At 63.2% G+C, this 57179-nt stretch carries 56 protein-coding genes and 1 other RNA gene; 44 read left to right on the forward strand and 13 right to left on the reverse strand.

Annotated features, from left to right (window positions below; genetic code table 11):
* Positions 1-258: 258 nt before the first annotated feature.
* The 4 genes from CHB87_RS19715 (at position 259) to CHB87_RS19730 (ending at position 4296) form a co-directional block, all read left to right on the forward strand.
* Entirely contained in the window at positions 259-2037 is a 1779-nt protein-coding gene (locus CHB87_RS19715) for a hypothetical protein (RefSeq protein WP_245818119.1), read from the forward strand.
* Positions 2038-2151: 114 nt separating this feature from the next.
* Positions 2152-2742: a porin family protein gene (locus CHB87_RS19720; protein WP_089410177.1), complete on the forward strand. Its 591-nt coding sequence runs from the start codon at positions 2152-2154 to the stop codon at positions 2740-2742.
* A 351-nt stretch (positions 2743-3093) separates the two neighbouring features.
* Positions 3094-3633, forward strand: a complete 540-nt coding sequence (locus CHB87_RS19725) for an outer membrane beta-barrel protein (protein ID WP_089410178.1) — start codon at positions 3094-3096, stop codon at positions 3631-3633.
* A 78-nt stretch (positions 3634-3711) separates the two neighbouring features.
* Positions 3712-4296: an outer membrane beta-barrel protein gene (locus CHB87_RS19730; protein WP_089410179.1), complete on the forward strand. Its 585-nt coding sequence runs from the start codon at positions 3712-3714 to the stop codon at positions 4294-4296.
* Between the two features lie 87 nt (positions 4297-4383).
* Here the strand turns inward: CHB87_RS19730 and CHB87_RS19735 are convergent, their stop codons facing one another.
* The 3 genes from CHB87_RS19735 to CHB87_RS19745 form a co-directional block, all read right to left on the reverse strand.
* Positions 4384-4980, reverse strand: coding sequence for an outer membrane beta-barrel protein (locus CHB87_RS19735; RefSeq protein WP_089410180.1), 597 nt, complete (start codon positions 4978-4980; stop codon positions 4384-4386).
* A 221-nt stretch (positions 4981-5201) separates the two neighbouring features.
* Positions 5202-5663: a Spy/CpxP family protein refolding chaperone gene (locus CHB87_RS19740; protein WP_089410181.1), complete on the reverse strand. Its 462-nt coding sequence runs from the start codon at positions 5661-5663 to the stop codon at positions 5202-5204.
* A gap of 137 nt (positions 5664-5800) precedes the next feature.
* Positions 5801-6724 (reverse strand): LysR family transcriptional regulator, encoded by a 924-nt coding sequence (locus CHB87_RS19745; protein ID WP_089410182.1) that lies wholly within the window; start codon positions 6722-6724, stop codon positions 5801-5803.
* Between the two features lie 137 nt (positions 6725-6861).
* Here CHB87_RS19745 and CHB87_RS19750 point away from each other — a divergent pair, with 137 nt between their 5' ends.
* The 17 genes from CHB87_RS19750 (at position 6862) to CHB87_RS19830 (ending at position 23064) form a co-directional block, all read left to right on the forward strand.
* A complete protein-coding gene (locus tag CHB87_RS19750; RefSeq protein ID WP_089410183.1) occupies positions 6862-8052 on the forward strand; it encodes a 2-isopropylmalate synthase in 1191 nt (396 codons plus the stop codon).
* Between the two features lie 73 nt (positions 8053-8125).
* Positions 8126-9247, forward strand: coding sequence for a 3-isopropylmalate dehydrogenase (gene leuB, locus CHB87_RS19755; protein WP_089410184.1), 1122 nt, complete (start codon positions 8126-8128; stop codon positions 9245-9247).
* 2 nt (positions 9248-9249) lie between these two features.
* Complete coding sequence (locus tag CHB87_RS19760) at positions 9250-9459, forward strand: hypothetical protein (protein WP_089410185.1); 210 nt, start codon at positions 9250-9252, stop codon at positions 9457-9459.
* Between the two features lie 3 nt (positions 9460-9462).
* Positions 9463-10263 carry a hypothetical protein gene (locus CHB87_RS19765; protein ID WP_176441883.1) on the forward strand — a complete coding sequence of 267 codons (801 nt, stop codon included), beginning with the start codon at positions 9463-9465 and terminating at the stop codon, positions 10261-10263.
* Entirely contained in the window at positions 10260-11687 is a 1428-nt protein-coding gene (gene leuC, locus CHB87_RS19770; RefSeq protein ID WP_089410186.1) for a 3-isopropylmalate dehydratase large subunit, read from the forward strand. The genes CHB87_RS19765 and leuC overlap by 4 nt, the downstream gene beginning before the upstream one ends.
* A gap of 2 nt (positions 11688-11689) precedes the next feature.
* A complete protein-coding gene (gene leuD, locus CHB87_RS19775) occupies positions 11690-12325 on the forward strand; it encodes a 3-isopropylmalate dehydratase small subunit (protein WP_089410187.1) in 636 nt (211 codons plus the stop codon).
* A gap of 21 nt (positions 12326-12346) precedes the next feature.
* The gene (locus tag CHB87_RS22035; protein WP_142988445.1) at positions 12347-12799 is read left to right on the forward strand and encodes a hypothetical protein; all 453 of its coding nucleotides are present in this window, start codon (positions 12347-12349) and stop codon (positions 12797-12799) included.
* A 32-nt stretch (positions 12800-12831) separates the two neighbouring features.
* Positions 12832-14529: a dihydroxy-acid dehydratase gene (ilvD, locus tag CHB87_RS19785; protein WP_089410189.1), complete on the forward strand. Its 1698-nt coding sequence runs from the start codon at positions 12832-12834 to the stop codon at positions 14527-14529.
* A 22-nt stretch (positions 14530-14551) separates the two neighbouring features.
* Positions 14552-15112, forward strand: a complete 561-nt coding sequence (locus tag CHB87_RS19790) for a hypothetical protein (protein WP_142988446.1) — start codon at positions 14552-14554, stop codon at positions 15110-15112.
* A gap of 20 nt (positions 15113-15132) precedes the next feature.
* The gene (gene ilvB / locus CHB87_RS19795; RefSeq protein WP_089410191.1) at positions 15133-16896 is read left to right on the forward strand and encodes a biosynthetic-type acetolactate synthase large subunit; all 1764 of its coding nucleotides are present in this window, start codon (positions 15133-15135) and stop codon (positions 16894-16896) included.
* 38 nt (positions 16897-16934) lie between these two features.
* Entirely contained in the window at positions 16935-17438 is a 504-nt protein-coding gene (locus tag CHB87_RS19800; protein WP_142988447.1) for a hypothetical protein, read from the forward strand.
* Positions 17439-17461: 23 nt separating this feature from the next.
* Positions 17462-18106 (forward strand): acetolactate synthase small subunit, encoded by a 645-nt coding sequence (gene ilvN, locus CHB87_RS19805; protein ID WP_089410193.1) that lies wholly within the window; start codon positions 17462-17464, stop codon positions 18104-18106.
* The gene (locus CHB87_RS19810; protein ID WP_089410194.1) at positions 18103-19248 is read left to right on the forward strand and encodes an SRPBCC family protein; all 1146 of its coding nucleotides are present in this window, start codon (positions 18103-18105) and stop codon (positions 19246-19248) included. The genes ilvN and CHB87_RS19810 overlap by 4 nt, the downstream gene beginning before the upstream one ends.
* Positions 19249-19292: 44 nt before the next feature.
* Positions 19293-20318 carry a ketol-acid reductoisomerase gene (ilvC, locus tag CHB87_RS19815; RefSeq protein ID WP_089410195.1) on the forward strand — a complete coding sequence of 342 codons (1026 nt, stop codon included), beginning with the start codon at positions 19293-19295 and terminating at the stop codon, positions 20316-20318.
* Positions 20319-20356: 38 nt separating this feature from the next.
* Entirely contained in the window at positions 20357-20869 is a 513-nt protein-coding gene (locus CHB87_RS19820) for a hypothetical protein (protein WP_089410196.1), read from the forward strand.
* 21 nt (positions 20870-20890) lie between these two features.
* A complete protein-coding gene (locus CHB87_RS19825) occupies positions 20891-21397 on the forward strand; it encodes a DUF4174 domain-containing protein (RefSeq protein WP_089410197.1) in 507 nt (168 codons plus the stop codon).
* A 161-nt stretch (positions 21398-21558) separates the two neighbouring features.
* The gene (locus CHB87_RS19830; protein WP_089410198.1) at positions 21559-23064 is read left to right on the forward strand and encodes a sensor histidine kinase; all 1506 of its coding nucleotides are present in this window, start codon (positions 21559-21561) and stop codon (positions 23062-23064) included.
* Positions 23065-23159: 95 nt separating this feature from the next.
* Here CHB87_RS19830 and CHB87_RS19835 read toward each other — a convergent pair whose 3' ends face one another.
* The 3 genes from CHB87_RS19835 to dprA all read right to left on the reverse strand — a co-directional run bounded on the left by CHB87_RS19835 (position 23160) and on the right by dprA (position 28163).
* On the reverse strand, positions 23160-23444 hold the full coding sequence (locus tag CHB87_RS19835; protein WP_089410199.1) for a DUF427 domain-containing protein: 285 nt from the start codon (positions 23442-23444) through the stop codon (positions 23160-23162).
* Positions 23445-23954: 510 nt separating this feature from the next.
* Positions 23955-26729, reverse strand: a complete 2775-nt coding sequence (gene topA / locus CHB87_RS19840; protein WP_089410200.1) for a type I DNA topoisomerase — start codon at positions 26727-26729, stop codon at positions 23955-23957.
* A 303-nt stretch (positions 26730-27032) separates the two neighbouring features.
* Positions 27033-28163: a DNA-processing protein DprA gene (gene dprA / locus CHB87_RS19845; protein ID WP_089410278.1), complete on the reverse strand. Its 1131-nt coding sequence runs from the start codon at positions 28161-28163 to the stop codon at positions 27033-27035.
* A 233-nt stretch (positions 28164-28396) separates the two neighbouring features.
* Here dprA and CHB87_RS19850 point away from each other — a divergent pair, with 233 nt between their 5' ends.
* Together CHB87_RS19850 and CHB87_RS19855 are read left to right on the forward strand one after the other, a co-directional pair.
* On the forward strand, positions 28397-29242 hold the full coding sequence (locus CHB87_RS19850) for a menaquinone biosynthetic enzyme MqnA/MqnD family protein (protein ID WP_245818121.1): 846 nt from the start codon (positions 28397-28399) through the stop codon (positions 29240-29242).
* A 55-nt stretch (positions 29243-29297) separates the two neighbouring features.
* Positions 29298-30020, forward strand: a complete 723-nt coding sequence (locus tag CHB87_RS19855; RefSeq protein ID WP_089410202.1) for a YqaA family protein — start codon at positions 29298-29300, stop codon at positions 30018-30020.
* 80 nt (positions 30021-30100) lie between these two features.
* On the opposite strand, the gene CHB87_RS19860 is transcribed toward CHB87_RS19855, so the two are convergent.
* A complete protein-coding gene (locus CHB87_RS19860) occupies positions 30101-31117 on the reverse strand; it encodes a beta-ketoacyl-ACP synthase III (protein WP_089410203.1) in 1017 nt (338 codons plus the stop codon).
* 429 nt (positions 31118-31546) lie between these two features.
* On the opposite strand from CHB87_RS19860, the gene CHB87_RS19865 reads away from it, so the two are divergent.
* Positions 31547-31810, forward strand: a complete 264-nt coding sequence (locus tag CHB87_RS19865; protein WP_142988448.1) for a hypothetical protein — start codon at positions 31547-31549, stop codon at positions 31808-31810.
* 65 nt (positions 31811-31875) lie between these two features.
* On the opposite strand, the gene ffs is transcribed toward CHB87_RS19865, so the two are convergent.
* Positions 31876-31973, reverse strand: an RNA gene (gene ffs, locus CHB87_RS19870) — signal recognition particle sRNA small type.
* Between the two features lie 64 nt (positions 31974-32037).
* Here ffs and CHB87_RS19875 point away from each other — a divergent pair.
* The 11 genes from CHB87_RS19875 to CHB87_RS19925 all read left to right on the forward strand — a co-directional run bounded on the left by CHB87_RS19875 (position 32038) and on the right by CHB87_RS19925 (position 43981).
* Entirely contained in the window at positions 32038-33849 is a 1812-nt protein-coding gene (locus CHB87_RS19875) for a MutS-related protein (RefSeq protein ID WP_089410205.1), read from the forward strand.
* A gap of 98 nt (positions 33850-33947) precedes the next feature.
* Complete coding sequence (locus CHB87_RS19880) at positions 33948-34985, forward strand: pectinesterase family protein (RefSeq protein ID WP_089410206.1); 1038 nt, start codon at positions 33948-33950, stop codon at positions 34983-34985.
* Positions 34986-35120: 135 nt separating this feature from the next.
* Positions 35121-35264 (forward strand): DUF3309 family protein, encoded by a 144-nt coding sequence (locus CHB87_RS19885; RefSeq protein ID WP_089410207.1) that lies wholly within the window; start codon positions 35121-35123, stop codon positions 35262-35264.
* 105 nt (positions 35265-35369) lie between these two features.
* Positions 35370-36818 carry a GH1 family beta-glucosidase gene (locus CHB87_RS19890; RefSeq protein ID WP_089410208.1) on the forward strand — a complete coding sequence of 483 codons (1449 nt, stop codon included), beginning with the start codon at positions 35370-35372 and terminating at the stop codon, positions 36816-36818.
* A 214-nt stretch (positions 36819-37032) separates the two neighbouring features.
* Positions 37033-38247: a glycogen synthase gene (gene glgA, locus CHB87_RS19895; protein ID WP_089410209.1), complete on the forward strand. Its 1215-nt coding sequence runs from the start codon at positions 37033-37035 to the stop codon at positions 38245-38247.
* Positions 38248-38385: 138 nt separating this feature from the next.
* Positions 38386-40431 carry a M13 family metallopeptidase gene (locus tag CHB87_RS19900; protein WP_089410210.1) on the forward strand — a complete coding sequence of 682 codons (2046 nt, stop codon included), beginning with the start codon at positions 38386-38388 and terminating at the stop codon, positions 40429-40431.
* Positions 40432-40600: 169 nt separating this feature from the next.
* Positions 40601-40936: a hypothetical protein gene (locus CHB87_RS19905; protein ID WP_217897081.1), complete on the forward strand. Its 336-nt coding sequence runs from the start codon at positions 40601-40603 to the stop codon at positions 40934-40936.
* A 5-nt stretch (positions 40937-40941) separates the two neighbouring features.
* Complete coding sequence (gene rimO / locus CHB87_RS19910) at positions 40942-42762, forward strand: 30S ribosomal protein S12 methylthiotransferase RimO (RefSeq protein WP_089410211.1); 1821 nt, start codon at positions 40942-40944, stop codon at positions 42760-42762.
* 120 nt (positions 42763-42882) lie between these two features.
* A complete protein-coding gene (locus CHB87_RS19915; protein WP_089410279.1) occupies positions 42883-43197 on the forward strand; it encodes a GIY-YIG nuclease family protein in 315 nt (104 codons plus the stop codon).
* 57 nt (positions 43198-43254) lie between these two features.
* The gene (locus tag CHB87_RS19920; RefSeq protein WP_089410212.1) at positions 43255-43473 is read left to right on the forward strand and encodes a DNA gyrase inhibitor YacG; all 219 of its coding nucleotides are present in this window, start codon (positions 43255-43257) and stop codon (positions 43471-43473) included.
* Positions 43466-43981 (forward strand): phosphatidylglycerophosphatase A family protein, encoded by a 516-nt coding sequence (locus CHB87_RS19925; protein WP_089410213.1) that lies wholly within the window; start codon positions 43466-43468, stop codon positions 43979-43981. The genes CHB87_RS19920 and CHB87_RS19925 overlap by 8 nt, the downstream gene beginning before the upstream one ends.
* Before the next feature lie 237 nt (positions 43982-44218).
* Here CHB87_RS19925 and CHB87_RS19930 read toward each other — a convergent pair whose 3' ends face one another.
* Positions 44219-45247: an SMP-30/gluconolactonase/LRE family protein gene (locus CHB87_RS19930; protein WP_217897082.1), complete on the reverse strand. Its 1029-nt coding sequence runs from the start codon at positions 45245-45247 to the stop codon at positions 44219-44221.
* A 116-nt stretch (positions 45248-45363) separates the two neighbouring features.
* Between CHB87_RS19930 and CHB87_RS19935 the strand changes: the two genes are divergently transcribed.
* The 4 genes from CHB87_RS19935 (at position 45364) to CHB87_RS19950 (ending at position 48792) form a co-directional block, all read left to right on the forward strand.
* On the forward strand, positions 45364-45789 hold the full coding sequence (locus tag CHB87_RS19935; protein WP_142988449.1) for a DUF6526 family protein: 426 nt from the start codon (positions 45364-45366) through the stop codon (positions 45787-45789).
* Between the two features lie 60 nt (positions 45790-45849).
* Positions 45850-47109: a competence/damage-inducible protein A gene (locus tag CHB87_RS19940; RefSeq protein ID WP_089410215.1), complete on the forward strand. Its 1260-nt coding sequence runs from the start codon at positions 45850-45852 to the stop codon at positions 47107-47109.
* A 76-nt stretch (positions 47110-47185) separates the two neighbouring features.
* The gene (plsY, locus tag CHB87_RS19945; protein WP_089410216.1) at positions 47186-47797 is read left to right on the forward strand and encodes a glycerol-3-phosphate 1-O-acyltransferase PlsY; all 612 of its coding nucleotides are present in this window, start codon (positions 47186-47188) and stop codon (positions 47795-47797) included.
* Positions 47794-48792 (forward strand): NAD(P)H-dependent glycerol-3-phosphate dehydrogenase, encoded by a 999-nt coding sequence (locus CHB87_RS19950; RefSeq protein ID WP_089410217.1) that lies wholly within the window; start codon positions 47794-47796, stop codon positions 48790-48792. Before plsY ends, CHB87_RS19950 begins: the two co-directional genes overlap by 4 nt.
* Here the strand turns inward: CHB87_RS19950 and CHB87_RS19955 are convergent.
* Positions 48789-49310: a Uma2 family endonuclease gene (locus CHB87_RS19955; RefSeq protein ID WP_089410218.1), complete on the reverse strand. Its 522-nt coding sequence runs from the start codon at positions 49308-49310 to the stop codon at positions 48789-48791. The two genes, CHB87_RS19950 and CHB87_RS19955, sit on opposite strands and share 4 nt — an antisense overlap.
* Positions 49311-49369: 59 nt before the next feature.
* Here CHB87_RS19955 and ftsY point away from each other — a divergent pair, with 59 nt between their 5' ends.
* From ftsY to CHB87_RS19980, 5 genes are all read left to right on the forward strand, one after another.
* Complete coding sequence (gene ftsY, locus CHB87_RS19960) at positions 49370-50353, forward strand: signal recognition particle-docking protein FtsY (RefSeq protein ID WP_089410219.1); 984 nt, start codon at positions 49370-49372, stop codon at positions 50351-50353.
* 96 nt (positions 50354-50449) lie between these two features.
* A complete protein-coding gene (locus CHB87_RS19965; RefSeq protein ID WP_089410220.1) occupies positions 50450-52105 on the forward strand; it encodes a M48 family metalloprotease in 1656 nt (551 codons plus the stop codon).
* A gap of 26 nt (positions 52106-52131) precedes the next feature.
* Positions 52132-53286, forward strand: coding sequence for a bifunctional diaminohydroxyphosphoribosylaminopyrimidine deaminase/5-amino-6-(5-phosphoribosylamino)uracil reductase RibD (ribD, locus tag CHB87_RS19970; protein ID WP_089410221.1), 1155 nt, complete (start codon positions 52132-52134; stop codon positions 53284-53286).
* A 176-nt stretch (positions 53287-53462) separates the two neighbouring features.
* Positions 53463-54113, forward strand: coding sequence for a riboflavin synthase (locus CHB87_RS19975; RefSeq protein ID WP_089410222.1), 651 nt, complete (start codon positions 53463-53465; stop codon positions 54111-54113).
* A gap of 35 nt (positions 54114-54148) precedes the next feature.
* On the forward strand, positions 54149-54436 hold the full coding sequence (locus CHB87_RS19980) for a type II toxin-antitoxin system Phd/YefM family antitoxin (protein ID WP_089410223.1): 288 nt from the start codon (positions 54149-54151) through the stop codon (positions 54434-54436).
* 435 nt (positions 54437-54871) lie between these two features.
* On the opposite strand, the gene CHB87_RS22955 is transcribed toward CHB87_RS19980, so the two are convergent.
* From CHB87_RS22955 to CHB87_RS20000, 3 genes are all read right to left on the reverse strand, one after another.
* Positions 54872-55225, reverse strand: a complete 354-nt coding sequence (locus CHB87_RS22955; RefSeq protein ID WP_089410225.1) for a gamma-glutamylcyclotransferase family protein — start codon at positions 55223-55225, stop codon at positions 54872-54874.
* Between the two features lie 180 nt (positions 55226-55405).
* The gene (gene rho / locus CHB87_RS19995) at positions 55406-56656 is read right to left on the reverse strand and encodes a transcription termination factor Rho (RefSeq protein WP_089410226.1); all 1251 of its coding nucleotides are present in this window, start codon (positions 56654-56656) and stop codon (positions 55406-55408) included.
* 196 nt (positions 56657-56852) lie between these two features.
* Positions 56853-57074, reverse strand: coding sequence for a hypothetical protein (locus CHB87_RS20000; RefSeq protein WP_089410227.1), 222 nt, complete (start codon positions 57072-57074; stop codon positions 56853-56855).
* Between the last annotated feature and the right edge of the window lie 105 nt (positions 57075-57179).

Here is a 57179-nt window from a genome sequence, read left to right on the forward strand (position 1 = left end):
TCCAGGGCACACGGTTCCAGCCGGCAAAGGACGCCAGCGGAAACCCCATCGATTGGGAGGGTATCGTCAGGGTCAAATTCCAACTGGCCGGATAGGCGACGCATAACTTCTCGGAGAATTTCAAGACGCGTTACAGGCCGATGCAATAGCATGATCACAAGTTCTCACACAGCCAAACGGGCTGTCGTCATCGCCGCAGCAAAATCACAGGAGCCGCAAAACATGATCTCGAAGAAACAAATGACCGCCGGAATCTCAATGGCACTTCTTGCAGTCTCTGCTCTGCCCGCTCACGCTGCCGGCAAGAAGAAAGAGATGTATCAGCCCGGGGTCAAGCTGACTCCCAACCAGAATGCGCTGATCGATAAGGCGATCGTCCGCGAAAAGGCTGTGATCAAGGTTCTGAAGGAGCGTGCGCCGCTCGTCGAGACCTATATCCAGAACATGCGCCCCGATCCGGTGCTTCTGCAGGTTCCTGAGTCGGACCAGCACTACCTTGGCCGCGTCGAATTCAACAAGGTCATCGGCGACCAGACCTTCGACACGGACCCCAAGAAGAAGGGCTTCTTCAAGGCGTCGACCGGCTTTCTGACCGGTCTGAGCGGTTCGCTGCACCTGCAGTTCAAGGAAGCCGGCTTCGTCCAGATGCTTGTGATGGACTCGAAGGACTTCGACCGCCAGCACTACAGCTTCACCTATGTGCGGAACGACTTTCTCGGCACGATTCCGACGGCTGTCTTCGATGTGACTCCGACCGGCGGCAAGAAGGCCGAAGGACGCTTCTTCGGCCGTATCTGGGTCGAGACCCACACCGGCAACGTCGTGCGCTTCAACGGCGACTTCGCGGGTTCGGACAAGGAATATCAGGAGTTCTTTCACTTCGATAGCTGGCGCACCAACGTGCAGCCGGACCTCTGGCTGCCGACCTCGGTCTACATCGAGGAGAGCGATCCGAAGAGCCACACGAGCACGCTCAAGTTCAAGGCCATCAACCACATCTGGGGTTATGTGCTGAAGGTGCCGGTCGCCGAGGCCGAAAACACCTCGCTTGAGGTCGAAGGCGCGGTAGACGAGTCGCAGAATGCTCCGGACGTCAGCCCGCTGGGCGCGCAGCGCGCGTTCATCAAGCAGGCTGAGGATAACGTCATCGAGCGTCTGTTCCGCGCGGGTCTGCTGGCCGCTCCGAGCGACTTCGACAAGACGCTGGAAGACATCGCCAACAACCTGCTGGCCTATAACAACATTCCGCTGGGCGCGCCGATCCACTGCCGCACGCTGCTCACGGAGCCGCTCGAGTCGCTGGCTGTCGGCAACACGCTCATCTTCTCGAAGAGCCTGCTGGACACCACCGCGGTCGTGACGCAGGACGGCGATCAGCAGATCGGCAACCTGTACGCAATCGTCGCCTTCCAGCTCGCACACGTCATCACCGGGCACCGTCTGGATACAAAGTACGCCTTCAACGATCGTCTTTTGTTCCCCGACAACTCGACCTTCAAGAAGATTCCGATGCACCACACGGACGCGGACAACACGGAAGCGGCGAAGAAGGCAATCGAGCTGTTGAGCGCGAAGGAGATCGTCGACAAGCAGAAGTACTTCGGTCTCTACCTGCAGCAGTTGGCGACGGAGGTCAAGTATCTGAAGGCGCTCAACGAGCCGGTCATCGGCGATGCCCTGGTGAAGAGCGAGACCGACAGCACCTTCTGGATGCAGGCTCTGGTGTCCAAGGGCGAAAAGCTTGATGTCAAGAACACCAAGCAGCAGGCCGCGATGCCGCTTTCGAGCTTCCTCCGGTTCGATCCCTGGACCGACAAGCTGATGACGCTGCATCCCGCGTACGAGCCGATCCTCAACGCCCGCGACAAGATGCCGTTTGAAGTGACGCCGATCTATCTGAAGCTGCAATACTACAAGGCAGATGCGACCCCGGCGCCCGCACCGGCAGCAGCACCCGCTGCTGCTCCGGCCGCCGCTCCCGCAGACCAGAATGCCGCTCCTGCTGCTGCTCCAACCGCCGCGCCCACGCAACCCTAGACCAGACAACGCGGAGCCTCTGCGCAATTTGCAAAGGCTCCGCATCGCCTTCTCACTGCGATGGACTCGTCCATTCGGAACACCGGGGCAAACGCTCCCCCTTAGGAGAATCACATGTTGAAGTGGTCCGCCTCACTTTTTGGCCTCGCCGCACTTCTCTCTCTGTCGTCGACCTTGCACGCGCAGGCCTCTCCTACCGCGATTCGCGGCGGCGGCGATATCCAGGCCGGCGTCGGTGTCACGTTCGCCGACGGCGACTATCAGAACGGTACGGCGAACAATATTGCCAGCTCGAACCTCGGTGGGGTCAGCTTCTTCGCGAACTATGGCTTTACCCACTCGATCGGCGTCGAAGCGGACGTACACTTGTTAACGATCTACACGCCGACCGACTTCTCGCAGAAAACGTACATGATTGGACCCCGCTATACCTACCATCGGGGCAAGCAGGCGGTTTACGCCAAGGTCATCTTCGGTCGCGGTAGCTTCACGTACCAGGAACCGCAGGACCCGGCACGGAAAAACCCCTACTTCGGCAACGGCGCCAGCTTCAACACCTATGCCTTCGGCGGCGGCTACAGCTACAAGATCAAGCCCCACTACAACCTTTTGGTCGACGTGGAAGATCAGAAGTGGCCGAACTTCGAGCCGCACACCCTGTCGCCGCTGCTGGTCACCGTCGGTGTCGCCTACGTCATTCGCTAGTAACTTCCCGATCTCCGGAGACGGCTGAAACGAGGCCCGATTCCGGAGATCGATTTCGTCTCCCCAGCGCTATAATTCGTCCGCTCCATTTTGTGCAAAGCTTCCATGCATCCGAGCTGGCAAGTCTTACCGGGGTGAATTGGTATGCGGATATCGGGCTGTCGATAGAGATCGGCGGCGGCTCCGTCTGGTCCGTTGTGTCGGGTCCATTCCAGAGCATCACCTTACTGCGACCTCCTCCTTTCGACAGGCGCCCCCGTCGTTGGCATATGCCTTGGGTGTTTTTACATCAGGACGCTTTTTCGGGCGGAGATCGCCGCAAAGTATCGTCCTACAGGTAAGGAGATTTGAATGTTTAAGTTGCTGATTGCCGGCTTATGCCTCGCCGGCGTCTTTGCGGGCGCCACGGCGGCTTCCGCCCAGGCGCTCCCCTCGGCTGCGGGCGGTGGAGGCACAGTACAGGTCGGCGTCGGCGGAACGTTCCTGAACCCCGACTATGGAAGCAAGAACAATGGCGGAATCACCGCCTTCGCAGACTACGACTTCATGCGGTTTGTCGGCGTGGAGGGCGAGGCGCACTTCGGTGGCCTGATCAGCCCGTCCGACATCACCGAGAACACCTATCTCGCCGGTCCGCGCGTTAGCTACCACTACAACAAGCTGACGGGGTACGGGAAGGCGCTCTTCGGACGCGGCACGATTCTCAACCAGGACACCGGACAGTCGTCGGCATTCTTCGCCATCGTCTACGGCGGTGGCGTCGATTACAGGATTACGCAGCATATCAACATTCGCTGCATCGATTTTGAGCAGGAAAAGTGGCGTGCCTTTGAGCCGCATACGCTCTCCCCGTACACTGTGACCGTCGGCGTCTCCTACGTCTTTCGCTAAACCTCGTCTCACAGTTTGAGCTGACCGCGACTTCGCGTAGGATGGTCTGGCTCCGAGTTTCAGTTTACGAGGTATCCGTTGTCTACACGTCGCCTGGCCTTCCTCTGCCTTCTCTGTTCCGCTTCGCCTCTGCTGCACGCGCAGGCTAAACACGCCGCCGAGCGCCTCGGCGACCTTCAGATCGGCGCGGGCTTCGTCGTCGGCAAGTCGGACTACGGTCCGCATCTGCTAGGTGGCGACGTCTATGTCGACTTCGACCGCACCTCGCACTGGGGCGGCGAGTTTGTCGTCCACCAGGCGAACGCCTCTGGCGGCAGCGGCCTCTATGAGCGCACGTACGAGATCGGGCCGCGCTACACCCGCCACTACGGCCCGGCGTCACCCTACGCAAAGGTGATGATCGGGCGCGGCGTCTTCAACTTTCCGGGGTATTACAACACCGTCACGAAGAACTACGGGCCGTCGCCAGCCAACCTGGCCTACAACATGTACGCCGTCGGCGCTGGCAGCGATCTCCGGGTGTTGGACCACCTGAACGTGCGCCTCGACTACGAGTATCAGCGCTGGGCCGGCTTTCCGACGAACGGGCTGACGCCGCAGTTGGTGACGGTCGGCGTTGCCTATCACTTCCGCTCCGACAAGATCGGATTTGGACGTCATTAGATCTGAACGCCAGAAAGCCGGGCGGCCCAGGGTTCAGGGGCGCCCGGCGGTGGTTCTACCGGTCGAACAGGTCTCTGACGTCAGCGTCTAGAAGTGGTAGGCGACGCCGATCGACGGGGTGGAGACGACGAAGTAGCGATTCGTCTTGTACGTATCGTTGAAGCTGGGCGCTTTCACCAGGAATCCGCGATACTCCGCGCGAATGTCGAAGCTGGGGCTGATCTCATACGCCACACCCGCGCCGAAGAGCGCGCCGATGTTCGTATTCCGCTTGGAGTCCAGAATGGTCGTACCGTTGTCGCGCACCGGGCTGAAGATCATGGTGCCGGTACCGCCCTCGACGAACGGATTGTAGTTGTGATAATTCCGGCTGTACACGTAGGCTGCGGAGAACTCCTGCTGCAGCGTGTGTACGCGGACCACCGGCTCATTGCTGGTGGAAAACTTGTTCGAGTTCTGCGCGTAGGAGTAGTTGACCTCCAGCGCGCTATGCGGCGTCAGCATGTAGCGGTAGCTGGCCAGCACGCCGCCGGTCTTGGTCGGGTTCAGGGCAACGGGGTTGGCTCCATGCACGCCAGGGGCGAACACGCCGGTTCCGCTAATGCTTACATCCTGCCGGCTTTCTTGCGCATATCCGGCCGCAGCTGACAACATCAGCGCGCCCAACACCATCATCTTCATCATTCTTCGTTAAACCCTTTCAAATTCGCGCAATGCTGCCGCGTTCGAACAAGCGCGCCGAGCAGCTTCCGCGCACACGAACTTAAGCATAGTCACTGCGTTCCATTGTAACCGCTTGTCTCCTTTGACGAAGGAGAGGAGCGAAAAGGGTCGGCGAATCGGCAGAGAGTTTTTCGCAAAGTTGGGCCGCCACACCACGGAACCGGGATGCGGCGGCGGCCCGGCTATGCCTGCGGAGGCGGTTGCGGCGGGTCTCCACCGCCCGGCCCGCCGGCGCCCCGCGCCTTCATCTTCGCCTCCATCTCGTCGAACTTCGTCTTCTGCTCGTCGGTCAGGATGGCGCGGATCTTCGCCTGCGATTCCTCGCGGATCGCCATCATCTTCGTGCGCTTATCGGCCTGGGCCGTGGACGTATCGTTGCGCAGCGCCATCATCTTCTGCCGCGCATCGTCCTCGATGACCGTCACCTGCTTCACCTGATCGTCGGTCAGGGAGAGATCCCTGGTCAACCGCGCGAGCATCGCGGCCTCTCGATCCCCGCGCCCGCCCTGCGGCGGTCCGTCCTGTCCCGAGGGAGGCGCCGGTGGGGCTCCGCTGTCCTGCGCCAGCGCCGGCAACCCGCAGACGGACAGCATACACATGGCGAGCATCGCGGCCCGCAGCCTCAACTTGACTTCAATCTTCATGGGGGAGTTCCTGCCTTCGCATCTCTGCGTTCTGAAAGTTCCGCGATCCGGGTCCGGTCTCCGCGGCTACTCTGTCAGACGAGAACGCGCGGCAAACGTTCCAAAGTCTCGGGCTGGAGCCATACTCCCACGGCCCCCTAAAGCGACCGCTCCGGCTGATAGAGGAACGGCTCGCCGTGAGCGGCCGCATAGTTCTCCACGACCTTCAGGAAGGCCAGCGCGGCGTGCGAAAGATTCGCCTGACGCCGGTAGACCAGGCGCAGCTTGCGTTCCAGTTGCAACTCCTTCACCCGGACGCGGACCAGCGCGCCGCTCTTCAGCTCCTCCTCGCAGGCCAGCCACGGCACCAGCGCCACACCGTTGCCCATCTCGACGAAGCGTTTGATCGCCTCCATCGACGGCAGCTCCACACCCATCTGCAGCGGCGTCTTATGCTTTTTGAAGGTCTGGATCACCTTCAGCCGCTGGGGCGAGGCGATGTTGTGCGCGATGAAGTTCTGGTTGCCGAGCTGCCGGATCGCGACCTCCTGCTGGCCCGCGAAGGCATGGCGAGGGTTGACGACAAAGACCAGCTCATCCCGATAAACGACCACCGACTGCACCTGAGCGTCGTCCGGCCGGAAGCTGAGCACGCCGATCTCGACCGCGTGGCTGAGCACCTCGTCCGGGATGCGGCTGGCCAGCGCGCGCTGCACCGCAACCTTGATCTGCGGGTTCTGGCGACGATACTCGTGCAGCAGCGGCAGCAGATAAAGACAGGTGTACTCGTTTGCGGCAAGGTTCAGACGGCCGCGGTGGAGTTCACGCAATTCGGTCAGGGCGCCTGAGGCTTCGACTCGTAGATTCAACAACTTGACGGCATACTCGCGCAGCACTTCCCCGGCGTCCGTCAGGGTGCCATCCCGCGACGAGCGGTCGAGCAACACCTCGCCCAACTCGCCTTCGAGCTTGGCGATCGCCTGGCTGACGGCCGGCTGGGTACGGTGCAGGCGAGTAGCGGCGCGCGAAAAACTGCGCTCTTCGGCCACGGCGAGAAAGGTCTCCAGTTGAAACAGGTCCACGTGCTGCCTCCGTCGTTTTTCTCGGCACGGCCTCAAAAGCCGCTTCGGAAAACAATACACGAATTAGAAATGGTGATAGTCAATCTTCTGCGCATAAGCCTGTTTTATGATGTGCAGAGTAGAGAGTGAGCAACCGCATGGCAGATACTTCGCACACCGCCTCGTCCCAGATCGTATTTTTCGACACCACGCTTCGCGACGGCGAACAGAGCCCTGGCTGCACCATGCACCACGATGAGAAGCTGCGCATGGCGCGCCAGCTGGAGGCGCTCGGCGTCGACATCCTCGAGGCCGGCTTCGCCATCGCCTCGCAGGGCGACCTGGAATCCATCCGCACCATCGCCCGTGAGGTGCGTCGTCCACGCATCGCATCGCTCGCACGCTGCAAGCGCGAGGACATCGAGGCTGCTGCCCGCTCCATCGAGCCGGCCGAGCGCGCCCGCATCCACACGTTTCTTTCCACCTCCGACCTGCACATGGCGGCCAAGCTGAAGATCACGCGCGAGCAGGCGCTCGAACAGATCGCCGAGATGGTCGCGCTCGCCCGCACCTACTGCGACGACATCGAGTTCTCGCCCGAAGACGCGACCCGCACCGACCCCGAGTTCCTCGTCAAGGTCTGCGAGGTCGCCATTCAGGCCGGCGCCACAACGCTGAACCTGCCCGACACCGTCGGCTATTGCATCCCGCAGGAGTACGGCGACATGTTCCGCATGGTGCGCGCGCGCGTTCCGGGCATTGAGAACGTCACGCTCTCCGCGCACTGCCACGACGACCTCGGCCTCGCGGTCGCGAACTCCATCGCGGCCATCGAGGGCGGCGCGCGGCAGATCGAATGCGCCATCAACGGCATCGGCGAGCGCGCGGGCAACGCGGCGCTTGAAGAGGTCGCGGCCATCCTGACCGTGCGCAAGGACAAACTTCCCTACCACAGCAACATCGTGATGAAGCAGCTCTATCCGACCAGCCAGATGCTCTCGCAGGTCATCAGCTTCGGCGCGGCGCCGAACAAGGCCATCGTCGGCGCGAATGCCTTCGCGCATGCGGCCGGCATTCATCAGCACGGCGTGATGGTGAACCCGCTGACCTACGAGATCATGACGCCGGAGTCGGTCGGCGTCGCGCACAACTCGCTGGTGCTGGGCAAGCACAGCGGCCGCCGGGCGCTCGAACAGCGCTTCATCGACCTCGGCCACACGCTCTCGCGCGCAGAGCTCGATGTCGTCTACGGGCGCTTCACCGAGCTCGCCGACCGCAAGAAGCTCATCTACGACCAGGACCTGCTTGGTCTGCTCCACGAGCATCAGGTTACGGGGGCCAGGGGATAGGGTCTCAGCCCACCCCTGGCCGCCAGCCCTGAACTCCAAGCCCCATTCCCTATTCCCTGTTTTTGGAGAACGCATGAAGCTCAAGATTGCAGTCCTCGCCGGCGACGGCATCGGCCCGGAAGTTACCCACGAAGCCACGAACATCCTGCGCGCGGTCGCGGAGTTTGGCGGCCATGAGTTCACCTTCGTCGAAGGCCTGATCGGCGGCGTGGCCATCACCGCGACCGGAGGTCCGCTGCCGCAGGAGACCATCGACACCGCACTCGCCGCCGACGCCGTGCTGCTTGGCGCCGTGGGCGACAGCAAGTATGGCTCGCTGCCGCCGGACAAGCGTCCCGAGGCCGGACTGCTGCAGATTCGCCAGATCCTCGGCGGCTTCGCGAACCTGCGGCCGTCGATCGCATACCCAGCGCTCGCGAACAACTCGCCGCTGCGCCCGGAGATCACCAAGGGCGCGGATATCCTCTTCGTGCGCGAGCTGCTCGGCGGTCTCTACTTCGGCATTCCGCGCTGGTGGAACCGCGATACCCCCGTGCATTGCGAAGAGGCGATCAACACCATGCGCTACACCAAGCCCGAGGTCGAGCGCGTCGCGAAGGTCGCATTCGAACTCGCAAGCAAGCGCAAGAAGAAGGTCACGAGCGTCGACAAGGCGAACGTGCTCGAGGTCTCGCAGCTCTGGCGCGCGGTTGTGACCGAGGTCGCCAAGAGCTATCCCGACGTCACGCTCGAGCACCAGCTCGTCGACTCCATGGCGATGCACCTGATGAACACGCCGCGCAGCTTCGACGTCGTGCTGACCGAGAACCTCTTCGGCGACATCCTCTCGGACGAGTCGGGCGTCATCACCGGCTCGCTCGGCATGCTGCCGTCCGCGACCATCGGCGGCGCGGTGAATCTCTACGAGCCCGTCCACGGCTCGGCGCCCGACATCGCGGGCACGGGCAAGGCGAATCCGCTGGGCGCGATTCTGACGGCGGCGATGGTGCTGCGTCACTCGGCCGGTCTCGACGCCGAGGCAGACGCAGTCGAGAAGGCTGTGACGACGGTGCTCGAAGCAGGCCATCGCACGGCGGACATCGCACGCAACACCGACCCCGCACATGCAGTCGTGACCACCACGCAGATGGGCAAGCTGGTGCTCGAAGCTCTGACCCAGGCGCTCGACCGCAGCCAGTCTTTACACGGCGTATAACGATGAGGATCAGCCACAAGACGATGTACCAACTGGTCAACGCCGCCATCGTCGTGGCGTCGTTGATTCAGCTCATTCGTGGTTACAAATGGTTCATCGTCCTCATCTGCGCCGCGACCTTCGCGGTCATCGGCAACCTCACCGTGTGGCTCGCGGGCAGCAGGCAGCGAGCCATCGACCGCAAACGAAAACGCGACTACTACGCGAGCTAACCCATGAAGATGCGCCATCACAATCCGATCGGGTGTCCCATGATCACGAAGGCGAAGCCGAAGCTATCGTGGGGAGTCTCACTTCGTTGTACGGCCATCGCGGCCACACTCGCCTTCGCGAACGTCATGATCGCCCCGGCTCAAACCCTGGGCCCGCCACCCATCCCGCCGAAGAACGCAAAGAAACAGAAGATCCAATGGGTCGACACCGAATGGCTCTGGCAGTACTCCCCGCCGCCCGCCGAAGGCCGCGAGAACGACCTCATCCAGGACCCGCACTTTCGCCCGTTCATCGATCAGTACCTGACCGCGCCACAGGCCTTCTGGGGGCCGAACATGCCGCCGCGCAAGTCGCTCGCCGACACCGCGTACGACTTCCTCGCGATCCCCGGCAAGGTCATCGCGGATGACAACCGCTACCTCACCTTCACCGGCTGCGTCTTCCACTTCTGCCCCTCGCGCGGGCTCGTCTTTGTCGACCTGAACAGCGGCCAGAAGAACACGCAACCGCTCGTCGTCTTCGCCGCCATCGACTGGATACGCGAGTCCAAAGTCACCACCGACCCAGGCGCCGAGTACACGCTCTGGATCTTCCCCGACGTCGCCATGACCAGCGACCACCTGCCCGCGCCACTGGTCAAGAGCCTCGTGCGCTGGTCCGAAGAGCCCATCGCACGCACCGGCATTCACCAGCGCATCACCACCGCCGTGCTGGTCGATCCCGACGGCACGCCGCACCCTTTCAAGCCGGATACCATCGGCATCCTCGACCCCCAAACCACCAAACCCGAGGCCACGAAATGAGCACTCCGAAAACACTGTTCGAAAAGGTATGGCAGCAGCACCTCGTCGTTGCTCCCGCGAATGAGCCGTCGATTCTCTACATCGACCTGCACCTCGTACACGAGGTCACGAGCCCGCAGGCCTTCGACGGTCTGCGCATGGCGGGGCGCAAGCTGCGCCGGCCTGATCGCACCGTCGCCACGGTCGATCACAACGTGCCGACGTCATCTGTTCAGGATCGGTTACATATTCTCGACCAGATCTCGTCCAGGCAGATCCAGGCGCTGCGCCAGAACTGCAAGGACTTCGGCGTCGAGTTGTACGACGTGCAGGCGCCCGAGCAAGGCATCGTCCACATCATCGGGCCGGAGCTTGGCCTCACTAAGCCGGGCATGACCATCGTCTGCGGCGACTCGCACACCAGCACCCACGGCGCCTTCGGAGCACTGGCCTTCGGCATCGGCACCAGCGAGGTTGAGCATGTGATGGCCACGCAGACCCTGCCGCAGGACAAGCCGAAGACCTTCCGCATCTCGGTCGATGGCGCGCTTCCCTACGGCGTCACCGCGAAGGACATCGTCCTGCACATCATCGGGCAGATCGGCACCGCGGGCGCAACCGGCTATGTCGTCGAGTACGCCGGCTCGACCATCCGCTCGCTCTCGATGGAAGGCCGCATGACCATCTGCAACATGAGCATCGAGGCCGGCGCGCGCGCAGGCATGATCGCTCCCGACCAGATCACCTTCGACTACCTGAAGGGCCGTCGCTTCTCCCCTGCCGGCGATGCGTGGAACCTCGCCGTCGAGCAGTGGTCGCAACTTGTAACCGATGAAGGAGCAATCTTCGACCGCGAGCTGCACATCGACGCCGCGACACTGACGCCCACGGTCACCTGGGGCACCAGCCCCGGCATGGTCACCGGCATCGACTCCACCGTCCCCACGCTCGACCCCAGCGCAAGCGAGGCCGACCAGAACAACTTCGAGCGCGCGCTCGAATACATGGCGCTCGAAGCCGGCAAGCCGATGCAGGAGATCGCCATCGACCGCGTCTTTATTGGCTCCTGCACCAACGCACGCATCGAGGACCTGCGCGCATCGGCCTCGGTCGTACGCGGCTATCACGTCGCCACCACGGTCAGCGCAATGGTCGTGCCCGGCTCGCAGAGCGTCAAAGCACAGGCCGAAGAAGAGGGTCTCGACATCATCTTCAAGACCGCTGGCTTCGACTGGCGCGAACCCGGCTGCAGCATGTGCCTCGGTATGAATCCCGACATCCTCGCGCCCGGCGAGCGCTGCGCCTCCACCAGCAACCGCAACTTCGAAGGCCGCCAGGGACGCGGCTCACGCACCCATCTCGTCTCGCCGGTGATGGCCGCGGCCGCTGCTATCACGGGTCACCTGACCGACGTCCGCAACTGGAAGTTCAAGGAGGCCAACTAGCCATGATCGCCATCAATGTACTGACCAGCACCGCCATCCCGCTCGACATGTCGAACATCGACACGGACCAGATCATCCCGAAGCAGTTCCTCAAGCGCATCGAGCGCACGGGCTACGGCGAGTTCCTCTTCTACGACTGGCGCTACGATCTCGACACGCCCGACCATGTCTCCGAGCGCAAGGACTTCGCGCTGAACAAGGTCGAGTACAAAGGCTCGAAGATCCTCATCGCAGGCAAGAACTTCGGCTGCGGCAGCTCGCGCGAGCACGCCGCATGGGCGCTCACCGACTTCGGCTTCCTCGCCGTCATCGCACCGAGCTTCGCGGATATCTTCTTCTCGAACGCCGGCAAGAACGGCATGATCCTCGTTCGCCTCTCCGAGGCCGATGTCGAGTTGCTCACGCACCGAAGCACGTCGAACCCCGCGCACAAGATCACCATCAACCTCGAGGCCCAGACCGTCACCGACGACCAGGGCTTCAGCGCGACCTTCGAGATCGATCCCTTCCGCAAGTACTGCCTGCTGAATGGACTGGACGATATTGGGCTTACGCTGCGGCATGAGTCTGAACTGGATAGCTACGAAGCTAAACATGATGAAGAGTTCTGGCTGACGCCACGAGTAAGTGCTGCATAAGGGAGGATTGTCGTGAATCGCATGAAGATGAGCATCGCACTCGTGGCGTTATCGGTTGGAAGGCTTCTTCAGGCCCAGACCTCAGACCTCCCAACCGCGCCCAAGCCGGCTCAACTCGCATCGGCGAAGACTGTCTTCATCTCAAACAACACGATAGGCAGCGCAGAAGGCAGTGAGTTTCTTTATACACATCTCTACAATGCGATCCAGAAGCTTCATCGATTCGACATTGTGCTCACACCTCAAGACGCCGACCTGATTCTCGAGTACAGCATCAGTGACGTGGTCGGTCAGAATAATCCCGGACATGTTCATGCACTCCGCATACTCGATCCACGGACTCGAATCGTCTTGTGGTCCATAAATGAATACGAACCTGGCGCAAATCGCCAGTCCAGCATTGAAAAGAACCTGCTGGACGCGCACAACCATCTTGCTGCTGATCTGCAAAAGGTCACGTCGCCAACGAAGTAATCAGCTCGCATCATCCGCATAAGAGGTCAGTCTTGAGCAACGAAATCAATCCGAAGAAGTACAGCATCCCTCTCACCGAAGGCCCGAACCGCGCCGCTGCCCGCTCGTACCTGCGTGGCGTCGGCTTCAGCAAGGAAGACCTGCACAAGCCCATCATCGGCGTGGCCAACACCTGGACCGAGATCGGCCCCTGCAACTTCCATCTGCGCGATGTCGCCGCAGCCGTGAAGCAGGGCATCCGCGACGCGGGCGGCACGCCGATGGAGTTCAACACCGTCACCATCTCGGACGGCATCACCATGGGCACCGAGGGCATGAAGGCTTCGCTGATCTCGCGCGAGGTCATCGCGGACTCCATCGAGCTCGTCGCGCGCGGCAACCTCTTCGACGGCATCGTGTGCATCGCGGGCTGCGACAAGAACATGCCCGGCACCATCATGGCCATGGCGCGGCTCGACATCCCCGCCATGATGCTCTACGGCGGGTCGATCGCACCGGGCAAGCTCGCACAGCCCGACGGCTCCATCAAAGAGATCACCATCCTCAACGTCTTCGAGGGCATGGGTTCGCACGCCGCCGGCAAGATTAGCGACGACCAGCTTGAAGCGCTCGAAGCCGCAGCCTGTCCCGGCCCTGGCGCATGCGGCGGACAGTTCACCGCGAACACCATGGCGATGGCCGGCGAGTTCCTCGGCATCTCGCCCTTCAACCTCACCGGCGTGCCCGCCATGTCGGCTGAGAAGGCCAGCGCAAGCCGCGAGGCAGGCCGTATGATCCTCGATCTCTGCAAGCGCGACATGCGTCCGTCGAAGATCCTTACACGCAAGGCGCTCGAGAACGCCATCACCGCGGTCTGCGCCTCGGGTGGCAGCACCAACGCCGTGCTGCACCTCATCGCCATCGCGCGCGAGCTGGGCATCCCGCTCGACATGCACGACTTCGACGCGATCAGCGAGAAGACTCCGTTCATCGTGGACCTCTCGCCCGGCGGCAAGTACGCCGCGACCGACTACCAGGCCGCGGGCGGCTCACGCGTACTTGCCGAGCGCCTTATCGAGAAGGGCCTGCTGCACGCCGACGAGCCCACCGTCTCGGGCCTCACGCTGGCTGAGGAGGCTGCCAAGGCAGTCGAGACGCCCGGCCAGGTCGTCATCCGCGAGTGGGAGAATCCGTTGAAGCCCACCGGCGGCCTCGTCATCATGAAGGGCAACCTCTCGCCCGAAGGCTCGGTCATCAAGGTCGCGGGCCACGAGCGCATCTTCCACCAGGGCCCGGCGCGCGTCTTCGATTGCGAAGACGACTGCCACGCGGCAGTAGAGTCCGGCAAGATCAACCCCAACGATGTCCTCGTCATTCGCTACGAAGGCCCGAAGGGCGGCCCCGGCATGCGCGAGATGCTCGCCGTCACCGCCGCGGTCAAGGGCATCCCGGAGCTCTCCGAGACCGTTGCCCTCCTGACCGACGGACGCTTCAGCGGCGCGACACGCGGCCTGATGTGCGGCCACGTCGCCCCCGAGGCCTACCTCGGCGGACCGATCGCCGCCGTGCACGAGGGCGACCTCATCACCTTCGACGTTCCTAACCGGGAGCTGCGGCTTGAGGTTCCAGCGGAGGAGATTGCTGCACGTCTCGCGAAGTGGTCTGCGCCTGCTCCTCGGTATAAGCGTGGTGTGTTTGCGAAGTACGCCAACTCCGTCAGCAGCGCAAGTGAAGGTGCGGTCACGACGTAGTGCAACGCTAGCGGAGTCAATTATGTCTTGGTTCAAATCGCATAAGGCAGCAGTCACACGAACAGATGCGGTCGTCGAAGCGGCTACCCTCATGCGGTGGTGCGAAGACTGGCTGACGTTTGATCAGTTTTCTAAGGTGAACGAACACCAGTTTCGTGCAGTTGCGAAACTGGTTCACTTCACCAAGGTGGCATTCGTGCTGTATTGGCTCGACGGCGCGGCGCAGAGGCCGGGTATCGCAGAGAGAGCACAAGAAGTTCTTACTAATTTTCGGATCATTTTCGATCCAGATTCTTTTCAAGAACCGAATTCCGCATCGCAGAACGAAGTAGCGAAGTTTCTTGCGGGTCTCGCGACCCGCGCTTTCGCTTTGGTCGATTCGCAAACTGATGCAAATACGGATGACCCTGAGTATTACGTGAAATTGCGTAGATGGTCCACGGAATGGATGACCTTAGCATTCGAAGATGATAACGAGATCGTGGAAATCTACGATCTGATCGGCCTAAAGCTCATATCCGTTTTATTGAGTGAATTATCAGTACTTAGAAAAGCGCTCGCTACCGCCATTCAAACCGCCTAGCCATCTTGAGGAAACAAGTTATGAATATTAATTCGAGCAACAATCAGCATCCTCAACTCACCGGAGCCGAGATCCTCTGGGCCACCCTTGCCGGCGAGGGCGTCACGACCGTCTTCGGTTATCCCGGCGGCGCGATCCTGCCCATCTACGACGCGCTCCGCAAGTTCCCCACCGTGCACCACATCCTCACCCGGCATGAGCAGGGCGCATCGCACATGGCCGACGGCTACGCGCGCGCCAGCGGCCGCGTGGGCGTCTGCATGGCGACCAGCGGACCTGGCGCGACGAACCTCGTCACCGGCCTCGCCACGGCCATGCTGGACTCCATCCCGATGATCGCCATCACCGGCCAGGTGTCTTCCAAGGTCTTGGGTTCCGATGCGTTTCAAGAGGTCGACATCACCGGCATCACCCTGCCCGTGACCAAGCACAACTACCTCGTCACCCGCGCCGAGGACATCGCCCCCACCGTGCGCAAGGCCTTCCAGGTCGCGCAGCAGGGACGCCCCGGCCCCGTCCTGATCGACATCACCAAGGACGCCCAGCAGGCCACCGCAGCCTTCTCGTTCGAAGACGCAGCGCCCGCGCCGCATCGCGACCATCCGATGCTGCGCGCTGAATCGACGAGCATCCAGCAGGCCATCGAACTGATCCTCAACGCCAAGCGTCCCGTCATCCTCGCCGGCCACGGCATCGCGCAGTCGGGCGCCGAGGCCGAGGTGCTGGCCTTCGCCGAACGCCGCCAGGTGCCCGTCGCCAGCACGCTGCTTGGACTCGGCTCGTTCCCCGTTCACCATCCGCTCGCGCTGGGCATGATGGGCATGCATGGCGAGTCGTGGGTCAACCATGCGATCCAGCAGTCGGACCTGCTGCTCGCCTTCGGCATGCGCTTCGACGACCGTGTGACCGGCAACCTCGCCCACTACGCGCCGAACGCGAAGAAGATCCACATCGAGATCGACCCCAGCGAGATCAGCAAGAACGTGCGCGCGGACGTGGCGCTCATCGGCGACCTGAAGACGATCCTCAGCACGCTGCTGCCGCTCATCCCCGCGAGCAACGACGCAAGCTGGATCAGCGAAGTGAACGCCATGAAGGGCGACGCCGCCGTGCGCGACATCATCAACCTGCCGGACAACGGCCATCTCTACGCCGCGCATGTCATCCACGACATCTGGCGCGAGGCCGTCGCCGCGGGCCGCGAGCGCGAGACCATCATCGTCACCGACGTAGGCCAGCACCAGATGTGGGAGGCGCAGTACTTCAAGCACGATGCGCCACGCTCGCTTGTCACGTCGGGCGGCCTCGGCACCATGGGCTTCGCCCTGCCCGCCGCCATCGGCGCGAAGGTCGCATGCCCCACCAAGGATGTGTGGGTCATCGCGGGCGATGGCGGCTTCCAGATGACGGCATCCGAGCTCTCGACCATCATGCAGGAGTCGCTTCCGATCAACATCGCCGTCATCAACAACGGCTTCCTCGGCATGGTGCGGCAGTGGCAGGAGGCGTTCTACGATAAGAACTACTCGGCCTCTCCGATCCTGTCTCCCAACTTCGTGATGCTTGCGGGCGCACATGGCATCGAAGGCTCGCATGTCAGCGAGCGCAAGAATGTAACGCCGACGGTTACAAAGGCAAGAACCGGCGGCAAGCCCTTCCTCATCAACTTCCAGGTGGAGAAGGAAGACGGCGTCTACCCGATGATCGCACCCGGCGCGGCGCTGCATGAGATGGTAAGGCGGCCTCAGCACGATCCTTTGCTTGAGACTGCGGAGGACGAGTAATGCCCGGCAGAGCCACGGAAGGCATCGGGAAAGCGCCTTTGGCGCTGATACTTTCCCTGGCCTGCGCCTTTGGATGCAAGGCCACGCCGCCCACGCCAAGAGGCACGGTGGAGGCGAAGCCTGCCTTCCCCGACCGGCCTACCGTCGCACCGCCAGCCTTCAAGATCTTTCACCAGGACAACGACACCTACACCCTCGTCACCAAAGAAGACGCCACCGACGACGAGATTGAAGCGATCGTATGGCAGCTTCGCGACGCGGCTCACACGAAGACCTTCGACGCGCTTCATCTCTCGCAGACCTTCGTCGACGCACGTCAACCGATCGTCTGGTTCCACGTCTATCGCGGCGCGAAGTGTGCCGGCGAAAAGTTCACCAAGGGCCCGCTTCCCTGCGAGGCGAGCTACCACGGAGCCGGCGATTACACCTTCGGCTCCTACAAGAATCCACTGACCGACAGCGGAGTGCTGCACCGCGCGGACGGCGCCGAGATCCAGCTATGGGATTCCGAAGCGCCTTACACGCCGACGCCTCACTCCTAACCCTGCTTCTCTTTTGAGGACCTATGCTCCACACGTTCGTAGCTCTCGTTGAAGACAAACCCGGCGTGCTCACCCGCGTCGCCTCGCTCTTCCGCCGTCTGAACATCAACATCGTGTCCCTGACGGTCGGCGAGTCGGAGCGGCCCGAGACCTCGCGCATGACCATCGTCTGCGAGGCGCCGGACCACGCCGCGCACCGCATCAAGGCGTCGCTCTATAAGCTCGAGATCACCATCGACGTCGACGAGATGGGCCGCAGCGAAGCCGTCATCCGCGAGCTCTGCCTGATCAAGATCGCCGCCGGCCCAAGCCATCCGAACGGCCAGCAGTCTCGCTCGCAGATATTCGAACTGGCGAACGTCTTTCGCGCCCGCGTGGTCGACCTGGCGCCGGAGTCGATCATGCTGGAGATGACAGGCAGCTCGTCGAAGATCGAAGGCCTCATCCAGGTCGTCACCGAGAGCGGATATACCATCCTCGAGGTCTCACGCACGGGCCGCATGGCGATGCGCCGCGGCATGCACACCAGCCGCGTTCTCAAGGCGCTGGGCACACCCGGCGCCGATACCACGCCGACCAACGCCTTCGTCCGCCCACCCAATCCCGAGCCGCTGGGCGACGACATTCTGCCCAACCAGTTCGACGACGTTCACGAAGAGGAAGAGTGAGCCCCGTCCTCGACCATCTGATTGGCCCGGGACTTCTGCTGATTCTGGGCGGCGCCGTCTGGATCGCACGCATCGACGGCCGGCGCTCTCGCGCGCGCCGGCAACCCAGACTCGTCGCAGCCCGTCAGCCCCTCTCCGATGCCGCGATCACGCGTCCGAGACCCTGGTGGCGTGGTTTATGGGGCGCGGCTGCGATGGCGAGTGTTTATCTTCTGGTCTTTCGCGGCATCTCGGGACTGCCTCCCTTCCATCAGGAGCAACAAGGCGGCGCGATCTTGATGTCGTTCTCTTTTCTTTTCCTGGGCCCGTTCCTCGCCGGAGCCATCACCGTATGGCAGGGCAGCAGTCAGGAGCCATGGACGCTCGGCGAGTGCGTCGTCAATGCGTGGATACCCATCGCGATCAATCTTGCGCTTGCCATCTTCATCGCATGGGAGGGCATCATCTGCGCGATCTTCATCGTGCCGCCCGCATTGATCTCCTCGGCAGCCGGTGGCCTCGCTGTAAGAGCGCTCCACCGTTATCTGCGTCTTCGCGGCGGCAACACGACGATGTACTGCCTGGCGGCGCTGCCGCTCGTACTCGCAATGGTGGAGACCACGCTTAATCAGCCGCTGGAGACGCGCACCGTCCACAACTCGATCGTTGTCCACGCTCCAGCTGCCGTGGTTTGGCGCAACATCGAACGTGTGCGAGCCATCTCTCCTTCGGAGCTGCGCCCGTCGTGGGCCAACGCCATCGGCTTTCCCAGACCGGTGGAAGCGACGCTTTCCTACCAAGGCATCGGCGGGGTGCGCAACGCCAGCTTCGAGCGCGGACTCAATTTCGTCGAGACGATCACCGCGTGGGAACCGGACCACCGGATCGCCTTCACCATCCGTGCCGACACCGCCCACATTCCTTCGACTACGCTCGATGAGCACGTCACCGTTGGCGGCCGGTTCTTCGATGTTCTTACTGGGGAATATGTACTCGAGCCCCAGGGCGATGGCAGCACACTCCTCCGCCTGAGCAGTCAGGAGCGCCTCTCCACCGATTTCAATCTCTACGCCGCACTTTGGTCGGACGCGGTGATGTCCGACATGCAAGCCAACATCCTGCATGTCGTTCGTAACCGTTGCGAGACCCAAGCCACACAGTAGGCGTAAACTTTCAACAGCAACCACAAAGGAAACGTACAAACATCATGGCAAAGACCTACCACGACGCAGACGCAGACCTCTCTCTTATCCAGGCGAAGAAAGTCGCCATCATCGGCTACGGCTCGCAGGGCCACGCCCACGCGCTGAACCTCAAGGACTCCGGTGTGGAGGTCATGGTTGGCCTGCGCGCGGATTCGCCCAACGTGGCGCGCGCGAAGAACGCCGGCCTCGCCGTCGGCACCGTCGCCGAGGTCAGCAAGTGGGCCGACGTCATCATGAACCTCACGCCCGACCAGACCGCGGCGAAGGTCTACCACGAGGACATCGAGCCGAACCTGAAGCCTGACGCGACCCTGATGTTCGCGCACGGCTTCAACATCCGCTTCCGCACCATCACTCCGCCCGCCACGGTCGACGTCTCGCTCGTGGCGCCCAAGAGCCCCGGTCACCGCGTCCGCGAGACCTACACCGAAGGCGGCGGCGTACCCGGCCTGGTCGCGGTCGAGCAGGATGCCAGCGGCAATGCGCTCGCGCTCGCGCTCTCCTACGCCAAGGCCATCGGCTGCACCCGCGCCGGCGTGCTCGAAACCACCTTCACCGAAGAGACCGAAACCGACCTCTTCGGCGAGCAGGCCGTGCTCTGCGGCGGAACCGCGGCCCTCGTCAAGGCGGGCTTCGAGACCCTCGTCGAGGCCGGCTACCAGCCCGAACTCGCCTACTTCGAGTGCCTGCACGAGCTGAAGCTGATCGTCGACCTGATGTACCGCGGCGGACTCGCCTACATGAACTACTCCATCTCGGACACCGCCGAGTGGGGCGGCTACGAGGCGCAGAAGCGCATCGTCACGCCGGACACGAAGAAGGCCATGAAGGAGCTCCTCACCGAGATCCAGAACGGCGCCTTCGCCAAGAAGTTCATCGAGGAGAACAAGACCGGCCGCCACGAGCTGAACAAGTACCGCAGCACCGAGTCGGCCGACAAGATCGAGGTTGTCGGCGCGGAGCTTCGCGCGGCGATGCCGTTCCTCAGCCCCGTGAAGGTCGTCGACGGAGCCGTCGTCAAGGCATAACTCAACCCCGCAGTTCGCCAATAAGAGAGAGGCAACGCATGTCATCCAAGTTCATCTTGAGGGCGCTCGTTGCCTCTCTTGCGTTCAGCCTTCCCGCCGCCGCGCGCCAGGATACCCAGTTCACGCCGCTCAGCTTTCTCTTCGGCACATGGAGCGCCGCGACGGCGGCCAGCGGGGCAACCGGCGCCACCGCGCTCGGCGACTATACCTTCCGGCCGGATCTGAAGGGCAAAGTTATCACCCGCACCGGTTCGCTCGATGCATGTAAAGGGCCGCAGGGCTTCGACTGCGATCATCACGACATGCTCACCATCTACCCGGAGAACGGCGCGCTGCACGCCATCTACTTCGACAACGAAGGCCACACGATCCACTACGACATCGCCACGCCGGACGCGAACACGGCTGTCTTCCTCTCGAACACCCCCGGCCCGCAGTTCCGGCTCATCTATCACCTCGAAGGCAAGGTGATGACGGGCAAGTTCCAGTTCGCGCCACCGGGATCGAAGGATTTCACCTCCTATCTGGAGTGGTCGGGCGCCCGCAAATAGCCTCGCCCGCATCTCTTCCTTATGCGCCCATCGAATCCCTTCCCTCGCCTGCTCCTCGCCGTCGCACTGACTCTGCCGGTCGCAGCCCGGCCCATGCCGGCCCAGACCACCGGCGTCGACAGCTCCAAGCCCTTCACCCTCGACTCCATGAAGAGCTACTATCGCCCCATCCTCGTCTTCGCGCCCTCGGCGACGCCGGATTTCATCCAGCAACTGAAGCTGCTCGAAGGCCACGGCAGCGAGGTCACCGAGCGCGACGTCGTCATTTTGCCGCTGCCCGCGAAGGGCGGCTTCTTCACTGGAACGCATTTCAATAAGGCCGAGGCTGGCCACATGACCGCCAGCGAAGCAGCCCACGCACGCGAGCAGTTCCACATCGAACCCACCGGCCTCACCGTTCTTCTGCTGGGCAAGGATGGCGAAGAGAAGTTTCGTTCCCAGACCCCGGTCACCTGGGATCGCCTCCGCGAGCTGATCGACTCCATGCCCATGCGACAGGAAGAGGACAAGGATCGCAGTAAAAAATGAAGTGGAAAAATAATTGTTTGGCGAAGAAAAAACGAAGGATATACTCGCAGAAACGATCCGCCACGCGGAACATCCTCGCCCCAGACGGCGTATAAAGAGTCATAACGCACGTCCTGCGCGTCCAAAGCACTACACGGCTCAAAGCAGTACCATGGAATCTTATGGCGACGACCTACGAACTCCAATCCGAATCCCAGGCCGCCGAAGTCGAGCCCTATCTTCTGGCGTTAAAGCCGCAGAAGCCGACTCCGCTGCCTGAGATCGTCGAGGCGCTGCGCACCGTCACGCAGCTCAACGGGCTGGCCGACGAGGAGTATATGTGGCTGGCCACGCACGGCACCGAGCGCATGGGCTGCGAAGGCTCCATGATCTTCCGCGAGGGCGAGCCCACCGCGCATCTGAACTTCATCCTGCGCGGGGAGGTGCATGTGCGCCGCCGTGTTTCAGGCCCCATGGCGCTCTTCATCGGACGCGCCGGCCAGATGACCGGTCTACTCCCCTTCTCGCGCATGAAGGGCTACGGCGGCGACGGCTATACGATCGGGCCGTCGTGGGTGCTGGACATCCACAAAGACCTCTTTCCCGAGATGCTGAAGGCCATCCCGTCGATGGGCCAGCGCTGCGTCAGCACGCTGCTCGACCGCGTGCGCGAGGTGACGCGCATGGAGCAGCAGGCGGAGAAGCTCTCCGCCCTCGGCAAGCTCGCCGCCAATCTGGCGCATGAGCTGAACAACCCCGCCTCCGCCGCGCAGCGCACCGCCGCTTCGCTCTTCGCGGAGCTGCGTCAGTACGGCCAGCAGTCCTACAGGCTAGGCGCGCTCAGCGCCTCCGCCGGCAACGATACATCGAGGCTCTTCAAGGAATGGATCACGCGCACGCGCGCACGCATGGCGGAGTTTGCCTTCCGCCACTCGTCCGAGGTCAGTCCGCTTGCCCAGTCGGACCGCGAAGATCTCTTCATGCAGTGGCTGGAGCGGCACGACGTACCGGAGCCGTGGACCATCGCGCCGACGCTCGCCGATACGCCGCTGGGCCTCGATCAGCTCGACGAACTCGCCGAGATCATCCCCGCGCAGGACCTTCCGCTCTCCTTGACGACCTTCGCCAGCTCGGTCGGCGTGGAGCGCATGTCCGAGACCATCGTCGAATCGACCGGACGCATCTTCGACCTGATCACGGCCATCAAGGACTACTCCTACATGGACCAGGCGCCGATTCAGGATATCGATCTCGCGCAGTCGCTCGAAAATACACTGGCGATGTTCGGTTCACGCCTCGCCGACATCAAGGTCGAGACGGACTTCGACCCGCATCTGCCGCCCATCGGCGCCTACGGCAGCGAGCTGAACCAGGTCTGGACGGCGCTGATCGAAAACGCGCTGGACGCCATGCCCACCGGCGGCACGCTACGCCTGACCACGCGGTTGAACGGTCAGATGGCCTTCGTCGAGGTGATCGACTCCGGCCTAGGCATTGCGCCCACGCTGGTCTCGCGCGTCTTCGAACCCTTTTATACGACGAAAGCCCCGGGACGCGGCTTGGGCCTCGGCCTCGACACTGCGCAACGCATCGTCAGCAAGCACTCCGGCTTCATTACGGTCGAGTCCGCGCCGGGACGCACCTGTTTTCAGGTGCGTCTACCGATCGATCAGGCGCAGGCCTACTAAGCTGACTGCGCCTGCTTCCGTCTGTCGTTGCTTGTCCTGCTCGTCGTTCCCGCAGCAATCTGCCCCTGCATTTGTATTCAGAGGTAGCAGGAAACCTACTTCGTCACCTCAACCCCACGCCAGAACGCCACGTGATGCTTCACGTTGCGCGCCGCCGGCTTGGGATCCGGGTAGTACCACGCCGCATCGGGATTCTCCTGTCCGTCTACGACGAGCGTCCAGTAGCGAGCCTGTCCCTTCCACGGGCAGCTCGACGAGGTCGAACTGGCCCTCAGGTACTCACGCTTCACCGATTCGTCAGGAAAATACACATTGCCTTCGACCGTCTCGTACGTGTCGCTTTCAGCTAACAGCTTGCCGTTCCAGGTCGCCTTCGCCATCTTACTCGCCCACTTCCAGAACCATCGAGTTGCGCCGCGAGCCATAGAACACAAAAAACCAGCCACAGACGCACAGCGCATTTGTAACAGGAATAGAGCCAAAACGGAAGCGCCCCCACGCGAACGCGGGCTGCGGAAAATGATTTACGGAATCCGCAATCCAGCTCTCCGCCCCCAGCGTATACCGTCTGCAACTCAGATCCTCGGGCCCTTCTAAACTCCCCTCGAACAAGTTCATCCGTGGGGGCGAACCTCCCGGCACGCTGAGACGGAGAATTGAGACGGTGGCTCTGCCATGCGCGGTGTGTAGGACAGAAACTCTGAAACGAAAAAAGCGCGGCGGGATCGGGCATGCGCTGATGGCTACGCTCGGTTTTTACCCTTGGCTCTGCACGCAGTGCGGTCGATCCAGCCTTCTGCGCGACCGGGGTCCGCGCACGAGAAAGCGGCGGAGCGCCGATCAATCCAACGACTCTGGACCGCATCTCGTCGCCCCGCCGGTCGCCTCCTCTAAGCCACGCTTTCCTCAAGCGCCTCTTCCGACTCCGCGGGTTCCTCGGACTTAGGTCCGCCGATCCGGCGTTCGTAGGTGCACTCCGGCGTCGTGGGAATCTCCTCCGGCGCGCCCTTCTTCGGGCGCCGCTTGGGCAGAAACTCACGATTGTTCGGGCACACCAGGTACGTGCCTTCCTTGTTGCCGTACTCCAGCAGGTACGCGCTGTCGCACTTCGGGCAGACCTCGTCGACCAGCTTCATATTCGAGGCGAAGTCGCACTTCGGATAGTTTACGCACCCGTAGAACGTGTCGCCGCGCTTGGTCTTGCGCACCGCGAGATCGCCGCCGTCCTTCGGGCACTTCACATCCAGCAGCTCCTGCTTCACGTACTTGCACTTCGGATAGCCCGAGCAGGCGATGAACTCGCCATACTGGCCGTCACGCTGCAGCAGCGGCTTGCCGCACTTCGGGCAGGGCTCTTCGAGCACCACCGGCGGCTTGGTCTGCACCTTCTGCGTCAGCTTGCGGATCGTCTTGCACGGCGGATCGGCCGCGTAGTCCGGACAGCTCATGAACGGACCCCACGGCCCATTCTTCAGCACCATCTCCTTGCCGCAGTTGTCGCAGAACTCCTGCTCCGGCTGCTCGTCCGCTCCGGGAGCGGTCAGGTCCGGCTTCGCGGCAAAGTTCTCCTTCGTGAAGTCGCAGCTCACCGGCTCCGCCGTCACCTTTTTGCCCTTGCCGGACGCCTTCGCGACCGCCGCGGCGAAGTGCTTCGCGTCCGCGACCTCTTCGGAGTAGTTCGTCTCGTCGAAGGTCACCGCCTTCACGATCATCGGAAACTGGAACGAGCCGGTAATCTTCTTCAGCACCGCCTTCGGATCCTTCTTCCACGGACCCAGCGCGACGGTTACGGCCTTGGCCTTCGAGAAGGCGCTGCAGGCGTAGAAGCTGCCGAACTTGCCCCACTTCAGAATCAGCGGGCTGCCGCACTTGTCGCACTTCTCATCCGTCGGCGTCTCGCGCCGCTTGATGTCCTCCATGTCGTGCTCGGCGACCAGCAGCTCCTGCTCCAGATGCGTGTAGAAGCCATCCAGCAGGTCGGTCCAGCGCTCCGTGCCGCCTTCGACCGCGTCCAGCTCGCCCTCGAGCCGCGCCGTGTAGCCCGCCTCGAAGATATACGGGAAGTTCTTCACCAGCAGCTCGGTCACGACCATGCCAATCTCGGTCGGCACAAACTTCGCGCCGATCTTCTTCACATAGTCGCGATCCTGAATCGTATTGATGATCGAGGCATAGGTCGAAGGACGCCCGATGCCCTTCTCTTCGAGCGTCTTCACCAGGCTCGCTTCGTTGAAGCGCGGCGGCGGCTCGGTGAACTTCTGCTCCGGATCGACGGACTCGGCGGTCAGGCTCTGCCCCTGCGTCATCTCCGGCAGAATTGTATCCTCGGAGGCGTTCTCCCAGACCTTCAGAAAACCGTCGAAGACGAGAATCGAGCCGCTCACGCGGAAGTCGTAGGTTTTGCCGGCCTTCGCCGCAATCTCGACCGTCGTCTGGTCGAAGACCGCCGCGGTCATCTGCGACGAGACGAACTTCTGCCAGATCATCTTGTAGAGCTTGTACTGCTCCTCGCTCAGGTACGAGCGGATCGAGTCCGGCGTGTAGTCGACATGCGTCGGACGGATCGCCTCGTGGGCGTCCTGGGCGTCTTTCTTGCCCTTGTAATCCACGGCCTGCTTGGGCAGATAGTCCGGACCCAGCTTGGCGATGTAATCGCGCGCCTCGACGACCGAATCGGCCGAGACACGCGTCGAATCGGTACGCATGTAGGTGATCAGACCCACCGTGCCGTCGCCGCCGATGTCCACACCCTCGTACAGCCGCTGGGCGACGCCCATGGTGCGGCGTACATTGAAGCCCAGCCGGCCCGCGGCATCCTGCTGCAGCTTGCTGGTCGTGTAGGGTGCGGTCGGGTTGCGTTTGCGCTGTTTGCGGTCCACGCTGACGACCGACCAGTTCGCCTTCGCAAGGTCGGCCGTGACCGCCAGGGTCGCCGCCGCGTTCGGCAGCGCGTTCAGCAGGAACTGTGCTTTTCCGTCTGCATCGAGGCCGTTGGGAACGCGCGCAGTCTCCCCGTCGATGCCGGTGAACTTCGCCGCAAAGCTCTGTCCGCCAGGCGTCTTCAGCTTGCCCGTCACATTCCAGTACTCGACCGGCTGAAAGGCGTTGATCTCCCGCTCGCGTTCGACGATCAGACGCAGCGCGACGGTCTGTACACGTCCCGCGCTCAGTCCGCGGCGCACCTTGTCCCAGAGCAGCGGCGAGATCTGGTAGCCGACCAGGCGATCCAGCACACGGCGCGTCTGCTGCGCGTCGACCAGATTTTCATTCACATCCCGAGCCTGCAGGAACGCAGCCTTGACGGCCTTCTGCGTAATCTCGTTGAAGGTCACACGCTGCAGAGTCGCCTTATCCTTTAATACAGGGCGAAGCTGCATCGCTAGGTGCGCGGCGATCGCCTCCCCTTCGCGGTCCGGGTCCGGCGCCAGGTATACAGCGTCAGCCTTCGCGGCCAGCTTCTTCAGCCGGTCGACGATCTTTTCCTTGCCCGGCGAGACGATCAGCGTCGGCTCAAACGTACGCTTCTTCAACTCCACACCGATGTCGTTCTTCGGCAGATCCATAATGTGGCCCAGCGAGGCCTCCACGATGTAATCGTCGCCAAGATATTTATTGATCGTCTTTGCCTTCGCCGGCGATTCCACGATCACGAGAGATTTGCTCATTCGTTCCCTTCAACCTTCTGTCCCACCGCAGTCGCCAGCCCTTCGGCCCCAACCGCCTTGCCGCCATGCGTTTCATTGCGAACCTAACACGCAATTCGTAAACAATCCAATCGGACTATCCCACAAATCGGAGGTTTCGTCCAAATGCCGCATCTTGGACGCCCGCAAAAATCAAAAGGTAAACCCAATGAATTGAATCATTTGCGCGTATTTACCACATGCACCCCAGAAAAAATTGTCGTCCTGAGCGAAGCGAAGGATCTGCTGTCGTACTTTTTCCGCCCTGCGACGCCGCCAAGGCGTCTAAAACGTCTTCACGTAGTTCTTGCCCGGCAACGACCTCACCTTGCCCGAAAGCTCCAGCTCGAAGAGCGCCGTGAAGATCTCGGCCGACCCCAGCTCACCCTCAAGCGCCTCCATCAGCTCGTCCAACTGCGTGGCCTCGTCGTGCCGCAGCCGGGCGAAGACCAGCCGCTCATGCTCGGACATCCCCGCTGCCGGTTCGCTCAATAAGGATGCAGCCTCCCCCGATTTCGATTCACCGCCCAGTTTTGCGGCGCGCTCGTCCTCGAGCTCCAGCCGGATGTGCGTGGGCAGATCCTCCCAGATGTCCTCCCACGTCGCCGTCAGCTTCGCGCCTTGCTTGATGAGCGTGTTCGGACCCCAGGCGTTCTTGTTCGTCACATTGCCCGGCACGGCGTATACGTCGCGATTCTGCTCCATCGCGCAGCGCGCCGTGATGCGCGTGCCGCTGTACTCCGCCGCCTCGATCACCAGCACGCCGACGCTCATCCCGCTCAAAATCCGGTTGCGGATAGGAAAGTTCTGCGGCGCGGGAAACGTCCCCAGCGGGTATTCGCTCACGATCGTCCCGCCGGTCGCTACGATCTGCTCAGCAAGCTTCTTGTTTTCTTTAGGATAGATGACGTCGATGCCCGTTCCCCAGACCGCGACCGTCTTGCCGCCCGCCTCGATCGCGCCTTTGTGCGCGGCCGTGTCGACGCCACGCGCCATGCCGCTCAGGATGACGATGCCACGATTCGTCAGGTCGCGCGAGAGCATCTCCGCCATGCCGGCGCCGTAGGGCGAAGGCTGCCGCGTACCGACGACCGCGATCCCGGCCCGCTGCAACAGCGGCACATCGCCGCGAATCCAAAGCACCGCCGGGGGGTCGTAGATCTCGAGCAGCCGGTCCGGATAAGCCGCGTCCGACGGCGTCAGGAAGCATCCGCCCGCCTCCGCCACGCGCTTCGATTCGTCCTCGGCCTTCGTCCGCGCATGCCCCTCGAAGATGAACTGCGCCGACCTGGCCGGCATGTGCAGGCCTTCCAGCTCGGTCAGCGAGCAGGTAAACAGCCGCTCCGGCGAGCCCAGCCCCTTCATCGCCTTGTGGATGCGCGTCGGCCCCATGCCCGGCGTCAGGGTCAGTGCCATCCATGCCAGACGCGCCTCTTCCGCGGCAAAACCTTCCCTGCTGTCGTTCCCGTTCAAAGGCGTTTCTCTCCTGGCCTGGTATGGCTGGCAGACTACCACACGCGCCCAGACAGGAGAACTGTTCCACAAAGCGCACTTCAGCTCAGCCACGCAGCGGCTTGTTCATCCAGTTGAAAGCCTGCGATTGCCCGCTGCATCGCCACCCTACGATCCATCATCGAATACACTAAACCGTGTCTCAACACCCAAGCCCACTCCGCGTAGCCGCCATCGACTTCCTCAACCCCGCGCCGCTCATGTACGACTTCGAGCATACGGACCGGCTGGCCGAGCGCTATACCCTGAACTACACCCTGCCCTCGCAGTGCGCCGCGGACCTGCTCGCCGGCCGCGCCGACCTGGGCCTGATCCCCATCGCCGCCCTGACGCCCGAGTTGGCCGTCGTGCCCGGATGCGTCATCGCCTCGCTCGACCGCGTGCGCTCCATCCAGCTCGTGATCAAGCAGCCGTACACGCTCGAAACCGTGCGAACGGTAGCCGCGGACAACGCCTCGCGCAGCTCGCTGGCCTACAGCCAGATCCTCTTCCGAACGTTTTCCGCGAACTCGCCCGTGTACGTCTCGTCTCCGGCCGACCCGAAGGCCATGCTCGCCCAGGCCGACGCCGCGCTGCTGATCGGCGATCCCGCCCTGCTGGCGCTGGAGGCTCGCGCGGAGATCGAGGCCGCAGTCGGTCCCTGCACGTGGCTGGACATCGCGCACGAATGGCATACGCGGCTCAACCTGCCGTGGGTCGCGGCGGTATGGGCGGTGCGGCCGGAGTCGCTGACAAACGTGACCGCCGCTCAGCTTATCGAAGACCTCCACAGCTCCCGCACCAACGGCCTCGCGCACATCGAACGCATCGTCGAGACCTGGACACCGCGCATCGCGATCGCCCCCGCGACCATCCGCGAGTACCTGACCCACAACCTGCACTACACGCTCGACGAGCCCTGCATTGCGGCCATTGGCGCCTTCCGCCGCCTTGCCGCCGAGGCGCAAGCGCTTCCTCCCTTGCCCGAACTGCGCTTCCTCTAAAAACTAAACACGAAACCCACCGGAACTTCCTCTCTCCACTTCGCGTCATATCAGTATGAGCTTGCTTGCCGCCATCACGCCTGCGGTCCAATCCACCGTCCTCGCCGCAGCCGACCTGCTGGGCAAGGCTGGCGGAAGCTCGCATGCGCTGTTGCACCTGCTCATCTCGCTCGGCATCTTCGGCGTCTTTCTGGTCTCGATCGTGGATAGCTCGTTCGTCCCGTTGCCCGTTCCGGGGCTGACGGACATCATGATCATCCTCTTTGCGGCGCAGCGCACATCGAACGTCTTCGTGCTGGTCGGCGTAGCGACCCTCGGCTCCGCGCTGGGCGGACTTTTCTCGCACCAGGTAGGACAGTCGGGCGGCATGGCGTTTCTTGAGAAGCGCATTCCGCCGCGCATCTTCAAACGCGTCTGCGAGTGGATGGAGAATCACGCGATCCTCTCCGTCGCACTGCCCGCCGTGCTGCCGCCGCCGATGCCGCTCAGCCCGTTCGTGCTGGCCGCGGGCGCGCTGCACATGTCGCGCAAGAAGTTTCTGACGACCTTCACGATCAGCCGTCTGGCGCGTCACACCGTTGCCGCATGGCTGGGAATCCACTATGGCAAACAGGTCGTCCACTTCTGGAACAAGTTCTCCGCACAGTGGGGAACGACGATCCTGGTGGTCGTCTGGGGAGGGATTGCGATCAGCCTCGCCTTCGCCTTCTGGCAGCTCTGGAAGACCAGCCGCACGGTGAAGACGGATCGGCCAAAGGAAGTTCGCGCGGCCGCATAGCGAAGACCTAACACCGATGATACCGATCTATATATTCATAAAATCGGTCTCATCGGTGCGGATCGGTGTAAGTCCTTTGTCTAGAACTCCCAGCGAAGCAGCGTCGCGCCAACCGTGAATCCGGCGCCGACGCTCGCCAGCAATACGAGGTCGCCCTTCTTGATGCGGCCCTCTTCGAGAGCCGTCGCCATCGCCAGCGGAATCGTCGCAGCCGTCGTGTTGCCGTAGCGGTCGATGTTGATGACGACATGCTCCTCCGTCATCCCCAGCCGCTCGGCGGTCGAGAGAATGATGCGCTTGTTCGCCTGGTGCGGGATGAAGCATGCCAGATCCTTGCCTACGAGTCCGTTGCGCGTCAGCACCGTCTCGGCCGCCTCGGACATCTTGCGCACGGCAAACTTGTACACCGCGCCTCCATCCTGATGCACGTAGTGCATCTTCGCGTCGACCGTCTCATGCGTCGTCGGATGCAGGCTGCCGCCGCCGGGCATGTTCAGCGAGACAGAGCCCGAGCCGTCGACCTCGTGCCAGAAGTCGACCAGCCCAACCTCGCCCTCTTCACACGGCTCGATCAGCACCGCGCCGGCGCCGTCGCCGAAGATGACGCAGGTAGTGCGGTCCGTATAGTCCATGATCGAGCTCATCACATCCGCGCCGATCACCAGCACCTTCTTGTGCGCGCCGGACTCGACCAGCTTCGCGCCAACCTGCAGCGCGTACGGAAAGCCCGAGCAGGCCGCCGAAAGGTCGAATCCCCAGGCATGCTTCGCGCCCAGCTTGTGCTGCACCAGGCAGGCAGTCGCGGGAAAGGTCATGTCGGGCGTCACGGTCGCGACGATGATGGCCTCGATCTCCGAGGGATCGACGCCTACCCTGGCCAGGCAGCGCTTTGCCGCCTCGGTCGCCAGATCGCTGGTCGCGACGCCTTTGTCGACGACGTGCCGCTCACGGATTCCCGTACGCTCGACGATCCACTCGTCGCTGGTCGCCACCATCTTTTCGAGGTCTGCATTGGTCAACAACCGGGGCGGAACGTATGCGCCCACCGAACTGATCTTCGCCCGCACAGACACTCGCGGCTTCAACGTCAAGCTCAAATCCTTCACCTCACTGCAAACTCGTACACCAAGACAATAGTCTAAGCCAAATGTGTGAGCGCAGCGTTTCGGGTGAAATGCGAAGCTCCGCCCCCACCCGTTCGTTTCCAGTAAGTCTTTTCGAATCTTCGCTTGCGCCGCACTCTGCCTGCAAAATACAGATTGCAGAGAATTTGCGATCAAAGCACAGAAAATAAAAGACTTACGACGGACCTGCGAGGTCGAACGGCCACAGATAAACCACTTGTTTTGATAGAGTTATCGAATTTCTTGCCTGACCAGGAATTTGGCCGGGAGTATGTCTTCGAGAGCTGAAAGCTTCAAGCTTGTAAGCTGTCAGCTCGAGACGTTCCTGCCTTCAGCCTGTAAGTTCGAGGTGCGCCGGGCGACCCACTGCGCCATTGCGGGAATCATCACCGAAGCTAAATTGTGGGTTTGAAGTGCGCCGGGCGACCCACTGCGCCATTGCGGGAATCATCACCGAAGCTAAATTGTGGGTTTGAAGTGCGCCGGGCGACCCACTGCGCCATTGCGGGAATCATCACCGAAGCTGAATTGTGGGTTGAGGTGCGCCGGGCGACCCACTGCGCCATTGCGGGAATCATCACCGAAGCTGAATTGTGGGTTGAGGTGCGCCGGGCGACCCACTGCGCCATTGCGGGAATCATCGCCGAAGCTGAATTGTGGGTTTGAGGTGCGCCGGGCGACCCACTGCGCCATTGCGGGAATCATCGCCGAAGCTGAATTGTGGGTTTGAGGTGCGCCGGGCGACCCACTGCGCCCATACTATCCCGTTACCGTTGCTTCCTTCCGGACCTGGCGGGGTTGGCGGGGTTACGTCGCGTAGGACCCGGCACTCAGCAAGTCTACCATCATTGGCGGGTCTGTTGCTTGGACTCGGGCTTGTTAGTCTGAACTCCGTGAACTCTACGCCCGACAGCCTCGATTCAACGCCGAATTCCGCCGTGACCGCCTACCGCGCCCGCCAGCAGGAGCTCTCGCTCGAGCAGCAGAACATTCAGACGAAGCGCATGCGTCTGCGCGCGTTGATCTGGGCGGCTCTGCTGCTGATCGCCGCGCTTTACGACCAGGCGGCACACCACGGCGCGCACTCGTGGCCGATCCTGCTGCCGGTGGCGCTCATCGCCGGGATCATCCCCTATTACCTCGGGATTCAAAACAAGCTGCTGCGGATCACGCGGCTGCAGGCCTTCTACGATCGCGGCGTCGCGCGGGCCGATGGGTCGGAGCCGCAGTCCGGGCTGACCGGCGAGGAGTTTCGCACCGCCGGCCACCTTTACGACCGCGACCTGAACATCCTTGGGCCGGATTCGCTCTTCGGGCTGCTCGCCACCGTGCGGACCGGCATCGGTCTGCGCGGGCTGGCGGTGTATCTGCTGCAGCCCGTGCCTCAGACCGGGTCTGCGGCACGGCAGGCGGCGGTGCGCGAACTCGCCCCGCGGTTCGAGCTGCGCGAGCGTATCGCGCTGCTGGGCTCATCGCGGTTTCAGGAGGTGAAGGCGACCGTCTTCGATGCATGGCTCGACGAGGCGCCGCCCAGCTTTCCGGGCTGGGTGCGGCCGGTGCTGGTGGTGACCGCGATGCTGATGGTGGGGATGCTGCTCGCCTCGGCGATCCATACGGCGTGGTGGCCGCTGCTGGCGCCGAACGTGGTCGCGGTCGCGGCGGTGCAGGCGGGCGTCTCGATGACGGTGCGCAAGCGCGTGCTGGCGGTGCTGGGCGCGTCGAAGGTCGCCGACCAGATGCAGCTCTTTTCGGACGGGCTGGAGCTGCTTCAGGCGCAGGCGTTCACCGCGCCGAAGCTGGTCGAGCTGCAGCGGCAGGCGCGCGAACCCGACGCCGTCGCGGCGATTCGCGGCATTCAGAACCAGTTCGTCATCGTCGAACAGCGAACGAAGGAGTACTTCTTCGTCTTCTCGCTGCTACTGGCCGCCGGCACGCAGGCGGCCATCTCCATCGCCGAGTGGAAGCGCCAGTACGCGCCGGCGATGCGCCAGTGGCTGGCGGCGTGGGGCGAGTTCGAAGCCCTGAACGCGCTCGCGACTTACGCCTTCGAGCACGAGGCGGACATCTATCCCGAGCTGCTCCCGGCCGATGCGGCTCCGGCGTTCGAGGCGGAGTCGCTCGGTCATCCGCTGCTCCCGGTGAATGCCTGCGTGCGCAACGACGTGGCGCTGGGCGATGCGACGCGGTTCTACCTCATCAGCGGGTCGAACATGGCGGGTAAGTCCACGTTGCTGCGCGCGGTTGGCGTCAACGCGGTGCTGGCTTATGCGGGCGCGCCGGTTCGCGCGGCCCGGCTCCGTCTGACGCCGCTGACGCTGGCCGCGTCGCTCGCCCTGACCGACTCGCTCGCCGAGGGCAAGAGCAAGTTCCTCGCCGAGGTCGAACGTCTGCAACTCACCCTGGACGCCAGCCAGCGCGGCGCGACGCTCTTCCTGATCGACGAGATCTTCAGCGGGACGAACTCCACTGACCGCCGGGTGGCCGCAGCCGCGATCCTTGAGCGTCTGCTCGCCAACCACGCCATCGGCGCGCTCAGCACGCATGACCTCGCCCTGACGGAGCTCGCCACGCCGGAGGCGCGCGGCCTGAACCTTCACATGGCCAGCCCCGATGCCGACGACCCGCTTGGCTTCGACTACCGGTTGAAGCCCGGCATCAACCAAAGCTCGAATGCGCTGGCGATTATTCGCATGATGGGGATGTGAGAAAGACAAAAGCAGATTCCCTGCGGGAATGACAACCGAAAAGCACGACCCGGCGCGGCCCTTGCTGGTCCTACCACTCGACGTGTACTCTTTCCGCCATGCGTACTTCTCTGCTTGCCGCCGTTCTTCTTCTCTCTGTCGCCGCCGTTGCGCAGGACGTCCACGTGAAGGTCTCGCCCAGCGTGAAGACGGGCATCGAGGGCACGAACGAGTTCCCCACGATTCAGAATGCGCTCGACCACCATCCCTTCGCCGGGCCTGGAGGACGCGTCTTTATCGAGATCGAACCCGGAACGTATCATGAGCGCGTCATCGTCACCCAGAACCACCAGAACGTGACGCTGCTGGGCATGGGCGCTAAGCCCGAAGACACCGTCATCACCGCCGGCATGAACGCCAAGATGGCCGGGGGCACCTTCTTCACCGAGACCGCGGAGATCAACGGCGACGGCTTCGAGGCCGACAACCTGACATTCGAGAACTCCGCCGGCAATACCGGACCGGCCGTCGCGGCCGCCGTCCGGGCCGACCGCGCCGTCTTCAAGCACTGCCGTTTCCTCGGCCATCAGGACACGCTCTTCGCCGACTACGGCCGCCAATACTACGTCGACTCCTACATCACCGGCGTCGTGGACTACATCTTCGGCGCGGGCACGGCGGTCTTCGAGCGCGATGTGCTGGAGTCGAACGGACCCGGCTTCGTCACCGCGCAGTCGCGCACGGCGGCCGACCAGACCAGCGGATACGTCATCCTGAACAGCAAGGTGACCAGCGCCATCGATCAGAACGCAGGACCGTTGGACCCGTCCACACCGGGCGCGAAGAGCGCGGCCTCGGCAAAGAAGGCCATCAGCCTGGGGCGTCCCTGGCGGCCTTATGCCCGCGTCATCTTTATCAACACGGAGCTTTCCGCCGACGTGAGTCCGGCGGGTTGGAACAACTGGGGCAAGGCCAGCAACGAGAAGACCGCCTACTACGCCGAGTCGGGCAACACCGGCCCGGGCGCGAAATCCGGCGACCGCGTGAAGTGGGCGCATCAGCTCAGCCCGGCGGAGGTGCAGATGTACCTGCCTGCGCAGTTTTTGAAGGGTAAAGACAACTGGAACCCCGTGGCCGAGGCGGCTCGGCTGCCTTAGAACGAAAGGCCGAAGCGGATTTCCTGCGGGAACGGCAAACAAAAAGACAAAAGTTCTTGCGTGACAGCGAAGATGTGCATCGTACGGATGTCAGCCGATTCTGGCTCACGACTACGGCTCCGAAAGGTCTTCCCCATGCTCATTCTTCTGATCGTTCTGATTCTCGTCTTCGGCTTTGGCGGCGCGCGTCTCGGCCCTGGACTCGGCTACTACGGCGGCGGCGGCATCTCGCTGATCCTGACCATCGTTCTCATCCTGCTGTTGCTGAAGGTCATCTAGTTTTCGGGCCGAGGTAAGGTCAAAGGCATCTAGTCAATCGGTTGATCATTGACCTTACCGCCCCCGATCGCTCACTATGGTAGCGTCTGTTATCTGGAGGCTCATGTGAGCAGTTCGATCTCTCGCCGCACCCTTGCCCAGCTTCTGGGCGCGTCCGCCGTCGCCTCGGCTCTGCCCGCGAATGCGGCGACGCCTCCCGCCCCCATGCCTTCGCCGCGCAGCTTCCCCCAGGGTTTTCTGTGGGGTTCGGCGACTGCGTCGTATCAGGTGGAGGGCGCGTACCAGGAGGACGGTCGAGGGTTGTCCATCTGGGACACCTTCTCCCACACCGCAGGCAAGACCTTCAACGGCGACACGGGCGACGTCGCCGACGACTTCTACCATCGCTATCGCGAAGACATCGCCATGATGAAGGAGATGGGACTGAAGAGCTTTCGCTTCTCCGTCGCGTGGCCGCGCGTCTTTCCTGCCGGTACGGGCTCGCCGAATCCCAAAGGGCTCGACTTCTACCACAAGCTGGTCGATGCCCTGCTGGCCGCCGACATCCAGCCCTATTGCACGCTCTTCCACTGGGATCTGCCGCAGACGCTCGAAGACAAGGGCGGCTGGCGTTCGCGCGATACGGCCGAGGCCTATGCGGTTTACGCCGGCTATGTCGCCAAGCATCTCGGCGACCGCGTGAAGCACTACATGACCCTGAACGAGATGTCGACCTTCGTCAACGTCGGCTACCGCGACGGGCGCCATGCGCCGGGGCTGAAGCTCGACAAGGCAGGCGTCGCGCAGGTGGCGCACCATGCCTGCCTCGCGCATGGGCTGGGCGTTCAGGCGATTCGCGCGAATGCGCCTGCGGGGACGCTGGTGGGTCTGGCGGAGAACGCAGCCGCGATCGTGCCGGTCGTCGAGACGCCGGAGCACGTCGCCGCCGCGCGCAAGGCCATGCGCGAAGAGAATGCGATGTTCCTGACCGCCGTGATGGAGGGCCGCTACACGGACCGCTATCTGGCGAGGCTGGGCGCCGCCGCCCCGAAGTTTACCGCCGCGGAGATGAAGGCCATCGGCTCGCCGGTGGACTTCGTCGGGCTGAACATCTATACGCCGCACTACGTCCGGGCGGACGGCTCCGAGCAGGGGTATGCGAATGTCCACGCGCCCGCGTCGTTCCCCCATATGGAGTCGCCGTGGCTGACGATCGGGCCGGAGGCGCTCTACTGGGGTCCAAAGCTGGCGTCCGAGGTGTGGCCGATCAAGGCGATCTACATCAGCGAAAACGGCTGCTCGGCCGCCGACACGCTGACGCCCGATGGTCAGGTGCTCGACACCGACCGCACGATGTACCTGCGCAACTACCTGACGCATCTGCAGCGCGGCGTCAGCGAAGGCGTGCCGGTGAAGGGCTACTTCCTGTGGAGCCTGCTCGACAACTACGAGTGGGCCGACGGTTACGCCAAGCGCTTCGGCATCGTGTACGTGGACTTCAAGACGCAGAAGCGCACGCCGAAGTTGAGCGCGCAGTTTTACAAGGCGACGATTGCGGCGAATGCGGTGGGCTGATCAGCCACGCGTGCTGTCATCCTGAGCGTAGCGAGGGACCTGCTTTTCGCCTGGAGATGCGTCAATACTCCGGGCAAACAGCAGGTCCTTCGCTGCGCTCAGGATGACAGACGACGACGTGGTTCCAGGGGCTGCAGTGTGCGAGCTTTCAGTCGCTGGGGTATGCTCTCCTTGCGGTTCATTCGCATCACACGAAGCACGAGAGGTTGCACACATGCGAGTCGGTCTGATGACGCGGGAGTACCCGCCCAACGTATATGGCGGCGCCGGCGTTCACGTCGAGTACCTGTCGCTTGAGCTCGCCAGGAAGATCGAGGTCGAGGTCCACTGCTGGGGCACGCAGCATGAGGACATCGGCGACCTGCATGTGCGCGGCGATGAGCCGCCGCCGTCGGTCACCGGAGATACGAAGGAGAAGTTCAAGGCAGCCGTCGATGCCTTTGCGCTGAACCTCTCGCAGATGAAGTCGCTTGCGGCGATCGACGTCATTCACACGCACACCTGGTACGTGTCGATGGCTGGCTTTCTCGCCAAGAAGCTCTTCCAGATTCCGTTCGTGCTGACGACGCACTCGCTGGAACCGCTGCGCGCGTGGAAGGCCGAGCAGCTCGGCTCGGGCTATGCGCTTTCAAGCTGGATGGAGCGCACGGCGATCCTCGACGCCGACGCGATCATCGCGGTCTCGAACGGCACCAAGGCCGACATTCAGAAGGCGTACCCGGATGTCGATCCCGCGAAGATTCATGTGATCTACAACGGCATCGACCTCGAGCAGTACCAGCAGACGGCGGACACGGACGCGCTGACGAAGTATGGCGTCGATGCGACGAAGCCCTATGTGCTCTTCGTCGGGCGCATCACGCGGCAGAAGGGCGTGACGCATCTGGTCGAGGCGATCCAGTATCTGCCGGCCAATACGCAGGTGGTGCTCTGCGCCGGGGCGCCGGATACGCCGGAGATCGCGACCGAGATGCGCAACCTCGTCGACGAGGCGCTGAAGCAGAATCCGAACATCGTGTGGATCGAGAAGATGGTGACCAAGCAGGAGGCCATCCAGCTTTATTCGAACTGCGCCGTCTTCGCGTGTCCGTCGGTTTATGAGCCCTTCGGGATCATCAACCTCGAGGCGATGGCCTGCCGCGCGCCGGTGGTGGCTTCGGCTACGGGAGGGATTCTGGAGGTGGTGGTCGAGGGCGAGACAGGCTACCTCGTGCCCTTCACGCCCGATCCAGTGACGACCTTCCCGAGCGACCCGGCGCAGTTCAGCCGCGATCTCGCGGCGCCGATTGCGAAGCTGCTGGCCGAGCCGGAGCTGGCGAAGAAGATGGGGCTAGCGGGGCGCAAGAGGGTGGAAGAGAAGTTTTCCTGGACGGCAATCGCGGATCAGACGATTGCGCTGTACCGCACGCTGGTGGCTTCGAAGAAGTAGAGACGACGACAGAAGCAGATTCCCTTCGGGAATGACAAGCAAGGGAAGCATTGCCCTTTTACTTGTCATTTCCGGAGGGAATCTGCTTTTGCTTTGAACCACCGCCGCGCCTTGGATGTTCTTGCTAGAATTGCCCCAATGAATCCGCGCATCGCACTCCCGGCCTTCGCTCTTTGCCTCCTTGCACTTCCCCTCTGCGCCCAGACGGCGCCCGAGACGCACGGCGTCGCCGTCGCCAACATGGATAAGTCGGTGAAGCCGGGCGACGACTTCTATCGCTACGCCAACGGCGCATGGCTCGACAGGACGGTGATCCCGGCCGACCGCACCAGCATCGGCTCGTTCTCGCTGGTCGCCAACGTGACGGACAAGCGCGTGGCGGGCATCGTCGCCGAGGCGGCCGCGCACCCGGAGCGCAGCGCGGACGACAGGAAGATGGGCGACCTCTACAAGGCGTACATGGATGCCGCGGCGGTCGATGCGCGGGGACTTGCGCCCATCAAGCCGTATCTCGAGGCCATCGCCGCCATCAAGACCCAGAAGGAGCTGGCGCACGCCCTGGGCCTGACTCTGCGCGCCGACGTCGACGCGCTGAACGCGACCAACTTCCACACCATGAATCTCTTCGGCGTGTGGGTCGCGCCGGGCTTCAACGATCCGGACCACTACGCGCCGTACCTGATGCAGGGCGGGCTCTCGCTGCCCGACCAGGCGTACTACCTCACCGACTCGCCCCGCATGAAGACCGTGCGCGCCGCGCATGAGGCCGATATCGCCGCGCTGCTGAAGCTGGCCGGCTATACCGACACCGAGGCCCGCGCCGCGAAGGTTGTCGCGCTCGAGACCGCCATCGCGAAGACGCATACGCCGCTGGCCGAGAACGAGGATATCCACAAGGCGAACAACACCTGGACGATGGCCGACTTTCCCGCCAAGGCGCCGGGGCTGGACTGGGCGACGTACTTCAAGGCGGCGGGCCTCGACACGCAAAAGAGCTTCATCGTGTGGCAGCCCACGGCCTTCACGGGCGAAGCGGCGCTGGTGGCCGGGACCCCGCTCGATGTCTGGAAGGATTACCTCGCATTCCACCTGATCTACGCCAACGCCGGCGTCATGCCCGCGGCCTTCGCGAACCAGCGCTTCAGCTTCACCCAGGTGCTGACCGGCGCGCCGCAGCAGCGTCCGCGCGAGCAGCGCGCCGTGGCCTTCGTGAACGGCATGATGGGCGACGCCGTCGGCAAGGACTACGCGAAGCTCTACTTCTCGCCCGAGGAGAAGGCCAAGGTCCAGCAGCTTGTGCAGAACCTGATCGACGCCTTCCACGTCCGGCTGACGGAGCTGACCTGGATGGCGCCGGCGACCAAGGCCGAGGCGATCCGGAAGCTCGGCACCCTGAAGGTCTCGGTCGGATACCCGGATACGTGGCGCAGCTACGCCGGACTCGAGATCAAGGCCGACGACCTCTTCGGCGACGTCCAGCGCGCCGGCCTCTTCGACCTGCACTACGAGCTTTCACGCATCGGCAAGCCGGTCGACCGCAGCGAGTGGTGCATGGAGCCGCAGACCGTGAACGCCGTGAACCTGCCGCTCGACAACGGGCTGAACTTTCCTGCCGCGATCCTGCAGCCGCCGTTCTACGACCCGAAGGCGCCGGACGCGTACAACTATGGCGCGATCGGATCGGTCATTGGGCACGAGATCTCGCATACGTTCGACAGCGAGGGCGCGGCCTTCGACTCCGAGGGCAGGGTCCGCAATTGGTGGACGCCCGAGGATCTGGCGCACTTCAACGCCTCCACCGCCGCGCTGGCCGCGCAGTACGACAAGTACCAGCTCTTTCCCGATGTGAACGTGAACGGCAAGCAGACGCTGGGAGAGAACATCGCCGACACGGCCGGCCTGACGGTCGCATACGACGCCTACCACGCGGCCTTGAAGGGAAAACCGGCGCCGGTCGTCGACGGCCTGACGGGCGATCAGCAGTTCTTCCTCGCCTTCGCGCAGAACTGGGGCACGAAGGCGCGCGAGGCGTCGCTGCGTCAGCAGGTCGCGACCGACCCGCATGCGCCGGCGGAGTTCCGCGCAGCCACGGTCCGCAATCTGGACGCGTGGTATGCGGCCTTCCCGATTCAGCCGGCGAATAAGCTGTATCTCGCGCCCGCCGACCGCGTGCACATCTGGTAGGTTGAACGAAAGCAAAGCGTACCTCAGCGGCTAAAGCCGCAGGACGAAGCCGCTTGGATGGCACGGCTGAAGCCGTGCCCTTAACAAAACGTTCTGGGAAGAGCCCGAATTTGCAGTGCGGAAGGCCATTCCCTGGACCCTGTTTCCCTGAGTCCTACTTCCTGTCTTTATGCCCTTGACCATTGCCGCAATCCGCACCGGAACCGACCCCCAGGGCCCTCTGCCCGAGGGGTCGTTCCACCGCACGCTCGACGAGCAGATCGTCTGCCAGAAGTGCGACGCCACCTACAACCTCGTCGCGGACTACGAACAGTCGACGACGAAGTTCTTCGAGGAAGACTCGCGCCGCTACCTGCAGCTTCTGCGCAAGACCATCGCCATGGGACATATCCAGGGGCACAAGTTCAGCCACTTCGAGACCAACGGCGTGGTCGTCCAGGCGATCACAAAGTCGGACGGTCCGGTCGAGCTGGGCGCGAAGCCCCGGCGCGCAGGCGTAGAATAGAGAATGTGACATCCACGCCCATTCTCGAAGCTCCCGTTCCTGTAGCGACCCGCCCCAAAGTCGGTTTTGTCTCGCTTGGCTGCCCCAAAAACCTCGTCGACTCCGAGGTGATGATGGGCATGCTCCACCACAACGGCGCGGAGCTGACCCCGCGCGCCGAGGATGCCGAGATCATCGTCATCAACACGTGCAGTTTCATCGATTCGGCCAAGCAGGAGTCGGTGAACACGATCCTAGAGATGGTGCAGCACAAGACGCAGAACGGCGGCAAGGCCCAGCGCATCGTCGTGGCGGGCTGCCTGGTCGAGCGCTATCGGGACGAGATTCGCAAGAATATCCCGGAGGTCGATGCGGTCGTCGGCACGGGCGAGCTTGAGGGCATCCTCGCCGCGGCGGGCCTGACGCCGAGCGGCCATGCGAACAACTCGCCGTTCACGATTCTGCCGCAGGGATTCTCGTCCGTCGGCGCCCAGCCCCAGATTGAAGCGCACATCCAGCATGATCTTTCGGTCATGAATCCGCCGCTGGTCGACGACACGACCGTGCACCGGGCGCTGGTTTCGCGTGCGCCCAGCGCCGTCTCGCAGCACTCGCGTCCGCTGGCCAATCCCGAGTCGGACGCTGAGGTTGCTCCGCAGCTTCGCATCTCCAGCGAAAGGTCGATTCAGGCGGAGATCGCGAAGTCGCTCGCCGAGACGGGGACGACGCACGGCGAGGAGCCGCTGGCGCATGCAGGCGACCACGTCGCGCATGTCAGTCATCCGGACAAGCCCGCCATCAGCTACCGCGCCGAGGGCGATGCGCGCGAGCAGTCCGGGCGATTCTCGCGCGAGGCCTGGGACGGCGCGACGGCCGCGCTGCCCGACTACCTCTACTCGGACGCGACGCCGCGCATCCTGACCACGCCGCGCGCGTCGGCCTACATCAAGATCGCCGAGGGCTGCGACCACCCCTGCACCTTCTGCATCATCCCGCAGTTGCGCGGCAAGTTCCGCTCGCGGCGCATGGGTTCGATCGTCGCCGAGGCCCAGAACCTGATCGCGCAGGGCGTGCGTGAGATTACGCTGATCGGCCAGGACACGACCTGCTACGGCGAAGACCTGGGCCTGAAGGACGGGCTTGCGCAGCTTCTGGACGCGCTCGCCGTGCTGCCCGGCCTGCGCTGGCTGCGCTTCCTTTACACCTATCCCAACAAGGTGACGACGCGCCTGCTCGAGACGATGGCGAAGCATGACACCATCGCCAAGTACCTGGACGTGCCACTGCAGCACGCCAGCCCCGCGGTGCTGAAGCGCATGAAGCGAGGCGGCAACGCGCAGATCTTCCTGGACCTGATCGCCAAGGCGCGGCGGATCGTGCCGGGCATCGTGGTGCGCACCAGCTTCATCGTCGGCTTCCCCGGCGAGACCGAGGCCGACTTTGAGGAGCTGTGCGCCTTCGTCAAGGCAGCCGAGATCGACTGGCTGGGCGTCTTCACCTATTCGGACGAAGAGGGCGCGAAGGCCTTCGAGCTGGCCTCCGAACTTAAGGTTCCGAAGCGTACGATCGAAGCCCGCCGCCGCAAGCTGATGCGGATTCAGCAGAAGGTCAGCATGAAGTCCAAGGCCGCATGGGTTGGCCGCGAGATCGACCTGCTCGTCGAAGGCGAAAGCGAAGAGACCGAGCTGCTGTGGCAGGGCCGTACCCCGCTGCACGCGCCGGAGATCGACGGCAAGGTGCTCATCAACGACTTCGGGCCGCATGAAGAGCTGGTACCGGGAACGTTCTATCGGGCGGAGATTACCGAGTCGCATGACTACGATGTGGTGGCGCGGATCATCGAGTAGACTGACTCGCTTGGGGTGTCTGCCTTGCTTTTTGGCTGTCATCCTTCGCGAAGCGGAGGATCTGCTTCTGTCTTTGCTTTGCCGTTGCCTTTGCTTCGACAGTCCCCTAACCTAACGCACATGCCACGCGAGCATCACTACAGCGTCTACATTCTGGCGAGCCGCTCCCGCACGTTGTATATCGGAGTGACGAACGACCTCTCCGGCCGAGTCCGAGAGCATCGCGAAGGGAGGGCCGGAAGCTTTACGACACGCTATCAGCTCCATCGGCTCGTTTACTTTGAGCGGTTCCAGTACGTCAACAATGCGATTGCGCGTGAGAAATACTTGAAACACATGACCAGAGCAGAAAAGATCGCCCTGATCGAGACGATGAACCCGACTTGGGAGGATTTGGAATCGCCGCTTCCCTCCAGAATCATCGCAGCTATTTGAAGAAAGCAGATCCTCCGCTTCGCGAAGGATGACAACTAAAAAGAAGAAGCAAAAACTATGCCAGCACCCAAAGCACTCTTTTGCCCCACCTGCCGCAAGGTCGTCCTCGCCTCGAATGAGGAGTTTCCGTTCTGCTCCGACCGCTGCCGCCTGCTCGACCTGGGCAAGTGGGCGTCGGGCGGGTATGTGATCTCGTCGCCCATCCACGACCCTGAGTTGCTGGACGAGCTGGAAGGTCTGCGCGATCGCGGCAAGAGCTCGAACAACGATGATTAGCCACCAGAAGCAGGAGCGGCTGACCACCTGGCCGAAGCAGCGCACCACCTGGGCGTGGGCGCTGGGGACGTTCTTCTCCGCGGGCCTGCTGCGGCCGGGGCCGGGCACCTACGGCTCGATCGCGGCCGTGCTGCTGTGGTTCGGCACGGGGCACGCCTTTCATCCGGCGCCGCTTGCGATGGCTGTTGGCACGGGCGTCGCGGCGCTGGCGGCGACGCTGATCGGCATTCCCGCCGCGACCATCGTCGCGCGCGAGTCCGGCCGCGAAGACCCCGGCCATGTCGTAATCGACGAGGTCGCCGGGCAGCTCGTCGCGCTGATCGCGATTCCCTGCGACTGGCGTCACGCGGCCGTCGGCCTGCTGCTCTTTCGACTCTTCGACATCTTCAAACCGCCGCCGATTCGCCAGCTCGAACGCCTGCCCGAGGGCACGGGCATCATGCTGGACGACGTGATGGCCGGTGTCTTCGCGCTGATCTGCGGACAGATTTTGCTGCGCTGGCTCTAAGCAAAGGCATAACACCGATTTGCACCGATTGAACCGATCTCAAAGACAAATCATTGCTTTGAAGCGGATTACGTGGAGCTGCAAAGCAAGAACAAGCAACAGCAAAGGCAATGCGGGGGTCTCTCCACTGCGCTGCGCTTCGGTCGAGATGACGAGCACTTGCCCCGTTGCCAGATACCCAAAGGCAATTTGCTCTCAGAGATCGGTTTAATCGGTGGAGATCGGTGTTGAGCCTTCTTATAGAACCACCGCGTACAGTGCATCGCGCGTCGCCAGGATCGTTCGCCCGTCGGGATGGAACGCCAGTCCGACGAGGTTGCTGCCGGCGAGCACCAGCGACGCCTCGCCGCCGGGCGTGATCCGCACAATGCCGCGTTCGCCACCGAGGCTGGCGGCGATATAGAGGTTATCCTCGCGGTCAAAGGCGAGTCCCTGGGGACGGCCGAGGCCCTGGAAGAAGATCGTCGCCGTGCCGTTCCGGTCGATGGCATGGACGACTTGGTTCGACGAGGTCGTCGGCGCCGTGACGTAGAGCGTACCCGTGGACGAAAACGCCAGGTGATAGGCCGCGACCGAGGGTTCGAGCGTGGCGAAGACGAAGGTCTCTCGGTCGGCGATGGTGTCGTCGCCCTCGAGGTACCGGCCGATCTTGAAGATCGTGCCGGAGCGGTCGCCGACGTAGAGGCAGCCGTCCGGCCCGAAGGCCAGCCCCGACGCGATCCCCAGACCCTCGGCGTAGGTGTAGACGACGCCTTCGGGAGAGACGCGGTAGACCGTGCCCTCGGCGCGCGAGCTGACATAGAGGTAGCCATCCGGCCCGAAGGCGAGGCCGGTCGGATTCAGCAGCTCGCGGACGAAGGGCCGCGCGCGGCCGGTCGAATCGATCTTGAAGATGGGGACGGGCGTCTGCGTGCCGCGCGCGCCGGAGACGGTGGAGAAGATATTCCCGGCTGCGTCGATCGCCGGATTCGCGACCGGGTGCAGATTCTCCGTCAGCGGCGTCGCGACGGCGAGCGGGAGACGGTTGCTCTGCGCGCCGTTCGCCTGCACCACCACATCGCCGAAGAGCAGACCCTCCGGCACGCGCAACCCCATCCGCGTGGGCCGCGCCAGTGTGACCACCGCCGGTCGCCCGCCGATATCCGCGGCGGCGTGGCTGCCCAGGCGTTCGCCGTGGACCTCGATCTCCGCGCCCGGCATGGCGGCTGTGGGAGAGACGTGAGTGAGGTGCGGCGCCGCGGGAGCTTTTTTCGAAAATGCCATCATGTCCAAGCCTATGCCGTACGCACCAGCCCCGCAACTCCCGGCTCGCGGAAATCCACTGGCGGTTTCCAGCGGCGCGGGATATAACCAGACCACACCCAGCCGTTCAGGAGAAGACCTTGTCGACGCAAAGCAACGCCAACCACGCCATGTGGGACCCAATGTGGCACTTCAGCACGCTTCCGATGTCCCTGATCCTCGTTATCTGGTCCGGCGTCTCGCTCTTTCGTCACCACGACGCGCTGCATGCCGAACTGCTGCTCTTCGCGCTCACGCTCATCATGGCGGTAGCCGCCATTCGCGGCTACGGGCTGAAGAATCAGGATCGCATCATCCGGCTGGAGGAGCAGTTGCGGCTGCGCCGGCTGATGCCCGCGGAGCCGGAGGTGGTCGATGCGCTGAATCTGACTCAGCTCATCGGACTGCGGTTCGCAGCGGACGCGGAGGCGCCGGCGCTGGCTCGACGCGCGGTCAAGGAGAACCTCGACCGCAAGGCGATCAAGGCGGCGGTGGTGGTCTGGCGGCCGGACAACCACCGGGTCTAGCGGCTGGAGATCGAATTCATTGCCGCATTCTGACTTGGTGTAGCATCCTATTCCAAGATCATGATTGCTGAAATCATCGCCGCCGGCTCCGAGATGCTCACGCCGTTCCGGCAGGATACGAACTCGCTCTACCTCACCGCCGGGCTGAACGATCTGGGCGTGACGGTTGCCTTCAAGACCATCGTCGGCGACAGCCTGGAGCACTTGACCGGCGCCGCCGTGAACGCGCTGCGCCGCGCCGACATCGTCATCTTCTCGGGCGGCCTTGGCCCGACGGAAGACGACCTGACCCGCGAGGCCGCGGCCGCCGCGCTCGGGATCGAGCTGCACCCCGACCCCGGCATGATCGCCGCGCTCTACAAGCGGTTCGCCGAGCGGCGCATGACCATGACCCCGAACAATACGAAGCAGGCCAATGTGCTGGACGGCGCGAAGCTGCTCGAAAACCGGAACGGCACCGCGCCGGGCCAGTTTCTCGAGACGCGCTTCGCGGGCAAGCGCCGCATCGTCGTCCTGCTGCCCGGCCCGCCGAAGGAGCTGAAACCGCTCTTCGACGAACAGGTGAAGCCACGTCTTGCGGCCACGCTGCCGCCTGCTTTTATTGCGAAGAGACAGCTTCGCATGGCGCTCATACCGGAGTCACTGGTCGACTCGCGCACCGCGCCCATCTACAAGACTTACGCCGACGTCGAGACGACCATTCTCGCCGGTTCGGGCGAGATTCAGCTCAATTTCATCGTCGCCAAACCGACCCTGGCGGAGGCGCAGGCCGTCGTCGACGAGCTGGCCGCGAAGGTCGAAGACGAGATGGACGAGGACATCTTCTCCTCGCATGGCGAATCGCTCGAAGAGGTCGTGCTGCTGAACCTGGGCATGCGCCACCTGACGCTGGCCGCGGCCGAAAGCTGCACCGGCGGTACCTTCGCCGAACGGCTCACGGCGATTCCGAACAGCTCGCGCAGCTTCGTCGGCGGCGTGGTGGCTTACACGCCGGAGCTGAAGACGCTCTTCGTCGACGTGCCCGCGGAGATGCTGGCTGCCGAAGGCGCCATCAGCGAGGCTGTCGCGGGAGCTTTGGCCGAAGGCATCCGGCGGAAGACAGGGGCGGATGTCGGCATCGGCATCACGGGGCTTGCCGGGCCGGGCGGCGGCGTGGGGCCGGACGAGGGCAAGGCCATCGGGCTGGTCTATATCGGGTTGGCGGATGCGGCGGGAACGGCGGTGAAAGAGGTCAAGATCACCGGCGACCGCGAGCGCGTGCGCTGGTGGGCGAGCCAGCATGCGCTGGAGATGGTCCGGCGGCGGCTGTTGCAGGGATAATCGCGTGGTCGGACCTCGCTGTGGATTTGCGCAAACCCCCGCGAAACAAAAGTCAGCTAAACTCGTTCTTTAGAACATGAACCCCTGGCTCGTCTCCATTCCGCTCGCGTACCTGCTTGGCTCGATTCCCTTCGGCTATCTGCTGGTGCGCATCTTCCGGAAGGAAGACATTCGCTCCTCCGGCAGCGGCAACATCGGCGCGACCAACGTCGCGCGTTCGGGCGCGAAGGGTCTCGGCATCGCGACGCTGCTGCTCGACCTCGGCAAGGCATATCTGGGAGTCTGGATCGCTCGCCATCTTGCGCCGGCAGACTACGATCTGCAGGCGGCGGCGGGCGTCGCGGCCATTCTGGGCCACGTCTACCCCGTCTGGCTGAAGTTCAAAGGCGGCAAGGGCGTGGCGAGCGCGCTGGGCGTCTTTATCGCGCTGACGCCCTGGGCGAGCCTGTGCGTCTTCATGCTCTTCCTGGTCATCGTACTGCTGACGCGGTACGTTTCGCTGGCTTCGATCATCGCGGCGGCGGCCTTTCCGCTCTTCGGCTTCTACTTTCAGCCGCAGCGGTCGCCGTGGGTGATCTTCGGATTTTTATTTATTCCACTGCTTATCATCGCGAAACATCATCAGAACATCCAACGGCTGCTGAAGGGCACGGAGAGCCGATTCGGATCGGGAAAGGCAACGAAATGAGTCGTATTGCTGTTCTTGGAGCTGGAGCGTGGGGCACCGCACTAGCGATTTCGCTGGCGCGCCGCGGGGGACATGAGCTGACGCTGTGGTCGCACTCCGCCGCGCTGGCCGAACAACTGCGGGAGACGGGTGAAAATCTGCAGTATCTGCCCGGCTACACGCTGCCCATGGATGTCGAGGTAACCTCCGACCTGCCGGGCGCGATCTTCGAGGCGGATACGATCCTGTGCGTCACCCCCGCGCAGCATCTGCGCGAAGTTCTCAGCGAGATCGCCCCGCTGCTGACCCGCAATCAGGTCATCCTGAGCGCGAGCAAAGGCATCGAAGATACGACCTTCCTGCGCATGTCGCAGGTGATCGCGTCGATTACCTCGAACCCGGTCGGCGTGCTCAGCGGCCCGTCCTTCGCGCAGGAGACTGCTGCCGGAATCCCCACCGCCGTTGTGGTTGCGTCCGCCGATCCATCGCTGTCGCAGACGATCCAGAAGGATTTTTCCTCCCCCTCGCTGCGCCTCTACACCAACGACGACGTCACCGGCGTGGAGCTGGGCGGCGCGCTGAAGAACGTGATCGCGCTCTCGTCGGGCGTCATCCACGGGTTGAACCTGGGCAACAACTCCGCCGCGGCGCTGATTACGCGCGGCATCGCCGAGATCACGCGTCTCGCCGTCGCCTGCGGCGGCCGCCGTCAGACGCTCGCGGGACTCTCCGGCATCGGCGACCTGGTGCTGACCTGCACCGGCTCGCTCTCGCGCAACCGCACGGTCGGCATCGAGCTGGGACGCGGACGCAAGCTGCCGGAGATCATGGCAGGGCTGAACGGTAAGGTAGCGGAGGGCGTTCGGAGCACGGCGGCGGCGCTTGGGCTGGCGGCGCGCTACGGCGTCGAGATGCCGATCACGGAGCAGATGGACGCGATCCTGCACAAGGACAAGAGTCCGCGCGAGGCCATCAAAGATCTGATGGCGCGGCCTGGGCGGGATGAGTACGTCTAGCCAAGGACGGCAAACATTTCAGCGACAGACACATGGACCGGGGTTCCGGGGACCGAAAGGTGATCCGGGGCTTCGGTCAACTTTCTGGAGACTGCTGAAAACGCCATGCGCCGGCGAGGATCGATGACCCATACCACGGAGACTCCCATCGCAAGATAGTCGTCCACACGCTCCTGCATATCGCTCATGCGATCGTCGCGGCAAAGAATTTCGACGCAAAGCAGCGGCGGGGTGCGGACGATGGCTTCGTCAGGCGCATCGCTGCCGACCACACAGACATCCGCGATGCGGTAATTTTTTGCCGAGGTCTGAACACGCTGTTCGGGAAGCACGACAATCTTCCACCGCTCCTCATTGTTTCCAAGGAAACGTACGAGGAACTTCTGAATGCTTGCATGTGGACGTTCGCCCATATTCCGCTCTTTTACCTGGCCGTCGATCCAGTCGCGATCCGGCCTGTAGGTGGTCTCGAGATAGACCTCGAGCGGGACATAAACCGCCGAATTGACAGTCGCCATGGCTCAACCTCGCACAGAAACATACTAAACCCGGTTCATCCGCTAAACTAGGCTTCAGCATGGCCTTCAACCTTTTCGGCAAACGCGACCGTACGCCCGAGCCTGAGTCCCCGGCCGAGGCAGCAGCTCCCAAGGGCTTTTTCGACCGGATGAAGCAGGCGGTCTCGCGTACGCGCGAGAACCTGTCCGAGTCCATCGGCTCCGTCATCGCGCTCACCCGCGAGGTGGACGAGTCGACGCTGATCGACCTCGAACCGCTGCTGCTGGCCGCCGACCTGGGCGGCGAGACGACTGCCATCGTCCTCGAACACCTGCGTCAGCGCGCGCTGCGCACCGGCATCGACGGCGGCGCCGACCTGAAGCGACTGCTGAAGTCCGAGTTGAAGGCGATCCTCGACGGCGTCGAAGTGCCTATCCAGCATCCGGTAAGCGGGCCGGAGGTCATCATGATGGTCGGGGTCAACGGCACCGGAAAGACGACCACCAGCGGCAAGCTCGCCAACCTCTTCACTACGCAGGGCAAGTCGGTCCTGCTGTGCGCGGCGGACACCTTCCGCGCGGCGGCCATCGAGCAACTGCAGGTCTGGGCCGACCGCTCCGGCGTCGCCATCATCAAGACCAAGCAGGGCGGCGATCCCTCGGCTGCGCTCTACGACGCCTGCACGGCTTCGAAGGCGCGCAATATCGACATTCTCATCGCCGACACGGCCGGCCGTCTGCACACCAAGACCGACCTGATGAAGGAGTTGGACAAGATGCGCCGGACGGTCGAAAAGCTGATCCCCGGCGGTCCGCACCAGACGCTGCTGGTGATGGACGCGACCACCGGCCAGAACGGCATGCAGCAGGCGCGGCTCTTCACCGAGGCGGCCAAGGTAACCGGCATCGTGCTGACCAAGCTCGACGGCACGGCCAAGGGCGGCATCGTGCTCGCCATCGCGACCGAGCTGAAGCTGCCCGTCGTCTACGCCGGAACGGGCGAGAAGATCGAGGACCTCATTCCGTTCGACAGCTCCAGCTTCATCGATTCACTCCTGGACTAGAGGCTCTCCCGCACGGCGATTTTTGCGTTGCAAAACCTCCGGCCTGCGCTAGACTGGCCTCGACACAGGCCCGTCTGCAAGGTCGGAGATACTGCAATGAAGTTCCTCGTCCGCTCGCTTCTCGTGCTGTTCGCCCTTTACGGCATGGTCTTCGCCATCGGCGACGTTATGCTGGTCTCGCACCAGCTCTCGCTCTGGTGGGGTATCGTCTTCTCGGTCGCCGTCATCGGCCTGCAATTTGCTACCTCTCCCTGGGTGATCGAGCACATCCTGTCGATCGACTGGGCGCCCGACGCGCTGCCCGAGGTCAACCGCGCCTTCGTCGAGCAGCTCTGCCGCGAGCGCGGACTGCCGCAGATCCAGGTCGGCGTCATCTACAGCGGCACGCCGAACGCCTTCGCCTTCGGCCGCGTGCGCTCGGATGCGAAGGTCGTCGTCACCGAGGGCCTGCTGAAGGCGCTGACGCCCGAAGAGGCCAACGCCGTGTTGGCGCACGAGATCGGGCACATCGAGCACTACGACTTCGCGGTGATGGCCGTCGCGGCGCTGGCCCCTCTGCTGCTCTACCAGATCTACGTCTGGACCAGCCGCGTGCGCAATGGCGGCACGATCGCCTGGACGGCCTACGCCTGCTACTGGATCGGCCAGTTCCTCGTCCTGACCCTGAACCGCACCCGCGAGTACCATGCCGACCACTATGCCGCGATGGTGACGCGCGCGCCCGGCGAGCTCTCCTCCGCGCTGGTGAAGATCGCCTACGGGATGATCCGCGCCGACGGGGAGTACAAGGAATCTCTCCAGAAGGGTTCGACCGCCGACAAGAGCTACCAGCGCGCGCAGCACCAGCTCGGCTCGACCATCGCGCTGATGGGGATCGCCAACCTGCGTTCGAGCGAGTCGCTGGCAGTCGCCATCGCCGATCCGGCGCGTGCGGCGGCCGTGATGCGCTGGGATCTGGTCAACCCCTGGGCGCGCTTCTACGAGCTCAACTCCACCCACCCGCTGACGGCGCTGCGCGTGCGCGCACTGAATGCGCAGTCGACCGAGATGCACCAGCAGATTGCGTATCCGCTGCCCGCCGGGCAGGCCTCCGACCGCAAGCTCCAGTTTCTCCACTTTCCGCTGCAATTCGTCATCTGGGCCGGCCCCTGGGTCTTCGGTCTGCTCTGGCTCTTCTCTCACCGGATCACGCATCAACTCGGCCTGCCGGGGCTTTCGACCGGCTGGCTGCTGATCGGCCTGGGCGCCACCTGGACGGGGCGTATCGCCTATCGGTACCACGGCAGCTTCAAGCCGGCGGCCATTGGCGATCTGCTGGAGGATACCGAGGTCTCGCAGATGAAGCCGCGTGCTGTGGAGCTGCGGGGCGAGATCGTCGGCAACGGTATGCCCGGATACTACTGGAGCGCCGACCTTGTGCTCCGCGATGATTCCGGCATGGTCTTCCTGCTTTATCGCTCGTCGATTCCGTTCGCGCGTTTCTTCTTTGCCATCACCGATGCCGGCCGCTTCATCGGCGAGAAGGTCACCGTCACCGGCTGGTATCGCCGCGGCCTGCGGCCCTATGTGGAGTTATCGCAGATTTCTGGGAATCTGCCGCGCATGTACAGCGGCAGCGGCCCCATCAGCATGCTGAACAATAAGGACGCCGGCGAGCGCGAGCTGGTGACCCATCGCTCCTACTCCCGCTGGATCCAAGGAGCGGGCGCCGCCATCGCGACCGCGGCCGGCCTGGTGATGTTGTTCAGCTAGCCCCGGCGGTTGGTATGCTGGTTAAAATGTCGACTGAGACGAACGGCCCAGGCAGAAACTCCGACGAAGCGTTCATGCGCCGCGCGCTGGACCTTGCCACGGCCACCTATGCGATGGCCTCGCCCAACCCGCAGGTGGGCTGCGTGCTGGTGCGCGACGGCGTCATCGTCTCCGAGGGCGCGCATATTTACGATGCGAAGGACCACGCGGAGATCGTCGCACTGAAGCAGGCCCGCGCCCGTGGCGTCGACCCCGCCGGCACGACCGCCTACGTGACGCTCGAACCATGCAGCCACCACGGACGTACCGGCCCCTGCGCCGACGCGCTCGTCGCCGCCGGCATCGCGCGCTGCGTCGTCGCGACCGGCGATCCAAACCCGCTGGTTCACGGCGGAGGGATCGAGAAGCTGCGGGCCGCGGGCATACCCGTTGCCGTCGGCGTGCTGCAGGCGGAGGCGCGCCAGTTGAACGACGCCTTCGCCCACACCATCCAAACCGGGCGTCCCTTCGTGACCCTGAAGGCAGCGCTCTCGGTCGACGGCCGCCTGGCGCCGCCGCTCGAGGAGCGCGAGCCCGGCCGCCCTTTCTGGCTGACCGGACCGGCCGCGCGCGAGGAGGTGCAGCGCATCCGTCATGCCTCAGACGCCATCCTCTCCGGCATCGGCACCGTGCTGGCCGACGACCCCGCCATGACCGACCGAACCGGTCTGCCGCGCCGCCGTCCGCTGCTGCGCGTCGTGCTGGACACCCACCTGCGCATCCCGCTCGACTCGAAGCTCGTACGCAGCGCGGAGAAAGACCTGCTGGTGCTTTGCGCCGACAACGCCCCTTCGAAGAAGGCCGCGCAGCTTGAGGCCTACGGGGTCGAGGTCGTCCGCATTCCGCGCGAGGCGGGCCGGCACAGCCTCCCCGCCGTGCTCGACCTGCTCGCCGGGCGCAAGCTGCTGAGCGTGCTGCTGGAAGCTGGGTCGATCCTGAACGGCGCCTTCCTGACCCAGCATCTCGTCGACAAGGCCGTGCTGATGTACGCCGAGACCGAGCTTGGCCCGAACGCCCTGCCCTTCGCCGCCGGCATTCCCTCGCCCTTTCACCTGCAGCAGATGCTGCAGCGCGTGGAGACGCGGCAGTTTGGCCCGGACGTCTGCGTGAGCGGCTACCTGCACGATCCCTGGTCTTTGTAGAACCAACCTGAGAAGTCTGTCATCTTGAGCGAAGCGCAGCGAAGTCGAAAGACCTGCTTCCTGGGATCGCCAAAAGAACAAAAGCAAAAGCAGGTCCTTCGCTGCGCTCAGGATGACAGGCGGTTGGGGTGGGCCTGACGAGGCGGCACGCACAAATCCGCTATGCTGGATAGACCATGTTCACCGGACTGATCGAAGCCACAGGCACCGTACTCTCGCTCACGCCCTCCGCCGGCGCGACCCGCATCGTCGTCTCGGCCCCGAAGCTGGCCTCGCGGCTGAAGACCGGCGACTCCATCTCCGTGTCGGGCGTCTGCCTCACCGCGCTCGACATCACGCACACGCAGTTCGCCGCCGACCTGGCGGCCGAGACCATCGCGCGCACGACGCTGAGCAAGCTGCGCCCCGGCTCGGTCGTGAACCTGGAGCTGCCGACGCCCTCCGGCTCGCCGCTCGGCGGACACGTCGTGCAGGGTCACGTCGACGGCACCGCCACGCTGCTCGGCATCGACCCCATCCACCCGGACGCGCGCGAAACGACGGACTGGCGGATGCGCTTCGCCCTTTCGAGCGAGCTGACGAAGTACGTCGTCATGCAGGGCTCGATCACGGTGGAGGGCATCTCGCTGACGGTCGCCTCGGTGCTGGGCGATGTGGTGTCGATCGCGGTCATCCCGCATACCTACGCGGTCACGTCGCTGCATACGCTGGCGCCTGGCTCCCTGCTGAATATCGAGGTCGACGTACTGGGCAAGTATGCGGAGAAGAAGGAAGCGGCAGGACATTTTGAGCTGACGGAGAGCTATCTGCTGGCGAACGGCTACTGACGCTCGATCTATAATCTGGACCAGCGAGGTGCAACTTGCGCGATGTCAACGTAATCGACCTGCAAAACGAGCTGAGCACCTACCTTGATTTCGCAAAGTCCGGCGAGGTTGTGGTGATTCACGACGACCATCTCCCTGTCGCCAGACTCATCCTTTTTCCTCCTGAAATGACCGGCGACGACGCTGCCCTCGTCGCTTCGGGCGTGATGACCCTGCCGGAGAAACCTTTCGACATCGACGAGCTCCTTTCTCTGCCCGAAACGACCTTTATCGGAAACGCAGGCACCCAAGCGATTCTCGATGAGCGAAATGAAGGATGGTAAGTCGTGGATCGGCGTTCTGGGATGCCAGCTCGTTAATCCCTCTCTGCGCGCAGCAACAAGGAACTCAGCAGGCTCGAGAGCTTATACGGCAATTTACCCCTGTCGTATGGTGGGCGACCTCCATTGAAATTCATAGTGCAATCGCCCGCCTCAGCCGGTCTGGCCACTTGAACGAACGGGACCGCAACGTGGCTTTGCGCCATCTTTCTCTTCTTCAGCATCGCTGGCGCGAGATTGTTCCCAGAACTGAGTTGCGCGATCTTGCTGAAAATCTGCTCGACGCACATCCGCTACGCGCCGCAGACAGCCTATAGCTTGCCGCGGCTCTTATCTGGTGCCAGCAGAAACCTCATCACCGTCACTTTCTATCCGGCGATCTGCGTCTGTGTGAAGCTGCGGGAGCTGTGGGCTTTACCGTGATCCAGACAACATAGCTCACGGCGCCTGCCTGTTGTAGACGTAGATCCAGCAACTGAGGCTTGAGCCATCTTGAAGATGCACCGCCGTCCTCACGCGTAGGAAAAGACTCGCCGCCGGAAGCTCCGAATGGAAGTCTTCGTATTCATCCAACTGCGCAAGCGTCTCCGCGTCCGGTACGAGGAAGACCTCGCCTCGCACACGATCGTCGCCGCCTTCATCCAAGACCACACCTGGATATGCACCGAGCTCGTAGCGGCGGCCGCGAATCTCTCCCTTGCTAACCGGAATGAGGCGGCGCGCGGCGTGAGCGATCTCTGCCGGCGCGCGGTCCGGGTGCAGGGTTCCGTAGATGAAGAGCAGCTCAGGCACGGTTTGCTTCTCACAAGAAACTTACCTGCTGGCGTCAAGCAGGAACAAACAACAGCAGATCCCCGCTGCGCGAAGGATGACAAGCATTTTTTGGCAAGCGGGGACTGAGATGCACGCGATGCAACGAAAAACCCCACATCTCCGGTTCGAGATGTGGGGTTTTTGCGGTTGCGAGGGTTCTTACAGCGAGTTCATGTTGTGCAGGAACTCCTGATTGTTCCGCGTCTTGGCGAGGCGGTCGGTCAGCAGCTCCATGGCCTCGGTCGGCGAGAGCGGATTCAGCACCTTGCGCAGAATCCACGTACGCTGCAGGTCGTCCTTGGGGATCAGCAGCTCTTCCTTACGCGTGCCGGAGCGCTGAATATCGATGGCTGGGAAGACGCGCTTGTCGACCAGCTTGCGGTCGAGGATGACCTCCATGTTGCCCGTACCCTTGAACTCCTCGAAGATGACCTCGTCCATGCGCGAGCCGGTGTCGACCAGCGCCGTGGCGATGATGGTCAGGCTGCCGCCCTCTTCGATGTTGCGGGCCGCGCCGAAGAAGCGCTTCGGGCGCTGCAATGCATTGGAATCGACGCCTCCAGACAGCACCTTGCCCGACGGCGGGACGATGGTGTTGTAGGCGCGCGCGAGGCGGGTGATGGAATCGAGCAGGATGACGACGTCGCGCTTGTGCTCGACGAGGCGCTTGGCCTTCTCGATGACCATCTCGGCGACCTGGACGTGGCGTGCGGCGGGCTCGTCGAACGTGGAGCTGATGACTTCTCCGCGAACAGAGCGCTGCATGTCGGTCACTTCTTCCGGGCGCTCGTCGATCAGCAGGACGATGAGCACGACCTCGGGGTGATTGGCGGTGATCGAATTGGCGATCGACTGCAGCAGCATGGTCTTACCGGTGCGCGGCGGGGCTACGATGAGTCCGCGCTGGCCCTTGCCGACGGGCGTCAGCAGGTCCATGACACGACCGGAGATGTGCTCGCGGACCGTCTCCATCTTGATGCGTTCCTGCGCGTAGAGCGGCGTCAGGTTGTCGAAGAGAATCTTGTTGCGCGTCTCCTCGGGGCTCTCGAAGTTGATCGCTTCGATCTTGACCAGCGCGAAGTACTTCTCGCCCTCGTGCGGCGGTCGGACGTTGCCGGAGATGGTGTCGCCGGTCTTCAGGTCGAACTTGCGAATCTGAGAAGGCGAGACGTAGATATCGTCCGGGCCGGGCAGGTAGTTGTAGTCGGGCGAGCGGAGGAAGCCGTAACCGTCGGGCAGGATTTCAAGCACGCCCTCGGCGAAGATGTGGCCCTCTTTTTCGCTCTGCGCCTGCAGAATCTTGAAGATGAGATCCTGCTTGCGGAGGCCGCTGGTGCCGGCGATGTCGAGACCGCGGGCGAGCTTACCCAGCTCGGCGATGTTGTGCTCTTTCAGTTCGGAGATGGTCATGTGTGTTTCGTCTTTTCTCTTTGGGTGGGTTTAAAACGGAGGCGGGTCTCGAGCGTACGAGAGGAGACGTGCGGAGTAGATGCAGCAGGAAACAAATCCTGAATTGTGCGGGGGGTGCTGCTGGAGGAAGGGTACAACGTCTACCGGTTGTGCAAAAACAGGCTTTTTTCAAGCCGAAGGGTGAAACGGCCGCGCATTAAGCCGCGCGGCGCTGGTGAACCTCAATCTTCTCTACCGGAGCCTCGGAGGCGTCGTCCATGGGAACGGTGTCCTTGAAACGGTCGAGCACTTCGTTCGTGGTGTCCTGCAGCCGGGTGTTCGGCTTGTGCAGCTTGCGGGTGGCCTTGGAGGCCAACTGGCAGAGCTGGTAGCGGTTCGTGACGTGCGTAAGGGCTCCAAAGATCAAATCTGAGCGCATAGGTTAATTCTCCTTCTTTCTCTTTCTACCCGGCAGCGTCGACAGCGCGCCGTTTTTGAAACATGGAAGGACCGTCGACTGCGGGGGGCGGTCCTTTACTACAGT

This window comes from Granulicella rosea (assembly GCF_900188085.1).
In the GTDB taxonomy this organism is placed as follows: Bacteria; Acidobacteriota; Terriglobia; order Terriglobales; family Acidobacteriaceae; genus Edaphobacter; species Edaphobacter rosea.

Excerpts from the sequence above, each read along its gene's own strand:
- CHB87_RS19715 (WP_245818119.1), top strand. The coding sequence starts at position 259 with ATGGCACTTCTTGCAGTCTCTGCTCTGCCCGCTCACGCTGCCGGCAAG.
- CHB87_RS19720 (WP_089410177.1), top strand. The coding sequence starts at position 2,152 with ATGTTGAAGTGGTCCGCCTCACTTTTTGGCCTCGCCGCACTTCTCTCT.
- CHB87_RS19725 (WP_089410178.1), top strand. The coding sequence starts at position 3,094 with ATGTTTAAGTTGCTGATTGCCGGCTTATGCCTCGCCGGCGTCTTTGCG.
- CHB87_RS19735 (WP_089410180.1), bottom strand. The coding sequence starts at position 4,980 with ATGATGAAGATGATGGTGTTGGGCGCGCTGATGTTGTCAGCTGCGGCC.
- CHB87_RS19740 (WP_089410181.1), bottom strand. The coding sequence starts at position 5,663 with ATGAAGATTGAAGTCAAGTTGAGGCTGCGGGCCGCGATGCTCGCCATG.
- CHB87_RS19750 (WP_089410183.1), top strand. The coding sequence starts at position 6,862 with ATGGCAGATACTTCGCACACCGCCTCGTCCCAGATCGTATTTTTCGAC.
- leuB (WP_089410184.1), top strand. The coding sequence starts at position 8,126 with ATGAAGCTCAAGATTGCAGTCCTCGCCGGCGACGGCATCGGCCCGGAA.
- CHB87_RS19760 (WP_089410185.1), top strand. The coding sequence starts at position 9,250 with ATGAGGATCAGCCACAAGACGATGTACCAACTGGTCAACGCCGCCATC.
- CHB87_RS19765 (WP_176441883.1), top strand. The coding sequence starts at position 9,463 with ATGAAGATGCGCCATCACAATCCGATCGGGTGTCCCATGATCACGAAG.
- leuC (WP_089410186.1), top strand. The coding sequence starts at position 10,260 with ATGAGCACTCCGAAAACACTGTTCGAAAAGGTATGGCAGCAGCACCTC.
- leuD (WP_089410187.1), top strand. The coding sequence starts at position 11,690 with ATGATCGCCATCAATGTACTGACCAGCACCGCCATCCCGCTCGACATG.
- CHB87_RS22035 (WP_142988445.1), top strand. The coding sequence starts at position 12,347 with ATGAAGATGAGCATCGCACTCGTGGCGTTATCGGTTGGAAGGCTTCTT.
- CHB87_RS19790 (WP_142988446.1), top strand. The coding sequence starts at position 14,552 with ATGTCTTGGTTCAAATCGCATAAGGCAGCAGTCACACGAACAGATGCG.
- ilvB (WP_089410191.1), top strand. The coding sequence starts at position 15,133 with ATGAATATTAATTCGAGCAACAATCAGCATCCTCAACTCACCGGAGCC.
- ilvN (WP_089410193.1), top strand. The coding sequence starts at position 17,462 with ATGCTCCACACGTTCGTAGCTCTCGTTGAAGACAAACCCGGCGTGCTC.
- ilvC (WP_089410195.1), top strand. The coding sequence starts at position 19,293 with ATGGCAAAGACCTACCACGACGCAGACGCAGACCTCTCTCTTATCCAG.
- CHB87_RS19820 (WP_089410196.1), top strand. The coding sequence starts at position 20,357 with ATGTCATCCAAGTTCATCTTGAGGGCGCTCGTTGCCTCTCTTGCGTTC.
- CHB87_RS19825 (WP_089410197.1), top strand. The coding sequence starts at position 20,891 with ATGCGCCCATCGAATCCCTTCCCTCGCCTGCTCCTCGCCGTCGCACTG.
- CHB87_RS19830 (WP_089410198.1), top strand. The coding sequence starts at position 21,559 with ATGGCGACGACCTACGAACTCCAATCCGAATCCCAGGCCGCCGAAGTC.
- CHB87_RS19835 (WP_089410199.1), bottom strand. The coding sequence starts at position 23,444 with ATGGCGAAGGCGACCTGGAACGGCAAGCTGTTAGCTGAAAGCGACACG.
- topA (WP_089410200.1), bottom strand. The coding sequence starts at position 26,729 with ATGAGCAAATCTCTCGTGATCGTGGAATCGCCGGCGAAGGCAAAGACG.
- dprA (WP_089410278.1), bottom strand. The coding sequence starts at position 28,163 with ATGGCACTGACCCTGACGCCGGGCATGGGGCCGACGCGCATCCACAAG.
- CHB87_RS19855 (WP_089410202.1), top strand. The coding sequence starts at position 29,298 with ATGAGCTTGCTTGCCGCCATCACGCCTGCGGTCCAATCCACCGTCCTC.
- CHB87_RS19880 (WP_089410206.1), top strand. The coding sequence starts at position 33,948 with ATGCGTACTTCTCTGCTTGCCGCCGTTCTTCTTCTCTCTGTCGCCGCC.
- CHB87_RS19885 (WP_089410207.1), top strand. The coding sequence starts at position 35,121 with ATGCTCATTCTTCTGATCGTTCTGATTCTCGTCTTCGGCTTTGGCGGC.
- glgA (WP_089410209.1), top strand. The coding sequence starts at position 37,033 with ATGCGAGTCGGTCTGATGACGCGGGAGTACCCGCCCAACGTATATGGC.
- CHB87_RS19900 (WP_089410210.1), top strand. The coding sequence starts at position 38,386 with ATGAATCCGCGCATCGCACTCCCGGCCTTCGCTCTTTGCCTCCTTGCA.
- CHB87_RS19905 (WP_217897081.1), top strand. The coding sequence starts at position 40,601 with ATGCCCTTGACCATTGCCGCAATCCGCACCGGAACCGACCCCCAGGGC.
- CHB87_RS19915 (WP_089410279.1), top strand. The coding sequence starts at position 42,883 with ATGCCACGCGAGCATCACTACAGCGTCTACATTCTGGCGAGCCGCTCC.
- CHB87_RS19920 (WP_089410212.1), top strand. The coding sequence starts at position 43,255 with ATGCCAGCACCCAAAGCACTCTTTTGCCCCACCTGCCGCAAGGTCGTC.
- CHB87_RS19925 (WP_089410213.1), top strand. The coding sequence starts at position 43,466 with ATGATTAGCCACCAGAAGCAGGAGCGGCTGACCACCTGGCCGAAGCAG.
- CHB87_RS19930 (WP_217897082.1), bottom strand. The coding sequence starts at position 45,247 with ATGATGGCATTTTCGAAAAAAGCTCCCGCGGCGCCGCACCTCACTCAC.
- CHB87_RS19940 (WP_089410215.1), top strand. The coding sequence starts at position 45,850 with ATGATTGCTGAAATCATCGCCGCCGGCTCCGAGATGCTCACGCCGTTC.
- plsY (WP_089410216.1), top strand. The coding sequence starts at position 47,186 with ATGAACCCCTGGCTCGTCTCCATTCCGCTCGCGTACCTGCTTGGCTCG.
- CHB87_RS19950 (WP_089410217.1), top strand. The coding sequence starts at position 47,794 with ATGAGTCGTATTGCTGTTCTTGGAGCTGGAGCGTGGGGCACCGCACTA.
- CHB87_RS19955 (WP_089410218.1), bottom strand. The coding sequence starts at position 49,310 with ATGGCGACTGTCAATTCGGCGGTTTATGTCCCGCTCGAGGTCTATCTC.
- ftsY (WP_089410219.1), top strand. The coding sequence starts at position 49,370 with ATGGCCTTCAACCTTTTCGGCAAACGCGACCGTACGCCCGAGCCTGAG.
- CHB87_RS19965 (WP_089410220.1), top strand. The coding sequence starts at position 50,450 with ATGAAGTTCCTCGTCCGCTCGCTTCTCGTGCTGTTCGCCCTTTACGGC.
- ribD (WP_089410221.1), top strand. The coding sequence starts at position 52,132 with ATGTCGACTGAGACGAACGGCCCAGGCAGAAACTCCGACGAAGCGTTC.
- CHB87_RS19975 (WP_089410222.1), top strand. The coding sequence starts at position 53,463 with ATGTTCACCGGACTGATCGAAGCCACAGGCACCGTACTCTCGCTCACG.
- rho (WP_089410226.1), bottom strand. The coding sequence starts at position 56,656 with ATGACCATCTCCGAACTGAAAGAGCACAACATCGCCGAGCTGGGTAAG.
- CHB87_RS20000 (WP_089410227.1), bottom strand. The coding sequence starts at position 57,074 with ATGCGCTCAGATTTGATCTTTGGAGCCCTTACGCACGTCACGAACCGC.